Annotated in this window: 58 protein-coding genes (1 of these 58 running past the window's edge); 24 read left to right on the plus strand and 34 right to left on the minus strand. The window is 65.4% G+C overall.

The genetic code is table 11. From position 1 onward, the window contains the following. Window positions 1-126 precede the first annotated feature (126 nt). The 6 genes from rplS to VL52_RS01950 form a co-directional block, all read right to left on the minus strand. Complete coding sequence (gene rplS, locus VL52_RS01925) at window positions 127-495, minus strand: 50S ribosomal protein L19 (RefSeq protein ID WP_021476697.1); 369 nt, start codon at window positions 493-495, stop codon at window positions 127-129. Window positions 496-498: 3 nt separating this feature from the next. Further along, window positions 499-1,266 (minus strand): tRNA (guanosine(37)-N1)-methyltransferase TrmD, encoded by a 768-nt coding sequence (gene trmD / locus VL52_RS01930; RefSeq protein ID WP_046155480.1) that lies wholly within the window; start codon window positions 1,264-1,266, stop codon window positions 499-501. After that, complete coding sequence (rimM, locus tag VL52_RS01935; RefSeq protein WP_052729057.1) at window positions 1,266-1,775, minus strand: ribosome maturation factor RimM; 510 nt, start codon at window positions 1,773-1,775, stop codon at window positions 1,266-1,268. Before rimM ends, trmD begins: the two co-directional genes overlap by 1 nt. A 34-nt stretch (window positions 1,776-1,809) precedes the next feature. Beyond that, window positions 1,810-2,061 carry a 30S ribosomal protein S16 gene (rpsP, locus tag VL52_RS01940; RefSeq protein WP_011137222.1) on the minus strand — a complete coding sequence of 84 codons (252 nt, stop codon included), beginning with the start codon at window positions 2,059-2,061 and terminating at the stop codon, window positions 1,810-1,812. Between the two features lie 106 nt (window positions 2,062-2,167). Then, window positions 2,168-4,843: a bifunctional acetate--CoA ligase family protein/GNAT family N-acetyltransferase gene (locus VL52_RS01945; RefSeq protein ID WP_046155482.1), complete on the minus strand. Its 2,676-nt coding sequence runs from the start codon at window positions 4,841-4,843 to the stop codon at window positions 2,168-2,170. Beyond that, window positions 4,840-5,850 (minus strand): cation diffusion facilitator family transporter, encoded by a 1,011-nt coding sequence (locus VL52_RS01950; RefSeq protein WP_046155483.1) that lies wholly within the window; start codon window positions 5,848-5,850, stop codon window positions 4,840-4,842. The genes VL52_RS01945 and VL52_RS01950 overlap by 4 nt, the downstream gene beginning before the upstream one ends. Before the next feature lie 194 nt (window positions 5,851-6,044). Here VL52_RS01950 and nadA point away from each other — a divergent pair, with 194 nt between their 5' ends. The 5 genes from nadA to rpoS all read left to right on the plus strand — a co-directional run bounded on the left by nadA (window position 6,045) and on the right by rpoS (window position 10,632). Further along, a complete protein-coding gene (gene nadA, locus VL52_RS01955) occupies window positions 6,045-6,962 on the plus strand; it encodes a quinolinate synthase NadA (protein ID WP_046155484.1) in 918 nt (305 codons plus the stop codon). Between the two features lie 115 nt (window positions 6,963-7,077). Then, window positions 7,078-7,821, plus strand: a complete 744-nt coding sequence (surE, locus tag VL52_RS01960; RefSeq protein ID WP_046155485.1) for a 5'/3'-nucleotidase SurE — start codon at window positions 7,078-7,080, stop codon at window positions 7,819-7,821. Further along, window positions 7,806-8,474, plus strand: a complete 669-nt coding sequence (locus VL52_RS01965) for a protein-L-isoaspartate(D-aspartate) O-methyltransferase (RefSeq protein WP_046155486.1) — start codon at window positions 7,806-7,808, stop codon at window positions 8,472-8,474. Before surE ends, VL52_RS01965 begins: the two co-directional genes overlap by 16 nt. A 149-nt stretch (window positions 8,475-8,623) precedes the next feature. Then, window positions 8,624-9,628: a peptidoglycan DD-metalloendopeptidase family protein gene (locus VL52_RS01970; RefSeq protein WP_200895943.1), complete on the plus strand. Its 1,005-nt coding sequence runs from the start codon at window positions 8,624-8,626 to the stop codon at window positions 9,626-9,628. 53 nt (window positions 9,629-9,681) lie between these two features. Further along, window positions 9,682-10,632: an RNA polymerase sigma factor RpoS gene (gene rpoS, locus VL52_RS01975; RefSeq protein WP_021475108.1), complete on the plus strand. Its 951-nt coding sequence runs from the start codon at window positions 9,682-9,684 to the stop codon at window positions 10,630-10,632. 44 nt (window positions 10,633-10,676) lie between these two features. On the opposite strand, the gene VL52_RS01980 is transcribed toward rpoS, so the two are convergent. The 3 genes from VL52_RS01980 to VL52_RS01990 are packed head-to-tail and all read right to left on the minus strand — an operon-like array spanning window position 10,677 to window position 14,420. After that, window positions 10,677-12,590 carry a transglutaminase TgpA family protein gene (locus VL52_RS01980; protein WP_046155487.1) on the minus strand — a complete coding sequence of 638 codons (1,914 nt, stop codon included), beginning with the start codon at window positions 12,588-12,590 and terminating at the stop codon, window positions 10,677-10,679. After that, a complete protein-coding gene (locus VL52_RS01985) occupies window positions 12,587-13,531 on the minus strand; it encodes a DUF58 domain-containing protein (protein ID WP_046155488.1) in 945 nt (314 codons plus the stop codon). Before VL52_RS01985 ends, VL52_RS01980 begins: the two co-directional genes overlap by 4 nt. Then, the gene (locus tag VL52_RS01990; protein ID WP_046155489.1) at window positions 13,515-14,420 is read right to left on the minus strand and encodes an AAA family ATPase; all 906 of its coding nucleotides are present in this window, start codon (window positions 14,418-14,420) and stop codon (window positions 13,515-13,517) included. The genes VL52_RS01985 and VL52_RS01990 overlap by 17 nt, the downstream gene beginning before the upstream one ends. Window positions 14,421-14,493: 73 nt before the next feature. Between VL52_RS01990 and VL52_RS01995 the strand changes: the two genes are divergently transcribed. Then, window positions 14,494-15,453 carry a histone deacetylase family protein gene (locus tag VL52_RS01995; protein ID WP_046155490.1) on the plus strand — a complete coding sequence of 320 codons (960 nt, stop codon included), beginning with the start codon at window positions 14,494-14,496 and terminating at the stop codon, window positions 15,451-15,453. 117 nt (window positions 15,454-15,570) lie between these two features. Further along, entirely contained in the window at window positions 15,571-16,239 is a 669-nt protein-coding gene (lepB, locus tag VL52_RS02000; RefSeq protein ID WP_046155491.1) for a signal peptidase I, read from the plus strand. 63 nt (window positions 16,240-16,302) lie between these two features. On the opposite strand, the gene plsY is transcribed toward lepB, so the two are convergent. Next, window positions 16,303-16,923, minus strand: a complete 621-nt coding sequence (gene plsY, locus VL52_RS02005; RefSeq protein ID WP_046155492.1) for a glycerol-3-phosphate 1-O-acyltransferase PlsY — start codon at window positions 16,921-16,923, stop codon at window positions 16,303-16,305. Window positions 16,924-17,007: 84 nt separating this feature from the next. Here plsY and VL52_RS02010 point away from each other — a divergent pair, with 84 nt between their 5' ends. After that, a complete protein-coding gene (locus tag VL52_RS02010; RefSeq protein WP_021475188.1) occupies window positions 17,008-17,367 on the plus strand; it encodes a dihydroneopterin aldolase in 360 nt (119 codons plus the stop codon). A gap of 9 nt (window positions 17,368-17,376) precedes the next feature. Here VL52_RS02010 and VL52_RS02015 read toward each other — a convergent pair whose 3' ends face one another. From VL52_RS02015 to mutY, 14 genes are all read right to left on the minus strand, one after another. After that, window positions 17,377-17,670, minus strand: a complete 294-nt coding sequence (locus VL52_RS02015; RefSeq protein WP_046155493.1) for a hypothetical protein — start codon at window positions 17,668-17,670, stop codon at window positions 17,377-17,379. A 123-nt stretch (window positions 17,671-17,793) separates the two neighbouring features. Further along, complete coding sequence (locus tag VL52_RS02020) at window positions 17,794-18,183, minus strand: group II truncated hemoglobin (RefSeq protein WP_200895944.1); 390 nt, start codon at window positions 18,181-18,183, stop codon at window positions 17,794-17,796. A gap of 63 nt (window positions 18,184-18,246) precedes the next feature. Beyond that, window positions 18,247-19,503, minus strand: a complete 1,257-nt coding sequence (locus tag VL52_RS02025) for a D-amino acid dehydrogenase (RefSeq protein WP_046155494.1) — start codon at window positions 19,501-19,503, stop codon at window positions 18,247-18,249. 104 nt (window positions 19,504-19,607) lie between these two features. Continuing rightward, window positions 19,608-20,465 carry a CheR family methyltransferase gene (locus VL52_RS02030; protein WP_046155495.1) on the minus strand — a complete coding sequence of 286 codons (858 nt, stop codon included), beginning with the start codon at window positions 20,463-20,465 and terminating at the stop codon, window positions 19,608-19,610. Window positions 20,466-20,532: 67 nt separating this feature from the next. Then, window positions 20,533-20,865: an iron-sulfur cluster insertion protein ErpA gene (gene erpA / locus VL52_RS02035; RefSeq protein ID WP_369826569.1), complete on the minus strand. Its 333-nt coding sequence runs from the start codon at window positions 20,863-20,865 to the stop codon at window positions 20,533-20,535. Window positions 20,866-20,986: 121 nt separating this feature from the next. Further along, the gene (gene argC, locus VL52_RS02040) at window positions 20,987-22,015 is read right to left on the minus strand and encodes an N-acetyl-gamma-glutamyl-phosphate reductase (RefSeq protein ID WP_046155496.1); all 1,029 of its coding nucleotides are present in this window, start codon (window positions 22,013-22,015) and stop codon (window positions 20,987-20,989) included. Between the two features lie 133 nt (window positions 22,016-22,148). Beyond that, window positions 22,149-22,541, minus strand: coding sequence for a 30S ribosomal protein S9 (rpsI, locus tag VL52_RS02045; protein WP_021475776.1), 393 nt, complete (start codon window positions 22,539-22,541; stop codon window positions 22,149-22,151). Window positions 22,542-22,556: 15 nt separating this feature from the next. After that, window positions 22,557-22,985, minus strand: coding sequence for a 50S ribosomal protein L13 (gene rplM / locus VL52_RS02050; RefSeq protein WP_021475775.1), 429 nt, complete (start codon window positions 22,983-22,985; stop codon window positions 22,557-22,559). A gap of 378 nt (window positions 22,986-23,363) precedes the next feature. Then, a complete protein-coding gene (gene deoD, locus VL52_RS02055) occupies window positions 23,364-24,074 on the minus strand; it encodes a purine-nucleoside phosphorylase (protein WP_046155497.1) in 711 nt (236 codons plus the stop codon). 93 nt (window positions 24,075-24,167) lie between these two features. After that, window positions 24,168-25,385: a phosphopentomutase gene (locus tag VL52_RS02060; protein ID WP_046155498.1), complete on the minus strand. Its 1,218-nt coding sequence runs from the start codon at window positions 25,383-25,385 to the stop codon at window positions 24,168-24,170. Window positions 25,386-25,400: 15 nt separating this feature from the next. Further along, the gene (gene deoA, locus VL52_RS02065) at window positions 25,401-26,726 is read right to left on the minus strand and encodes a thymidine phosphorylase (protein ID WP_046155499.1); all 1,326 of its coding nucleotides are present in this window, start codon (window positions 26,724-26,726) and stop codon (window positions 25,401-25,403) included. A gap of 110 nt (window positions 26,727-26,836) precedes the next feature. Further along, complete coding sequence (gene deoC / locus VL52_RS02070; RefSeq protein ID WP_046155500.1) at window positions 26,837-27,604, minus strand: deoxyribose-phosphate aldolase; 768 nt, start codon at window positions 27,602-27,604, stop codon at window positions 26,837-26,839. Window positions 27,605-27,828: 224 nt separating this feature from the next. Then, window positions 27,829-30,033: a RelA/SpoT family protein gene (locus tag VL52_RS02075; protein WP_046155501.1), complete on the minus strand. Its 2,205-nt coding sequence runs from the start codon at window positions 30,031-30,033 to the stop codon at window positions 27,829-27,831. 96 nt (window positions 30,034-30,129) lie between these two features. Continuing rightward, a complete protein-coding gene (gene mutY / locus VL52_RS02080) occupies window positions 30,130-31,176 on the minus strand; it encodes an A/G-specific adenine glycosylase (RefSeq protein ID WP_046155602.1) in 1,047 nt (348 codons plus the stop codon). A gap of 1,521 nt (window positions 31,177-32,697) precedes the next feature. Here mutY and VL52_RS25170 point away from each other — a divergent pair. The 4 genes from VL52_RS25170 to VL52_RS02100 all read left to right on the plus strand — a co-directional run bounded on the left by VL52_RS25170 (window position 32,698) and on the right by VL52_RS02100 (window position 36,914). Then, on the plus strand, window positions 32,698-33,894 hold the full coding sequence (locus tag VL52_RS25170; protein WP_052729063.1) for a THUMP domain-containing class I SAM-dependent RNA methyltransferase: 1,197 nt from the start codon (window positions 32,698-32,700) through the stop codon (window positions 33,892-33,894). 168 nt (window positions 33,895-34,062) lie between these two features. Further along, entirely contained in the window at window positions 34,063-34,665 is a 603-nt protein-coding gene (locus tag VL52_RS02090) for a MarC family protein (protein ID WP_021478811.1), read from the plus strand. Between the two features lie 143 nt (window positions 34,666-34,808). Beyond that, a complete protein-coding gene (locus tag VL52_RS02095) occupies window positions 34,809-36,134 on the plus strand; it encodes a dicarboxylate/amino acid:cation symporter (RefSeq protein ID WP_046155503.1) in 1,326 nt (441 codons plus the stop codon). A gap of 117 nt (window positions 36,135-36,251) precedes the next feature. Continuing rightward, window positions 36,252-36,914 carry a redoxin family protein gene (locus tag VL52_RS02100; protein WP_046155504.1) on the plus strand — a complete coding sequence of 221 codons (663 nt, stop codon included), beginning with the start codon at window positions 36,252-36,254 and terminating at the stop codon, window positions 36,912-36,914. Between the two features lie 76 nt (window positions 36,915-36,990). Here the strand turns inward: VL52_RS02100 and ppsA are convergent, their stop codons facing one another. Continuing rightward, the gene (gene ppsA / locus VL52_RS02105; RefSeq protein WP_046155505.1) at window positions 36,991-39,378 is read right to left on the minus strand and encodes a phosphoenolpyruvate synthase; all 2,388 of its coding nucleotides are present in this window, start codon (window positions 39,376-39,378) and stop codon (window positions 36,991-36,993) included. Between the two features lie 282 nt (window positions 39,379-39,660). Here ppsA and ppsR point away from each other — a divergent pair, with 282 nt between their 5' ends. Further along, window positions 39,661-40,482, plus strand: coding sequence for a posphoenolpyruvate synthetase regulatory kinase/phosphorylase PpsR (gene ppsR / locus VL52_RS02110; RefSeq protein WP_046155506.1), 822 nt, complete (start codon window positions 39,661-39,663; stop codon window positions 40,480-40,482). Between the two features lie 17 nt (window positions 40,483-40,499). Here ppsR and VL52_RS02115 read toward each other — a convergent pair whose 3' ends face one another. After that, window positions 40,500-40,856, minus strand: coding sequence for a translation initiation factor Sui1 (locus VL52_RS02115; protein ID WP_046155507.1), 357 nt, complete (start codon window positions 40,854-40,856; stop codon window positions 40,500-40,502). A gap of 350 nt (window positions 40,857-41,206) precedes the next feature. Continuing rightward, window positions 41,207-41,959 carry an AraC family transcriptional regulator gene (locus tag VL52_RS02120; RefSeq protein WP_052729058.1) on the minus strand — a complete coding sequence of 251 codons (753 nt, stop codon included), beginning with the start codon at window positions 41,957-41,959 and terminating at the stop codon, window positions 41,207-41,209. A gap of 115 nt (window positions 41,960-42,074) precedes the next feature. Between VL52_RS02120 and VL52_RS02125 the strand changes: the two genes are divergently transcribed. From VL52_RS02125 to VL52_RS02140, 4 genes are all read left to right on the plus strand, one after another. Next, on the plus strand, window positions 42,075-42,485 hold the full coding sequence (locus VL52_RS02125; protein WP_052717294.1) for a nuclear transport factor 2 family protein: 411 nt from the start codon (window positions 42,075-42,077) through the stop codon (window positions 42,483-42,485). Window positions 42,486-42,713: 228 nt separating this feature from the next. Beyond that, window positions 42,714-43,736: a tryptophan--tRNA ligase gene (trpS, locus tag VL52_RS02130; protein ID WP_046155508.1), complete on the plus strand. Its 1,023-nt coding sequence runs from the start codon at window positions 42,714-42,716 to the stop codon at window positions 43,734-43,736. 82 nt (window positions 43,737-43,818) lie between these two features. Beyond that, window positions 43,819-44,124 carry a chorismate mutase gene (locus tag VL52_RS02135; RefSeq protein WP_046155509.1) on the plus strand — a complete coding sequence of 102 codons (306 nt, stop codon included), beginning with the start codon at window positions 43,819-43,821 and terminating at the stop codon, window positions 44,122-44,124. Between the two features lie 86 nt (window positions 44,125-44,210). Continuing rightward, window positions 44,211-44,675, plus strand: coding sequence for a CreA family protein (locus tag VL52_RS02140; protein ID WP_046155510.1), 465 nt, complete (start codon window positions 44,211-44,213; stop codon window positions 44,673-44,675). A 47-nt stretch (window positions 44,676-44,722) separates the two neighbouring features. On the opposite strand, the gene VL52_RS02145 is transcribed toward VL52_RS02140, so the two are convergent. Genes VL52_RS02145 through mltG form a run of 7 tightly spaced genes read right to left on the minus strand, consistent with a single transcriptional unit; the run spans window position 44,723 to window position 49,765 of the window. Then, on the minus strand, window positions 44,723-45,499 hold the full coding sequence (locus tag VL52_RS02145) for an MBL fold metallo-hydrolase (protein ID WP_046155511.1): 777 nt from the start codon (window positions 45,497-45,499) through the stop codon (window positions 44,723-44,725). A gap of 16 nt (window positions 45,500-45,515) precedes the next feature. After that, a complete protein-coding gene (locus VL52_RS02150) occupies window positions 45,516-45,899 on the minus strand; it encodes a hypothetical protein (protein WP_046155512.1) in 384 nt (127 codons plus the stop codon). 13 nt (window positions 45,900-45,912) lie between these two features. Continuing rightward, a complete protein-coding gene (locus VL52_RS02155; protein WP_046155513.1) occupies window positions 45,913-46,683 on the minus strand; it encodes a TatD family hydrolase in 771 nt (256 codons plus the stop codon). Between the two features lie 60 nt (window positions 46,684-46,743). After that, a complete protein-coding gene (locus VL52_RS02160; protein ID WP_021478797.1) occupies window positions 46,744-47,115 on the minus strand; it encodes a PilZ domain-containing protein in 372 nt (123 codons plus the stop codon). 15 nt (window positions 47,116-47,130) lie between these two features. Continuing rightward, complete coding sequence (locus VL52_RS02165; RefSeq protein ID WP_046155514.1) at window positions 47,131-48,135, minus strand: DNA polymerase III subunit delta'; 1,005 nt, start codon at window positions 48,133-48,135, stop codon at window positions 47,131-47,133. Further along, the gene (gene tmk, locus VL52_RS02170) at window positions 48,135-48,776 is read right to left on the minus strand and encodes a dTMP kinase (protein ID WP_046155515.1); all 642 of its coding nucleotides are present in this window, start codon (window positions 48,774-48,776) and stop codon (window positions 48,135-48,137) included. Before tmk ends, VL52_RS02165 begins: the two co-directional genes overlap by 1 nt. Continuing rightward, entirely contained in the window at window positions 48,773-49,765 is a 993-nt protein-coding gene (mltG, locus tag VL52_RS02175) for an endolytic transglycosylase MltG (protein ID WP_046155516.1), read from the minus strand. Before mltG ends, tmk begins: the two co-directional genes overlap by 4 nt. Window positions 49,766-49,996: 231 nt before the next feature. Between mltG and VL52_RS02180 the strand changes: the two genes are divergently transcribed. The 7 genes from VL52_RS02180 to VL52_RS02210 all read left to right on the plus strand — a co-directional run. Next, window positions 49,997-50,617 carry a DUF3313 domain-containing protein gene (locus tag VL52_RS02180; RefSeq protein WP_046155517.1) on the plus strand — a complete coding sequence of 207 codons (621 nt, stop codon included), beginning with the start codon at window positions 49,997-49,999 and terminating at the stop codon, window positions 50,615-50,617. A 53-nt stretch (window positions 50,618-50,670) separates the two neighbouring features. Beyond that, window positions 50,671-51,399: a molybdate ABC transporter substrate-binding protein gene (modA, locus tag VL52_RS02185; RefSeq protein ID WP_046155605.1), complete on the plus strand. Its 729-nt coding sequence runs from the start codon at window positions 50,671-50,673 to the stop codon at window positions 51,397-51,399. Beyond that, the gene (gene modB, locus VL52_RS02190) at window positions 51,396-52,070 is read left to right on the plus strand and encodes a molybdate ABC transporter permease subunit (RefSeq protein WP_046155518.1); all 675 of its coding nucleotides are present in this window, start codon (window positions 51,396-51,398) and stop codon (window positions 52,068-52,070) included. The genes modA and modB overlap by 4 nt, the downstream gene beginning before the upstream one ends. Before the next feature lie 41 nt (window positions 52,071-52,111). Continuing rightward, the gene (locus tag VL52_RS02195) at window positions 52,112-52,366 is read left to right on the plus strand and encodes a hypothetical protein (protein ID WP_046155519.1); all 255 of its coding nucleotides are present in this window, start codon (window positions 52,112-52,114) and stop codon (window positions 52,364-52,366) included. A 173-nt stretch (window positions 52,367-52,539) separates the two neighbouring features. Next, window positions 52,540-54,072 (plus strand): flagellar filament capping protein FliD, encoded by a 1,533-nt coding sequence (gene fliD, locus VL52_RS02200; RefSeq protein WP_046155520.1) that lies wholly within the window; start codon window positions 52,540-52,542, stop codon window positions 54,070-54,072. An 80-nt stretch (window positions 54,073-54,152) separates the two neighbouring features. Continuing rightward, window positions 54,153-54,842, plus strand: a complete 690-nt coding sequence (locus VL52_RS02205; protein ID WP_046155521.1) for a FadR/GntR family transcriptional regulator — start codon at window positions 54,153-54,155, stop codon at window positions 54,840-54,842. Between the two features lie 12 nt (window positions 54,843-54,854). Beyond that, a protein-coding gene (locus tag VL52_RS02210) for a CynX/NimT family MFS transporter (RefSeq protein WP_046155522.1) crosses the window boundary here: on the plus strand, window positions 54,855-55,391 show its 5' end (the start). The gene runs 726 nt beyond the window's last position; 537 of the gene's 1,263 nt are visible here — the first part of the coding sequence; its start codon is at window positions 54,855-54,857; its stop codon lies off the right edge, out of view.

A 55,391-nucleotide genomic window follows, 5' to 3' on the forward strand; every position in this document is an offset into this window, starting at 1 on the left:
GCTGCGCACGCCCAAGCGCCCGAACGGCGCCGCGATCACCACCCGATAGTCCATTTCCCTTCCCCCAATAAAAAAAGCGCAAGGCCAGGCCTTGCGCTTTGATGATAGCGGCTGTCGCCGGCAGGATTAACCCTGCTTGCGGGCCGGCAGCTTTTCTTTGATGCGTGCGGACTTGCCGGTACGCCCACGCAGGTAGTACAGCTTGGCGCGACGCACGTCGCCGCGGCGCTTCACTTCAACGGAAGCCACCAGCGGGGAGTAGGTCTGGAAGGTACGCTCAACGCCTTCGCCGGCGGACATCTTGCGCACGGTGAACGCGCTGTTCAGGCCGCGGTTACGCTTGGCGATCACAACGCCTTCGTAAGCCTGCAGACGCTCGCGGTTGCCTTCCTTTACCTTGACTTGAACCACGACGGTATCGCCCGGGGCGAATGCCGGCAGGGTCTTGCCCAGGCGTGCGATTTCTTCTTGCTCGAGTTTCTGGATCAGATCCATGTTTTACTCCGGTTTTTTACGGATATCTTGTTCCTGCTGGTACTCCGCCAGCAGCCGAGATTCCTGTTTTGTCAAAACGCGGTCTTGCAGCAGCTCGGGCCGACGTTTCCACGTCCGCCCCAGCGATTGCTTGAGCCGCCATTTGGCGATCAGGGCATGATTACCGGACAACAGCACGTCCGGCACCCGCATGCCTCGATACTCTTCGGGTCGGGTGTAATGCGGGCAGTCCAGGAGACCGTCCACAAATGAGTCTTCGTACGCCGATTGGGCGTCATTCAATACGCCCGGCAGCAGCCGGACCACCGCGTCGGCCAGCACCATCGCCGGCAATTCGCCGCCCGACAGCACGTAATCGCCGATCGAGATTTCCTCATCGACCTGGGTGGCGATCAGCCGCTCGTCTATGCCTTCGTAGCGGCCGCACAGCAGGATCAGGCCTTGCCGTTGCGACAGCTCCGCCGCCTTGGCGTGGCTAAGCCTGACGCCTTGCGGCGACAGGTAGACCACGTGGCTGGCTTCGACGCCGGCTTCGCGCTGGCGCGCGCGCGCGGCGTCTATCGCCTGCTCCAGCGGCTCGATCTGCATCACCATGCCGGGACCGCCGCCATAAGGCCGGTCGTCCACCCGACGATAATTGTCGTGGGTGAAGTCGCGCGGATTCCAGGCTTTGAAATGCCAGAGCCCCAAGTCAAGCGCCCGCTGGCTGACGCCAAAGCGGGCAATCGAATCGAACATCTCCGGGAACAGCGTCACCGCGTCGATCTGCATCAGTAATCCAGACCCCAGTCCACCAGGATGCGGCCTTCGGCCGGCACCACGTCCAGCACATACTGTTCCACGAACGGAATCAGCCGCTGCTGGCCATCGTCGCCCTTCACCACCAGCACGTCGTTGGCGCCGGTTTCGAGCAGATTGTCCACCTTGCCAAGCGTTTCGCCCTGCTGATTGACCACGGCCAGACCCATCAGGTCGTTCCAGTAGTACTCGTCATCGGCGGGGGCCGGCAGTTCGCTGCGCGGAACCGCGATCTTCGAACCGCGCAACAACTCGGCGGCATCTCTGCCTTCGACGCCTTCCAGCTTGGCGGCGAGCGCCTTGGGCTGGACAGCGCCGTTCTCAAATGTATACGGCTTCCAGCTGCCGTTCTTGCCCAGCCACCAGACCGGGTAATCGAACAGGCCGTCAGCGTATTCGGTATCGGCGTGGATTTTCACCCAGCCCTTGATACCGAAGGCGCCGCGCACAAAGCCCATTACTACGAGATCTTCGTCGCGCATGCGCCCAATTCCGTCTTGATGTCGGATAGCCGGATTAAGCGGCTACGACTTTCTGCTCTTTCAGCAGCTTGGCAACGGAGTCGGACAGCTGTGCGCCAACGCCGACCCAGTAGTTCAGACGGTCCATGGTGAAGCGGACGCGCTCTTGCTTCTCGTTGGCTACCGGGTTGTAGAAGCCAACGCGCTCGATGAAGCGACCGTCACGACGGTTGCGGGAATCGGTCACCACGATGTTGTAGAACGGACGGTTCTTGGCGCCGCCGCGGGCCAGACGAATCACTACCATTGTCGATTGTCCTTGAAAAAAACGGGATATAGAAAAGCCCACGATTTTATGGCAGATTTCCCTTATCTTGCAAGCGCTTAATGCAAGACCGTCCCGAAGCGCCCGCTTACAGCGTCTTCAGCACCAGCGTCAGCGCCCTGTCCTCGGGGTGCGGCTCGACGCTAAATCCCAGTTTATGCATCAGTTTCAGCATGCCCTTGTTGCCGGCCAGGACTTCGCCGCGCATCAGCTTCAGCCCTTGTTCGCGCGCCGCGTCGAACAAGGCCTGCAGCAGCAAGGTGCCGATGCCGCGCCCCTGCCAGTCGTCGGCCACTTCCAGCGCGAACTCGCAGGCCTCGTTGTCCGGATCGGTGATGAAGCGCGCGACCGCCAGCATCTCCTCGCCGCCATCGCCTTCGCGCGTCATCGCCAGCGCCATCTCGCGGTCGTAGTCCAGCTGGGTGAAGCGGACCAGCATGCTTTGCGACAGCTGCTTGATGCTGGAAAGGTAGCGGTTGTAGCGGCTCTCCTCCGACAGGTTGCGGACGAAGGCCTGCTGCATGTCCGCGTCCTCGGGCCGGATCGGCCGTATCATCACCGGCGTGCCGTCGCGCAGCTTGGCGCACACCACCATATGAGTGGGATAAGGCATGATGGCCATGTGGCCGTAGCGTTTCTGGTCCGCGCGCGCCGGGCCGACGAAGATGCGCGCATCCAGCGCGATCACGCCCTGCTCGTCAGCCACCAGCGGATTGATGTCCATCTCCCGCAGTTGCGGCAGCTCGCACACCATCTCCGATACCTGCAGCAGCACGTGGCGCAGCTCGTCCACGTCCACCGGCGGCAGGTTCTTGAACGGCCCCAGCAATTGGCCGATGCGGGTTTGCCCTATCATGCTGTCCACCAGGTAGCCGTTCAGCGGCGGCAGCGACAGCGCCAGGTCGCGCATCACCTCCACCGCGATGCCGCCGGCGCCGAAGGCGATCACCGGACCGAGGCCGGCGTCGCGCGCCACGCCCACCATCAGCTCGCGCGCGAAGCGGCGCTTGCGCATCGGCTGCACCGACACGCCGTCGACGCGGGCATCCGGCCGCGCCTGGCGGGTGCGGGCGATGATGGCGTCGAAGGCGGCGCGCAGCGTCTCCTCATTGCTGATATTGAGCTCAACCCCGCCGACGTCGGACTTGTAGATGATGTCCGGCGAATCGATCTTCAGCACCACCGGATAGCCGATCTTGGCCGCCTGCTTGACCGCCTGGTCGGCGGTGCGGGCCAGCGTGGTCGGATTGACCGGGATATGGAAGGCCGCCAGCACCTGCTTGGATTCCCGCTCCGACAGCACGGTGCGGCCTTCGGCCAGCGCCGCGTCCATCACCTTGCGCGCGGTGTTGACGTCCGGATCGTTCCGCAGCCCCTCCAGCGGCCCCGGCGTCTGCAACAGCAGTTGCTGGTTGCGCTGGTAGTCGGCCAGATGGCGGAACACCTCGATGCCGTATTCCGGCGCGCGGAAGTGGGCGCACTTGGCCTTGGAGAACAGCTCGCGGCTTTCCGACACCTTGGCGTCGCCCAGCCAGGACAGGAACAGCGGTTTGGTGGTCTCGCGCTGCAGGCCTATCATCAGCTGCGCGGTGGTCAGGTGGTCGGTGCCGGCCTGCGGCGTGAAGATCACCATCACGCCGTCCACGCCGGGATCGTCGACGCAGGCCTTGACCGCGGTGCGGAAGCGCATCGGGCTGGCGTCGCCGATGATGTCCAGCGGATTGCCGTGCGACCAATTGCGCGGCAGCACGCTGTCCAGCAGCTTGACCGTGCCGTCGCTCAGCTTGGCCAGTTCCACGCCGTAGTCGACGGCGCTGTCGGCGGCCAGCATGCCGGGGCCGAAGCCGTTGGTGACGATGGCCAGCCGCCGGCCGCCGACGCGGTAATTGGCGGCCAACACCTTGGCGGCGGTGAACAGCTGGGCGATGGACGACACCCGCAGCACGCCGGCGCGCGCCAGCGCGGCGTCGAAGGCGTCGCCGCTGGCCACCAGATTGCTGGCGTGGGTCAGGCCGCTGGCGTCGTTTTCGAAGCGGCCGGACTTGATCACCACCACCGGTTTGGTGCGGGCCGCGGCGCGCAGCGCCGACATGAAGCGGCGGGCGTCGTGGATGTGGTGAACATGCAACAGAATGCCCTGGGTGGCGTTGTCCGCCACCAGGTAATCGAGAATTTCGCCGAAGCCGACGTCCAGCGCCCCGCCCAGCGGCACCACGCTGGAAAAGCCGATCTCCTTGCTGTCGGCCCAGTCCAGCATCGCCGCGCACAAGGCCGACGACTCCGACACCAGCGCCAGATTGCCCGGCCGCACCTTGCCGTTGTAATTGCTGGCGTTGAAGCCGGCCACCGGGCGCATCAGGCCCAACACGTTGGGGCCGAGGATGCGGATGCCGAAATGGCGGGCGATGGACAGGGCCTCGTTGATCAGCTCCTGCTCCAGCTGCTCGCTGTCGGAAAACTCCTTGGCCAGCAGCACCGCCTTGACGCCCTTCTTGCCGCAATCCTTGATCACGGCCGGCAGCGAGCGGATCGCCGTCACCACCACCGCCAGGTCCACCGGCTCCTCGATCTGCCGCACCGAGGCCACCGCCGGCAGGCCGCCCACCACCTTGTGATTGAGATTGACCGGGAACAGCTTGCCCTGGAAGGAGCTGGCCAGCAGATTGGCAAACACCGCCTGGCCGATCGAGCCCGTCCGGTCGCTGGCGCCGACCACGGCCACGGTGCGCGGGGAAAACAGCGGGGTCAGGTAATGCGGCCTCATGGGTGCTTGTCCTCGGAGATGATATCTATCGGTACCGGCTTGCCGGCGGGCGCGGATGCCGGCCATTCCGCCTGCAAGGTTACGTGATCTATGCAAAATTCGCGCGACAGCATCAGCTGGCATGCGGCCAGGATGCGCGGCCAGTCCTGCGGCGCGGCGATGCGCACATGGGCGGACAGCGCCGCCCGCTCGGCCGACATCGTCCACACGTGCAGATCATGGACCGAGCGGACGCCGGCGATGCCCGACAGCGCCTCGCCGATGCGGTTGTAGTCCAGATGCGCCGGCACGCCCTCCATCAACACGATCACCGCCTGGCGGATCAGGCGCCAGGCCGCCGCCAGCAGCAGCAACGCCACCAGGATGGACAGCAAAGGGTCCGCCGCCGTCCAGCCGGTGAGGTAGATGATCACGCCGGACGCGATGGCGGCCACCGAGCCGAACAGGTCGCCCAGCACATGCAATAGCGCCGCCCTGCTGTTCAACGAATGCGCGCCGCGGCTGAGCACCCAGGCCGCCAGCACATTGACCGCCAGGCCGATCGCGGCGATCAGCATCACGCCCATCCCGTTCACCGCATGCGGCCGCAGCAGCCGCTCCGCAGCCTCCGCGACGATGAAGACCGACAGCCCGAACAGCAGCAGGCTGTTCAGCAGCGCGCCCAGCACCTCGGCCCGGCCATGGCCGAACGACAGCCGGTCGGTGGCCGGCCGGCTGCCGATGCGGGCCGCCCACAGCGCCAGCAGCAGCGACAGCGAATCGGTCAACATGTGGCCGGCGTCGGACAACAGCGCCAGCGAGCCGCTCCACCAGCCTCCCAGCGCCTCCACCAGCGCGAAGCCGCAAGTCAACGCCAACACCTTGGCCAGCGCGCGGCTGCTCAGCCGCCGGCCGTCTCCGCCCTCCGGACCGCCGTGGCGGTGCAGATGCGAGTGGTTGGCGTCGTGATCGTCGTCGTGGGCGTGATCCACGCCGTCCTCATCATGCAGATGGAAACCAGGCGTCATTTTGACCTCCGACAAACCACTGACAGATGCATTTCAGCCACGGCACCCGGTGAAATTAACCCAGTGCGATACCCAGCCAGTGGCGCAAGCTTTACAATATTGCTAACCTTTACAGTTTCGCAACAAACGTTTATTGCGCCGCAGCATTCAACCGGCCGGGGCCCTTCTCCCGGTCTGGCAGGAGCCGAAACACCATGACGAAACGCGTCGTCACCCTCGCTCATTATTACACCCAGCCGGAAATCCAGCAGATGGCCGACAAGGTGGGAGACAGCCTGGAACTGTCCTTGTACGCCAAGGAGGCCCAAGCCGACATCATCGTGTTCGCCGGGGTGCGCTTCATGGCCGAGACCGCGAAGATCCTCAACCCCGAAGCCACGGTGATCCTGCCTGACGCAGGCTCCACCTGCTCGCTGGTGACCCAGACCGACGTCGCCGAGCTGACCCTGTGGCGCAAGCGCTATCCGGACCACGTGCACGTGTCCTACATCAATTCCAGCGCCGAACACAAAGCGGTGTCGGACTGGATCGTCACCAGCCGCAACGTCGACGACATCATCGCCCACTTGTACGCCGAGGGTAAGCAGGTGATCTTCTCGCCTGACCGCAATATGGGCGGCTACCTCAACGACCAGTACGGCTACGACATGCCGCTGTGGTCGGCGGTGTGCGAGGTGCACGACAAATTCAACGAGGCGGCGCTGAACGAGGCTTTCGAGGCCGTGCCCGGCGAGAAATACCTGATCGCCCACCCGGAAAGCCCGCTGCCGGTGCTGAAGAAAGCCGATTACGTCGGCTCCACCTCCGGCATGCTGAACTGGGTGAAGGCCTACCAGGGCGGCGCCAAGGCGGTGATCTTCGTCGCCACCGAGGACGGCATCCTGTACAACATGGGCCTGGCCCGTCCCGACCTAGACCTGCGCCAGGCGCCGATTTACGCCGGCTGCCAGTGCAACTCCTGTCCTTACATGAAGATGAACACCATCGAGGCGGTGAAGCGCGCGCAGCAGGGAGAAGGCCTGGCCATCGACTACCTGAGCCCGGAACAGATGGACGCCGCGCGCGTGCCCATCGAACGGATGCTGGAATTCAGCAAACGCTACTACGCCTGAACAGGCTAGACAAACCCGCCTTCCGCGGGTTTTTTTACGCTCCCCGCGCCCACGCCGCGCTATCCGCCGTCATGCTGGCGGCGCTACAATCGGGCGATACACACGGAAAGACAGTATGAAGTTTCTGCTCAGCAACGACGACGGTTATTTCGCGCCTGGACTGGCCATGCTGGCCCAGACGCTGCAGCGCTACGGCGAAGTGGCGGTGGTGGCGCCTGAGCGCGACCGCAGCGGCGCCAGCAACTCGCTGACGCTGGACCGCCCGCTGACGGTGCGCAAGGCTGCCAACGGCTTCCATTACGTCAACGGCACCCCGACCGACTGCGTCCACCTAGCGGTCACCGGCTTCCTCGATTTCAAGCCGGACATGATCTTCACCGGCATCAACCACGGCCCGAACATGGGCGACGATACGCTGTATTCCGGCACCGTCGCCGCCGCCACCGAGGGCTTCATGCTGGGCATTCCCTCCATCGCCGTCTCGATGGCCGGCCACAGCGGCAAGCATTTCGCCAGCGCCGGCAAAGTGGTGGAGCAGTTGGTGGAGCGCTGCCAGGCAGATCCGTTCCAACAGCCGGTCCTGCTCAACGTCAACGTTCCCGACGTGCCGCCGGAGGAACTGGGCTCCATCCAGGTCACCCGCCTGGGCCGCCGCCATGCCGCCCAGCCGGTCATCAAATCACAGAATCCCCGCGGCGAGACGATATACTGGGTAGGACCGGTCGGCGCGGTGCAGGATGCCGGCGCCGGCACCGACTTCGGCTGCGTCGCGTCCAAACAGGTGTCCGTCACGCCGCTGATGCTGGATCTGACCGCCTACGGGCAACTGGACAGGATTTCCACATGGCTGCACCGCTGACCCCGAACGCCCAGGCCTACGGCATGCTGTCCGAGCGCACCCGCCGCCGCATGAGCGACCGCCTGCGCCAGCACGGCATCAGCGACGAGCGGGTGCTGTCGGCGATGCACGAGGTGCCGCGCCATCTGTTCGTCGACCAGGCGCTGGCCACCCGCGCCTACGACGACGTGTCGCTGCCCATCGGCCACGGCCAGACCATCTCCCAGCCGCTGACCGTGGCGCGGATGACCGAGCTGCTGATCCAGGGCCGGCAGCCCGGCAAGATACTGGAGGTCGGCACCGGCTGCGGCTACCAGACGGCGGTGCTGCTGAAGACCGGCGCCGAGGTCTATTCGATTGAACGACTGGGCGCGATTCTTGACCAAGCAAGACGCAATCTGCGCGCCGCCAAGCTGGTCCATGCCCGGCTGGTGCACGGAGACGGCAATGCCGGCCTGCCCGAAGCCGCGCCCTTCGACGGCATCATCATCACCGCGGCCGCGCGGGCGGTGCCGGCGCCGCTGGTGGACCAGCTGGCCGACGGTGGCCGCATGGTGCTGCCGCTGGGCGAGGCCGAGCAGCACCTGTGGCTGCTGGAAAAGACGGCTCAAGGCCTGCAAAAGACCCGGCTCGACCCGGTCAAGTTTGTTCCGCTGCTGAACGGACGCAGTTAAGACTGCAAAAACGCAACACTTGATCTGTCAGACAATCAATCAAAACACTTATTCAACATTTGAACAAAAAAAACATGCTAAAAATGCATTGCAGGTATGCGCATATATTAGTCGCCGCAATAGCGGCCGGTTTGGCCGGTTGCAGCAGCATGGTGCAACAGGCGGCTCCGGTGGAAAGCGCCGCGCCGGCGCGGGTCGCCCAGGCGGCTCCGGCCAAGGTTGAAACGCCGTCCGCCCCGCACGACGCCACCGTGGCCGCCCCCTATCGGGACCAGGGCAGTCTGAAAGTCCAGCCGGTGGCGGATGACGCGGCCGCTGAAAACGGCAACACTTACGTGGTGAAACCCGGCGACAACCTGTTCCGGATTTCCCTGAACCACGGGCTGAAGTACAAGGACGTGGCGGCATGGAACAATCTGCCCGACAACAGCATCAAGGTCGGCCAGGTGCTGCGCTTGTCTCCTCCGGGCGGAGGCGCGGCAAGCCCCGCGGCGGACAAGCCGTCAGCCGCGCCGATCGTGGCGGCGGGCGAGACGGCGAAGAATGCCGGCGGCTCCAGCGTCAAGGCTTATCCGAAGGCGTTGAAGCTGCCGTACAGCAGCGAAGCGGTGAAGAATCTGCCGGCCCAGAGCGAGGGACGCGCAGCCAACAACAACAACAACGCTCAAACATCCGCTCCCGCGGTTGCCACGCCGCCGGCGAAGAAGCCGGAAGCCAGCGCAGTCGTCGCGCAGGCCCCGGTACCGGCCAAGGAAGCCAGCGCACCCAGCGCCAAGCAGGAAGAAGACGCGGTGCCCTGGGCCTGGCCTACCGAAGGCAAGATGACCAAGGGATATTCGGACAGCAACAAGGGCATCGAGATTACTGGCCGGATGGGCCAGCCGGTGCTGGCGGCCGGCGACGGCAAAGTGGTGTACAGCGGCGCCGGGCTGAGGGGTTACGGCAAGCTGATCATCATCAAACATAACAAGACCTTCCTGTCCGCATACGCGCACAACAGCCAGTTGCTGGTCAAGGAAGGACAGTCTGTCAAGAAAGGGCAGAAGATTGCCGAAATGGGCAATTCCGATGCCGACCAAGTCAAGCTGCATTTCGAGATCCGCCGCTTCGGCAAGCCGGTGGACCCGATGCAGTATCTTGAACACAAGTCCTGACCGGGCGTGGCCACCCACCCCCGTCGGGACAAGACAGCGACGGGGGTAGAGAGATGAGCAACGAAATAGACATCCTCGACGAGGATGACATTCTTGACGAAGACAATGGCGAAGAAAACGCAGCCGAAGCCGAGGCAGAGGAAAGCGCCGAAAGCCCAGCAGTCTTCGAGGACGTGGTAGCCGACGTCACCCAGATCTATCTGAACGACATCGGCAACAACGCGCTCTTGACGCCGCAGGAAGAACTGGCGCTGGCCAGGCGGGTGGTGGCCGGCGAGTTCGAAGCCCGGCAGAAGATGATCGAGCACAATCTTCGGCTGGTGGTGAACATCGCCAAGCACTACATCAACCGCGGGCTGGCCCTGCTCGACCTGATAGAGGAAGGCAATATCGGCCTGATGCACGCGCTGGAGAAGTTCGATCCCGAACGCGGCTTCCGCTTCTCCACCTATGCCACCTGGTGGATACGCCAGAGCATAGAGCGTGCGATCATGAACCAGTCCCGCACCATCCGCCTGCCGGTGCACGTGATCAAGGAGCTGAACGTCTACCTGCGCGCCTCGCGCCACCTGGAAAGCCAGATCGGCCGCGAACCCAGCGTGGAGGAGATCGCCCACTTGGTCGGCAAGCCGGTGGAGGACGTGCGCAAGGTGCTGAACCTCAACGAGCGCATGGCCTCGCTGGACGCGCCGCTGGACATCGATCCGATGCTGTCGATCGGCGAGTCCATTCCCGACGAGCAGCACGAGGAGCCTGAGCTGCAGCTGCACAACAGCCAGCTGGAGATGTTCGTCCACGACTGGCTGAGCCAGCTGAACGAGAAGCAGCGGCTGGTGATCGAGCGCCGCTACGGCCTCAACGGCTACGAGATCTGCACGCTGGAGGAGCTGGCCGCCTCGCTGAACCTGACCCGCGAACGCGTGCGCCAGATTCAGATCGAAGGCTTGGAGCAGCTGCGCCGCATCTTGCGCCGCAAAGGCATCTCCCGCGACTTCCTGCTCTGAAGTCCGCCAGACGCAGCCCCGGCCCGGCCTCCCGCCGGGCTTTGTCATTTCCAGCGCCGCGCCCGCCTCAGCCACCGTTTTTCGCGCGCGCCGTCGGCAACGGTTCGCCGATAACGCAGTTCGATATATTCATCGACCAACGCTTTCAGGCGATTGAAATCGTCGCGCGGCAGCCCGCGCGCCGCCTTCAGCCGCTCCAGCGGCCCCTGCGCGCGCGGCGCCGCGATGCCCCTCTTCTCCAGCCGCCTGCGCAATGCCTCCCAGCCTGCGGGCAGCGGCTCCGCCGCCGGCCTCCTGCGCCACCACAGGGCCAGCGGCATCATCGCCAGCGCCATCGCGGCCGCCAGCGCGCGCAACACGCTGGCGGCATCCACCCGTTCGCCCAGTCCCAGCCATCGGAACAGCCCCTGCTGGCGTTCCGCGTCATAGCCGACCACCCACTGCTGCCAGGCGAAGTTGGCCGCAAACCATTGCTGGCGGGCGCGCCTCAGCCACTGGGGCGGCAGTGCCGCCGCCATGCCGCTTTCCGTCCTCAGCGCGGGCAGCGCCTGCTCCACGCCCAGCGCCAGCCGTCCCGGCGATACCGCGGCCGTCGGATCCACCCGCTGCCATGCGCCATCCAGCCAGACCTCCACCCAGGCGTGCGCGTCCGACGAGCGCAACTGCCAGAAACGGCCGACCGGGTTGTATTCTCCCCCCTGATAGCCAACCACCACCCGCGCAGGAAGCCCCGCCGCCCGGGCCAGAAAAGCGAACGAGGACGCGTAGTGCTCGCAGAAGCCCTGGCGGCTGGCGAACAGGAAATGATCCACCGCCTGCTCGCCCAGCAGCGGCGGCTGCAGGGTGTAGCGGAAGCCGCCGCGCCTCAGGAAGTCCAGCGCCGCGCGCAGGAATCCGCGGCCGTCCCCGCCCGCCGCTGCCAATTGGACGGCCAGCGCCCGGCTTTGTGAATTCCCAGGCGGCAAACGCAGATAGAAGGCCCGCCGGGGCGGACTCAACGCTGCCGGGCTGCGCGCGCCCAGCCGGCTTTCCTGCGCATAACCGAGCAGCTCGTCGCTGCGCGAGTCTTGGCGCAACAGCCCGCCGCCCTCCAGATGACTGCCCGGTCCGGCTCCGGACGCCAGCTCCAGCGCCGGCAAGCGCCCGCGGTCGGCCCGCAGCGTCAGGCGGTAGCGCAGAATGCGTCCCGCCGCCGGCTCATCCCGCTCATCCCGCTCGCCTCCCAATCCTTGCCAGCGGCGGCCGTCGAAATCGTCCAGCAGCGCCACCCGCCAGTACAATTGATCCTGCCGCGGCGCGGCGCCGTCGAACGCTGCGGAAAACGCCGGCTCCCGGTTCAGGATCAGCCGGCTGATGCTGCCCGGCTCCATATCGTCGCCCAGGCCGCTGGAAGCGGTTTGCGGCGGAACGCTCAGACTCCACAACGGCTGCGGCAATCGCGGCATCGCCACGAACAGAGCCAGCATCAGCGGCAGCGACAACGCCAAGGCTTGCCAGGCGTGCCGCCAGCTGCCGCGCGGCAGCGCGCCGGCCAGCCTCGCGGCGGCCCAGGTCAGCAACAGCATGGCCAGCGCCAGCCAGGCCGCCATCAGCGGCGACTGGTCGAACAGCAGCGGCGTCGCCGCCAGGAAAAAACCCAAGGCCGTCAGCACACGCCAATCGCGCAGCGTGCGGGTCTCGAAGGCTTTGAAAGCGATCAGCATGGTCAGCAAGGCGACGCCGCCCTCCCGCCCCACCAGCGTGCCCAGATTCATCCACAGCGCCGCGGCCGCCATCGGCAGCGCCGGCAGCAGCAGCCAGCGCGGCGGCAGCGCCGGCCGCCAGCCGCGCCACAGCAGGGCCAGCGCGCTGCCTGCCGGCAGCCAGAACGGCAGATGCCAGGCCAGCGGCGACACGATCCACAGCAGGGCCAGCAGCACCGGCCAGCGGTTCGGCTCCTGCCCGGCCGCCGCCGTCACCGCGCGCTCCCGAACAGCGCCAGCGCGCCCAGGGCCAGCTCGCGCTGGCGCGGTTGCGGCCCGATTTCGCCATCCGGCAGGCACAGCCGGTAGCGCTGGCGGCGGCGCTCGCACTGCTCCACTCGCCAGGCCAGACGGGACAACCTCCGCTCGGGATCGGACTCGCCGGCGTAATCGTCCCAGCCCAGGCGCTGCAGCCCCGCGCCGGCCTCGGCGGAAAAACGCTTGCTGGCCAGCAGATCGCGCCGCGCCATCACCTTCCAGGCGATCTGCCTGGGCGTATCGCCGTAGCGATAGGCGTCCAGATGGGAAAAATCCTCATCCCCGACGCCCTCGCCTCCCCCCTTGCCGGCCTCCGCCTCCCGGCGTCCCCTGGCCGCATCCGGCAGCGGGGCCGGATAAGCCAGCACCCGCGCGCGCAGCTTCAACACCGCCCACGCGCGCACCAGGCCAAACGGCGCGTCGCTTTCCACCACGCAGGCCGGCAAAAGCAGCCAGCCTCGCCTGGGCGAAAGCACCTCCAGCGTCAACCGGGCATCGCCCATGCCCTCCAGCTCGCACGCCTGTGGCCCGCCTCCCTCGGCGGCGACCCGCAAGCGCCTGGCGGCGGGTGTCCGGTTCTCCAGCAGCAGGGAAAACCGCGCGGCCTCGCCGGCGAACACGGCTGGGCCTCCGTCGGCGCTCAGCCTCAGCCCGGCCAACTGCCGGTAGGCCATCAGCACCGCCACCAGCAGCAAGCCCGCGATCCAGAACGCCAGCGCGTAAGCCAGGCTGACCTGGTAGTTGAGCGCGCCCAGCCAGACGGCCAGGGCCACCGCCATCAACAGCAGGCCGAAACGGGTGGGCAGCAGATAAATGCGACGCTGCGACAACTCGCAGCGGTCTTCCTGCGGCAGACGCGACCACCACCAGCGCCGCAGACGCTCACGGAATGGCGACATGGGCGAGCAGCTTGTCCAGTTCCGGCTCGACCGGCGCGCCGGACGCCGACTGCAAGCGATGAGCCGCCACCGGCGCGAAAATCGCCTTCACATCCTCCGGCAGCAGATGGTCCCGCCCCGCCAGCAGCGCCCAGCCGCGCGCGGCGGCGGCCAGCGCCTGCCCGGCGCGCGGACTCAGCCCGGTGGCGAACATCCCCGGCCTGCGCGTCGCCTCCAGCAGCGCCAGCAGGTAATCGGCCAGCGCCGGCGACACCGTGACCGCGGCGGCCTTCTGCTGCAGCGCCAGCAGCTCGCCCGGCGCCATCGTCGCCCGGAAACGCTCCAGCAGCGCGCGGCGGTCCTCGCCCATCAGCAGCGCGCGCTCGGCCTCGCGCGGCGGATAGCCGAGCGAGATCCGCATCAGGAAACGGTCCAGCTGGGACTCCGGCAAGGGAAAGGTGCCCATCTGCTCGCCGGGGTTCTGGGTGGCGATCACGAAGAACGGCGCCGGCAACGGGTGGGTGTCGCCGTCTATCGAGGCTTGGCGCTCTTCCATCGCCTCCAGCAGCGCCGACTGCACCTTGGGCGACGCGCGGTTGATCTCGTCAGCCAACAACACCTGGGTGAACACCGGCCCCTTGTGCAGCTCGAAGCGGCCGCTGTCGCGCTGGTAGATGCTGACGCCCAGGATATCGGCCGGCAGCAGGTCGCTGGTGAACTGCACCCGCCGGTATTCCAGCCCCAGCACGGCGGCCAGACCGTGCGCCAGCGTGGTCTTGCCCACGCCGGGCACGTCCTCGATCAGCAGATGGCCCCGCGCGATCAGGCAGGCGAAAGCCAGCCGGATCGCCTGCGGCTTGCCCAATATCAGCGTGTTCAGTTGCCGGTAGGCCTGGGAGAGTGATTGCATTTGACCCCGCTTGCGCGCAGTATTTATCAAATTCACATATCGCAATCCCATTGTAAGCACGCGGGGAGCATTCGTGTTCACTTGGCTGAAAAACCGCCTGCAGCGGAACGGGCTGACCGCCTACGTCACCCATCCCGACTGTCTGCAACACAATATGGGGGTGGGCCACCCAGAGTGCCCGGAACGATTGACCGCCATCCGCGACCAGCTGATGGCCTCGCAGATTTTCGACTCGCTGCAGGAGGTGGAGGCGCCCGAAGTCGGCTACGAGCAGCTGGCTCGCGTGCATCCGCCGCGCTACGTCGAATATCTGGAAGCCTGCGCGCCCAGCGTGGGCACCTTCCGCATGGACCCGGACACCGCGATGTCGCCGGGCACGCTGCAGGCGGCCCGCCGCGCGGCCGGCGCGGTGGTGAAGGCGGTGGAGCTGGTGGCCGAAGACAAGGCGCCCAACGCCTTCTGCGCGATCCGCCCGCCCGGCCATCACGCCGAAAGCGACAAGGCGATGGGCTTCTGCTTCTTCAACAACATCGCCGTCGGCGTCGCCCACGCGCTGGCCCACTACAAGTTCGAGCGGGTGGCGGTGGTGGATTTCGACGTCCACCACGGCAACGGCACCGAAGAAATCCTGCGAGACGATCCGCGGGTATTGATGGTGTCCATCTTCCAGCATCCTTTCTATCCGTACAGCGGCGACGAGCCTATGGGGCCGAACATGCACAATGTGCCGCTGAAGGCAGGCAGCGGCGGACGCGAATTCCGCGAAGCGGTGGAAAACGTCTGGCTGCCGCTGCTGCATGAATTCCAGCCGCAGATGCTGTTCATCTCGGCCGGCTTCGACGCCCACCGCGAGGACGACATGGGTTCGCTTGGATTGATCGAGTCCGACTATGAGTGGGTGACCCGCCACTTGGTGGGAATCGCCGACCAATACTGCGCCGGCCGCATCGTGTCGGTGCTGGAGGGCGGCTACGACCTGTCGGCGCTGGGCCGCAGCGTCGCCGCCCATATCCGCGTGCTGTCCGATGGCTGAACCTCCTGCCTCCGCCCGGTTCCAGCCAGGCTCCGGCGCGGAAGCGACCCGGTTTCGGCCTGCGCCGCCTCACGGTCCGGGACAGTATTTCAAACTTCGACATGACTGGAAAAAAGCATGAGCCGTTGGCTGCGCAATAACCGCGGATTCCTGGTTTTCCTTTTGGTATTTGGCCTGTTCCGCACTGCCGTCGCGGACTGGAACCCCATTCCGACAGGCTCGATGCGCCCCACCGTCCTGGAAGGAGACGTGGTGCTGGTCAACCGGCTGGCCTACGACCTGAAGCTGCCGCTGACCCACGTCATCCTGCATCGCACCGGCGAGCCCCAGCGCGGCGACATCGTCACCTTCTCGTCGCCCAAAGACGGCATGCGGCTGATCAAGCGTCTGGTCGGCCTGCCGGGCGACACGGTGGAAATGCGCGATGAGCGGCTGATCATCAATGGCCAAGCCGCGCGCTACCAGCCGCTGGAGCGGCTGACCGAGACCGTGGCGGACAATGTGGCGCTGCCCGCGCTTCGCCTGCGGGAAAGCGGCGCGCTGCCGCCGCACCGCGTGCAGTGGCTATCCGGCGTCAACGCCCGCAGCAATTTCGGCCCCATCGCCATTCCGGCCGGACAATACCTGATGCTGGGCGACAACCGGGACGACAGCGCCGACTCGCGCTACTTCGGCCTGGTGCCGCGCGAACTGCTGATCGGCCGCGCCGTCGGCGTGATCGCCTCCGCCGACATCACCGCCAGTTGGATGCCGCGCTGGAGCCGTTTCGCCAGCAGCTTTCATTGACAGAGGCGCCGGACAAACAAAAAGCCGTCCAGAAGGACGGCTTATTCATTCCCGACGCGCGGCTCAGCCGGCGTCGCCCTTATTGCCTATCTTGTCTTCCTTGCCGGTCATCAGCTTGATCAGGTTGGACTTGTGCCGATGAACCACCACGATGGCGATGATGATGCAGGTGCCGAAATACACGCTCTGCGGCCCCAGAATGAAAAAGGCGTACACCGGCACCAATACGCAGGCGATGATGGCCGACAGCGAAGAAATCTTCACCACGAAGGCCATGAACAGCCAGGTGGCCAATGCGGCCAGCGCCAGCCAGGGGTTGATGCCGAACAGGATGCCCACCGCGGTGGCCACGCCCTTGCCGCCCTTGAAGCCGAAGAACACCGGCCACATATGGCCGAACAGCACGGCCAGCGCGCACAAGGCGATGCCCTGCTCGCCCAGGCCGTAGCGCGGCCCCAGCCAGGAGGCCAGCGCCACCGCCACCCAGCCCTTGACGCCGTCGCCCAGCAGCGTCAGCGCGGCGGCGAGCTTCTTGCCGGTGCGCAGCACATTGGTGGCACCGGGGTTGCCGGAGCCGTAGCTGCGCGGATCGGCCATGCCCATCGCCTTGCTGACGATCACGGCGAAAGACAGCGATCCGATCAAATAGGCCGCCAGAACAAAAGCGAATGCGGTCGTGGTCATGGTGGAGCGGTATCCGTTGCATTAGAATAGAGAGCTTCGGATTTTACGGTATCGGGCGCCAAAGCCCAACCACCTGACTGACAGATGGACATCATATTCCTGCGCGAAGTGCGCGCCGACACCGTGATCGGCGTGTACGACTGGGAGCGCACAGCCGCCCAGACCATTGAAATAGACCTGGAAATCGGCATTCCCAGCGACACGCCCTGCCACAGCGACGACATCGGCGACACCATACACTACGGCGTGGTGGTGGAGCGGCTGCGCCAGTCGCTGGAGGAGCAGCACTTCCTGCTGCTTGAGGCGCTGGCCGAGCATATCGCGAAGATGGTGCGCGAGGAGTTCGGCGCGCCGTGGGTGAGAGTGGCAGTCACCAAGCTGGGGATATTGCCCGGCGTGAAGCGCGTGGGCGTGCAGATCGAGCGCGGCCATCGGCCAAGCTGAGCCCGGCGTCTAATCGGTATTGAATTTCAGCCTCAGACCGACGTCTTTGTGATGCATGCGCACCGACAGGTGGGTGCGCTTGCCCATATCCAGCGCCGGCGTCAGCCTGAGGCTCTGGCTGCCCGGCTCGCGCTCCAGCCTCAAGGGGCCCAATTGCAAACCTTGCTCGGCCAATTCCGGCCGCTTCACCTCCGGGTCGCGCGGCGACGCGCACATCATCGCCTGCGGCAAACATCCCGCCAGGGCGGACTCTCCGCCCAATCCGATGACGAGCAGCAGCAGCAGCAGCAGACGGCGGCCCATGTCCAGACTCCAAGTATGGATACTTTAATCATGGACAAAGAGACACCGACTTCAAGCATCTCTTTCAACAGCTGCCAGCAATGCAGAAACAATCGCCCAAACGCCGCCCCCGACGCGTGCGGCTCAGCGATTGCGCATGAAATCCGCGGTGTTGTCGAACGCCTCCAGCAACTTGTCCTTCAGCCAATCCTCCGCCACCAGTTCGCTCACCGCCTTGCGCATGCAGAACATCCACTGGTCTCGCGCGGCCTCGTCCACCGCGAACGGCATGTGGCGCATCCTCAGCCGCGGGTGGCCGAAGGCTTCCATATACAGCGAAGGGCCGCCCAGCCAGCCCGACAGAAACATGAACAGTTTCTGGCTTGAGCCGGCGAGATCGGCCGGATGCATGTCGCGCAGCGGCTTCACCGAAGGCTCGCTGTCCATGATGTCGTAGAACCGGTCGCACAGCCAGCGGACCACTCCCTCTCCGCCCAGTAGCTGGTACGGCGTCATTTCCTGCACTTCGCTCATTCACGCTCCAAGCGCCGGCGCAAGACACGCCGGCCAAAACCATTCATCAATCGCTTCGCGGCCTCAGTGCCCGCAAAACGCGAAATCCAGCTGCGGCGTCCTGCCGCTGATGATCTCCGCCAGCGCTTTCCCCGACCCCGCGCCCTCGGTCCAGCCCAAGGTACCGTGGCCGGTGTTCAGGAACAGCCTGCCGATTCCGCTCTGCCCTATCAAGGGCACGTTGCCCGGCGTCGCCGGCCGCAATCCGCTCCAGAAGCGCGCGGCCTCCCAGTCGCAGGCCGAGGGAAACAGCGTCCTGGCCCGCCGCAGCAAGGCCTCGCAGCGCAGCGGATCGAGGCTGGACGAATAACCAGACAGTTCAGCGGTGCCGGCGATGCGCAGTTCGTCGCCCAAGCGGCTGAACACCAGTTTGTGGGATTCGTCGGTCAGGCTGACCATGGGCGCGGCGATCAGGCTCTTCACCGGCACCGTCGCCGAATAGCCCTTGGCCGGATAGACCGGCAGCCGCAACCCCAGCGGCGCGGCCAGCAACGGCGAGTGGCTGCCCAGCGCCAGCACGTAGGCGTCCGCCGCCACGCGCTGATAGCCGCCGTCCGGTCCCGTCACCGATACCGCCGACACGCCGCCATCCGCCGTTTCCAGCGCGTTGATCCGGGTATTGTAACGAAACTCCACGCCCAGGCCCGCGGCGGCCTCGGCCAACCCGCGTGTGAACAGATGCACGTCGCCCGACTCGTCGTCCGGGCACCAGCTGGCGCCGGCCAAGCTAGGCAACGTCGGCTCCAGCGCCGGTTCCAGCGCCAGCGCCTGCATCGGGCTGAGCACCCGCTTGTCCACCCCCAGCGCCTGCAGCCGCTCGGCCGAGCGCCGGGCATGGCGCAGCTGGCAGGCGTCGTAATGCAGACTGAGAATTCCGCGCGACAGGCGGCGGTAGGAAATGCCGGTTTCCTCGCGCAGCTGGCGCATCGCGTCTCGGCTGTACAACCCCAGCGCCACCATCTGCCGCATATTGCGCTGATGGCGGCCAGGCAGGCACTCTGCCAGGAATCCGGCGATCCAGCGCCATTGCGGCGGGTCCATTCTCGGCCGGAACAGCAACGGCGCGTCGTCGCGCCAAAGCCAGCGCAGCACCTGCCACGGCGCGCCCAGGTTCGCCCAAGGTTCGGACTGGCTGACCGACAACTGGCCGCCATTGGCGAAACTGGTCTCCCTCGCCGCGCCGCAGGCGCGCTCCAGCACCACCACCTCGTGTCCCATCCTGGCCAGGAACCAGGCGGTGGACACGCCCACCACGCCGGCCCCGAGAACCACCACTCGCATACCGCCTCCCCGCGCAAAGACAACGGGCAAGACTCGCTTGCCCGTTAGAGACGAAATGGTAATGGCAATCGCGCGGCGCGGCGACTGTTTTGTCGGACAAATGCCTACTTTTTCGCGTGCTCGTACACGGTCTTGCCGCGCAGATGGAAGTAATCGGACGCGAAATAGAAGTTTTCCGAGTGGCCGACAAACAGCAATCCATCCGGCTTCAGCAGCGGCGCGAAGCGCTTGAGCACGGCGAACTGGGTGTCGCGGTCGAAGTAGATCATCACGTTGCGGCAGAAGATCGCGTCGTACTGCTTGCGCACGCTCCAGTTGCTTTCGACCAGGTTCAAGCGCTGGAAAGTGATCATATTGCGCAGCGCCTGCTTGGCCTGGTAGCTGCCGTCGGGCTGCTTGTCGAAATACTTGACCGCATGGCCGGCCGGCAAGCGGGCGATCTTCTCCGCCGGATAGATGCCCTTGCGCCCGGTCTCCAGCACGCTGGTGTCCAGATCGGTGGCGAGCACGGAAATATTGGGCCGCGTGGTGCCCGGAAAGGATTCAAGCGCCGTAATCGCCAGCGAGTAAGGCTCTTCGCCAGTGGACGCCGCCGCGCACCAGATCGCCAGTTCGCCGCTGGCCGCCGCCTTCTTCTTCAGATGCTCCGACAGAATGGGAAAGTGGTGCTCCTCGCGGAAGAAGAAGGTCAGATTGGTGGTCAGCGCGTTGACGAACTGCTCGAATTCGCGCTTGCCGCCAATCGATTCCAGGAAATCGACATAGGCGGCGAAGCCGGGCAGCTTGAGCTCGCGGATGCGCCGCACCAGCCGGCCGTAAACCATGTCCTTCTTGGACGGATTCAGGGAAATCCCCGCCTCCTTGTAGATCAACTTGCGGATGCGCTCGAAGTCGGCATCCGTGAAAGAGAATTCACGATTGAATTCGATCTTGGGCAATACCACCGGCGGCAGCTTGTTCATGTTCTGGATTCCACAGCAAAAAGGCCCGGGGCAAGGGCCCGGGCCTGGTTCTTACCTGCGTTCAGTATCACACCGAGAACGAAGAACCACAACCGCAAGTGGTGGTGGCGTTCGGATTGCGGATCACGAACTGCGAGCCTTCCAGACTTTCCTGGTAATCGATCTCGGCGCCGACCAGGTACTGGTAGCTCATCGGATCCACCAGGAAGGTCACGCCCTGGCGCTCGATCGCGGTATCGTCCTCGTTGGCGATTTCATCGAACGTGAAACCGTACTGGAAGCCGGAACAGCCGCCGCCGGTGACGAACACGCGCAGCTTCAGGTCGGGATTGCCCTCTTCAGCGATCAGATCCTGCACCTTGGCGCAGGCGCTTTCGGTGAAGTTGATCGGGCACGGCATTTCGGTAGCAGCTTCTGTCATGTGTAACCTCGCAATTCAATCGGGCCGGTCGCGGCCATTCACCCACTATTTTAGTCGGATATCAGGGCGAATGGCGAGCCTTCAAGCCCCTGCCCTGCGATCACGGCAACAGCGGCACCACATCGAGGCCATCCGTCTCCGGCAGGCCGAACATCAGGTTCATGTTCTGCACCGCCTGGCCTGCCGCGCCCTTGACCAGGTTGTCTATCACCGACAGCACCACCACGGTGTCGCCGCCTTGCGGCCTGTGCACCGCGATCCGGCACAGATTGGCGCCTCGCACCGAGCGCGTTTCGGGATGGCTGCCCGCCGGCAGCACATCGACGAAGGCTTCCCCGGCATAGCGGCTCTCGAACAACTGCTGCAGATCGGCATCCTTGGAAAGCCTAGCGTACAGCGTGGCATGGATGCCCCGTATCATCGGCGTCAGGTGCGGAACGAAAGTCAGCCCCACCGGCTTGCCGCTGACGCGCGCCAAACCCTGGCGGATTTCCGGCAAGTGGCGGTGGCCGGCCACGCCGTAAGCCTTGAACGAGTCGCCGGCCTCGGCCAGCAGCGCGCCGATCTCGCCCTTGCGGCCGGCCCCGGACACGCCGGACTTGCAGTCGGCGATCAGGCTGGAAGCGTCGATCACGCCGGCTTCGATCAGCGGCAGATAACCCAGCTGCACCGCGGTCGGATAGCAGCCCGGGTTAGCTACCAGCCGCGCGCCGCGGATGGCCTCGCGGTTCACTTCCGGCAGGCCGTAGACGGCGTCGGCCACCAACTGCGGCGCGGCGTGCGGCATGCCGTACCACTTCTCCCACTCGAACACGTCCTTGATGCGGAAGTCCGCCGCCAGGTCCACCACCCGCACGCCGGCATCCAGCAGCGCGGCGGCCTCCTGCATCGCGATGCCGTTGGGCGTGGCGAAGAACACCACGTCGCAGTCCTGCAGCCTGGCCTCGTCCGGCGTGCTGAACGCCAAATCGATGCGGCCGCGCAAGCTGGGAAACATCTCGTCGACGCGGATGCCGGCATCCTTGCGCGAAGTCACCGCCGTCACGCGCGCCTGCGGATGCTTGGCCAGCAAACGCAACAACTCGACGCCGGTGTAACCGGTGCCCCCGACGATCCCAACCTTGATCATGTAGACTGCCCTTTATGTAAAAAAATGTCGCAAAAGCGACAGTTTAGGCAGTAGACGCTGTGGCGGCAAGTGCACAGCAAAAGAAAAAACCGCCGGGCCGAAGCCGGGCGGTTTTTCGAGCAGTAATCCCCGATTAACGCTTGGAGAACTGCTTGGCGCGGCGAGCTTTGCGCAGGCCGACCTTCTTACGTTCAACTTCGCGAGCGTCGCGAGTCACGTAGCCAGCTGCCGACAGAGCGGACTTCAGAGCAGCGTCGAAGTCGATCAGGGCGCGGGTGATGCCGTGGCGGATCGCGCCGGCTTGGCCGGTTTCGCCGCCGCCGACAACGTTCACCTTGATGTCGAAGGATTCGACGTTTTCGGTCAGAACCAGCGGCTGGCGGATAACCATGCGACCGGTTTCACGGGCGAAATACTCGTCAACAGGCTTGCCGTTAACGATGATCTGGCCGGAACCCTTCTGCATGAACACGCGAGCAACGGAGCTCTTGCGACGACCAGTGCCGTAGTAGTATTTACCGTTCATTGTTAAGCCTTAAAATCAGATTTCCAGCACTTTGGGCTGTTGGGCGACGTGCGGGTGCTCAGCGCCGGCGTATACCTTGAGCTTCTTGATCATGGCGTAGCCCAGCGGACCCTTCGGCAGCATGCCTTTCACGGCCTTTTCCAGAACGCGCTCCGGGAACTGGTTTTGCAGTTCGGTGAAGGTGCGTTCGTAGATGCCGCCCGGGTAACCAGAGTGACGGTAGTACTTCTTGTCTTGTGCCTTGGTACCGGTCACGCGCAGCTTGTCGACGTTCACTACGACGATGAAATCGCCAGTGTCAACGTGCGGGGTGAATTCCGGCTTGTGTTTGCCACGCAGACGGCGGGCGATTTCGGCAGCCAGGCGACCCAGCACCTTATCGGCGGCGTCGACCACGTACCATTCGCGCTTTACCTCATGCGCCTTGGCAGAAAAGGTCTTCATGGAACTCTTCCATCGTAATTCTTGAAAGTTACGGATTCTAGTGCAGTGGCCGGGTAGCTGTCAAACCCTTGTGACACAACAGATTTCCAGCAGGCGGGAAACGGTGGAATCCGGGCGAAAAACGGCGGCAAAAAAAAAGCGCAACGCTCAAGCGTGTTGCGCCAAGTTCCACCTAAAGAAGGAGGATGGAGGAGACAACACCAGGAACGCCACAGTGCGCAACGCCCTGATGCAATACCGATTATCGGTATACCATCTGGATTAGGCAAGCATTTTTTGTGCACTGCACGATAAACCGTGTGCGCGCATGCCACACTCCGTTTCGCAATGCGAAAACGGACGCCGGGCGGCGTCCGTTTATTCATGGCGATCAGTGGCTTACAGCTTGATCGCAGCGTCCAGCGCCACTTCCATCATGTCGCGGAAGGAGGTCTGGCGCTCCTCCGCGCTGGTGGCCTCGCCGGTCGGGATAATGTCGGACACGGTCAGAATGCCGACCGCGCGCGCGCCGTACTGAGCGGCCACGCTGTAGATGCCGGCCAGCTCCATCTCGATCACGTTGACCTGCATCTTGGACAGCACATGCAACATGTTCGGCTGCACGCCGTAGAACAGGTCGGCGGAAAACACGTTGCCGACGGTGACCCGCTTGCCCTGCTCGGCCGCGGTGTCCACCACGGTGCGCAGCAGCGTGTAATCGGCGATGGCCGCATAGTCGTGGTCGTTGAAGCGCATGCGGTTGACCTTGCTGTCTGTGGACGCGCCCATGGCGACGAACAGCTCGCGCAGCTTGATGTCAGGCGTCACCGCGCCGCAGGAGCCGATGCGGATGATGTTCTTGACGCCGTAGTCCTTGATCAGCTCGGTGGTATAGATGCTGGCGGACGGAATGCCCATGCCATGGGCCATCACTGACAGGCGCTTGCCCTTGTAGGTGCCGGTGTAGCCAAACACATTGCGCACATTGGTCACCTGCTCAGCGCCTTCCAGGAAGGTCTCGGCGATCATCTGGGCGCGCAGCGGATCGCCCGGCATCAGTACGGTTTCGGCGAAGGCGCCGTCTTTGGCGTTGATATGCGGGGTTGCCATTCAAGGTCTCCTCTAGATGACTCTGTTCCCGCCCGATTCGCTCGGACGGGGAAAAAGACGCCGGGCCGCGCGCGGCGGCCCGGTCTGGCGGCATCAGTCCAGGAAGGACGTGCCGTAGTCCATATTGGGCAGGCCCAGGTGGCTGGCGACGCTCTGGCCGATGTCGGCGAAAGTCGCGCGCTCGCCTATCGGCCCGGCCTTCACCTTCTTGCCGTAGCACAGCACCGGGATGTGCTCGCGGGTGTGGTCTGTGCCGGGCCAAGTGGGGTCGCAGCCGTGGTCGGCGGACAGGATCAGAATATCGTCGTCGCCCATCGCGGCCATCACCTCGGGCAGGCGCGCGTCGAACTCTTCCAGAGCCGCGGCGTAGCCGGCGGTATTGCGGCGATGGCCGTAGCTGGAGTCGAAATCGACGAAGTTGGCCATGATGATGGCCGGCTTGTCCTGATGCTGGTCCATCGCCGTCAGGGTTGCGTCCCACAGCTGGTCAAAGCCGGTGGCCTTGTGCTTGTGGGTGATGCCGACGTGGGCGTAGATGTCGGCGATCTTGCCGATCGACACCACGTCGCCGCCGGCATCGGCCAGCTTCTTCAACACCGTGGCCGCCGGCGGCTCCACCGCCAGGTCCTTGCGGTTGCCGGTGCGGGCGAACTTGCCCTTGCCTTCGCCGACGAAGGGCCGGGCTATCACGCGGCCGATATTGTAAGGCTCCAACAGCTCGCGCGTGATCTTGCACAGTTCGTACAAGCGCTCGAGGCCATAGGTTTCTTCGTGGCAGGCGATCTGGAACACCGAGTCGGCCGAGGTGTAGAAGATCGGCTTGCCGCTCTTCATGTGCTCCTCGCCCAGGCGGTCCAGTATCTCAGTGCCGGAAGCGTGGCAATTGCCCAGGTAGCCCGGCAGGCCTGCCTTCTCGACGATGGCGTCCAGCAGCGCCTGCGGAAAACTGTTGTCGTGGTCGGAGAAATAGCCCCAATCGAACAGCACCGGCACGCCGGCGATCTCCCAGTGGCCGGACGGAGTGTCCTTGCCGCTGGAGATTTCGCGGGCGTAGCCGTAGGCGGCCACCGGATCGGCCGGGTCCATGCCTTCCGGGAAATAGCCGGACGACAGCCGGCAGGCGTGGCCCAGGCCCACCTTGGACAGGTTGGGCAGCTTAAGCGGGCCGCTGCGGCCGACGTTGGCGCGGCCGGCGGCCGCCTCCATCGCGATGTGGCCCAGCGTGTTGCTGCCGGCGTCGCCGAACGCCGGCGCGTCGGCCGCCGCGCCGATGCCCAGCGAGTCCAAGATCAAGATGATTGCGCGTTTCATGATGCCTCCCCGGCCTTATTCGCCGCGGATGATCTGGTAAACCAGCGGCAGCTCGGACGGCGCGGCTTCGTCAACGCGGATGGCGGCCTTGACGCGGCGCGCCGCGTCTTCGAAGCTCGCCTCGTCGGCGGCGTGGATCATCATCAGCGGTGTGTCTTTGCCGATATTCTGGCCCAGTTCGACGAACTGCGACAGTCCTACGCGGAAATCCAGCACGTCGGTGGCCAAGCGGCGTCCGCCGCCCAGCGCGCACACCGCCATGCCGATGCCGCGGGTGTCCATCGCGCCGACATAGCCGGCGCGGTCGGCGTACACCGGGCGCACGATGGGGGCCGGCGCCAGATGGCGGTCGTAGTTTTCCATGAAATCGGCCGGACCGCCCAGCGCGGTCACCATGCGGCCGAAAATCTCGGCGGCGCGGCCGGAATCCAGCGCGGCCTGCAGCTTGGCGCGGGCGTCGGCCTCGTCGGCGGCCAGCTTGCCGCCGATCAGCATCTGCGCGCACAGCGCCATCGTCACTTCGTGCAGGCGCGGGTTGCGCTCGTCGCCTTTCAGGTAACGCACCGCCTCGCGGGTTTCGATGCTGTTGCCGGCGGTGGAGGCCAGCGGCTGGCTCATTTCGGTGATCAGCGCGGTGGTGGCCACGCCGGCGCCGTTGCCCACCTTGACGATGCGCTCGGCCAGTTCGATGGACTTCTGCATGGTCGGCATGAAGGCGCCGCTGCCGGCCTTCACGTCCATCACCAGCACGTCGAGCCCCGCCGCCAGCTTCTTGGACAGGATGGACGCGGTGATCAGCGCGATCGACTCAACCGTGGCGGTGACGTCGCGGGTGGCGTAGAAGCGGCGGTCGGCCGGAGCCAGGTCCGAGGTCTGGCCGATGATGGCCACGCCGACGTCCTTCACCACCTTGCGGAACAGCTCCGGCTCGGGGAACGGGTTATAGCCGGGCACCGCGGACAGCTTGTCCAGCGTGCCGCCGGTGTGGCCCAGGCCGCGGCCGGAAATCATCGGCACGAAGCCGCCGCAGGCGGCGACCATCGGCCCGAGCATCAGCGACACCACGTCGCCGACGCCGCCGGTGGAGTGCTTGTCCACGATGGGGCCCGGCAGGTTCAGGTCTTTCCAGTGCATGCGCCGGCCGGAATCGCGCATCGCCAGCGCCAGGTGGACGTTCTCGTCCAGCTCCATGCCGTTGAAGTAGATGGCCATCGCCAAGGCGGCGATCTGGCTGTCGGCGACGCTGTTGTCGGTGATGCCGGCGACGAATTGCTGGATGTCCTGCTGCGACAGCGTCAGGTTGTCGCGTTTCTTGCGGATGATTTCCTGCGGCAAAAACATGGCATTCTCCTGCCTGAAACCCATTGCGCTGCAGAATGAGACGGCAATGGGCGGTGCGGCCGGGAAATCGCCCGGCCAGAGTGCGGTAACCCCGCGAATTCTTGAATGGATCAGTAGCCGGAAGTCGGCTTGGCCACGCCGCCGGCGATCTCGATCTGCAGATTGGCCAGCAGGCTGGACGCGCCGAAGCGGAAATGGCGGGCGTCCGCCCAGCCCTCGCCCAGCAGGCGCGCGGCCAGGGCCAGGTATTCGGCGGCCTCGGTGGCGCTTTTGACGCCGCCGGCGGCCTTGAAGCCGCATTCGCCGCCCTGCTCCTTGATCACGGCCAGCATAGTTTCGGCCGCCGCCAGCGTAGCGTTGACCGGCACCTTGCCGGTGGAAGTCTTGATGAAGTCGGCGCCGGCGCGGATGGAAATCTCGCTGGCTGCGCGGATCAGCGCCGCGTCCTTCAGCTCGCCGCTCTCGATGATCACCTTCAGCAGCTTGCCGCCGCAGGCTTCCTTGCAGGCCTTGACCAGCTCGAAGCCGATATCGCGGTTGCCGGCCATCAACGCGCGGTACGGGAACACCACGTCCACTTCGTCGGCGCCGTAGGCGATGGCGGCGCGGGTTTCGGCCACCGCGATCGAGATATCGTCATTGCCGTGCGGGAAGTTGATGACAGTGGCCACCCGCACTTCCGGACAACCCGCTTCGCGCAGCGTTTTCTTGGCGATGGGCACGAAGCGCGGGTACACGCATACCGCCGCCACGGTGCCGTCCGGGCTCTTGGCCTTGCAGCACAGTGCGGCCACCTTCTCGTCGGTGTCGTCGTCGTTGAGGGTGGTCAGGTCCATCAGGGACAGCGCGCGGCGCGCGGCTTCAATCAGTGCAGACATATCGATCTCTCTCGTATGCGTCCAAAAGGCGCAAACCGCATGACGGCGGTTTACCCAGGGCAATGCCCACGATTATGAAAATTTCTTCACATGAAAGCAAATTGCGAATCGATGCGACTTGCTTAAACGCAAACCGTCCGGCGCCGGCCACTCGCCCGCGCCAAAAGCGAAACCGGCCGCAACGCCCGTCCCGCGGGCATTCCAGCCGGCTTCTCCGTTACCGCTCAGACCCGGCGCGCCTCCTGCACGCCGGACAATTCCATCAGGCGCGACAGCACACGGCTGATGTCCTGAACCTGGCGCACTTCCACCGTCAGCCGCAAGCGGCTCTTCTGGTCGCGCGACAGGGTGTTGACGCCGATCAGGTTCAGCTTCTCGCGCGACAGCACGTCGGAGATGTCGCGCAGCAGGCCAGGCCGGTCCTGCGACATCACCTCGATGTCGATCGGGAACACGCTGTTCTTCTGCTCGCCCCACTCGGCGGCGATCAGCCGCTCCGGCACTTCCTGCGACAGCTTTTTCAAGGTCAGACAGCTGCTGCGGTGGATGGAGATGCCGCGCCCCTTGGTGACGAAGCCCATCACCTGGTCGGGCGGCGCCGGCTTGCAGCACTTGGCCAGCACCGTCATCAGATTGTCCACGCCCTCGATCAGCACGCCACCGGCGTCGTGGCCACCCTTGCTGGCGCGGATCAGGCTTTCCGGCTGCACCTCCACCGCCGGCGGCGGCGCGAAGCTGGTGATCGCGTTGCTGACCGCGCGTATCGTCAGCTCGCCGTGCCCCAGCGCGCCGTAGACTTCGTCCAGCTTGTCGTAGCCCAGCTTCTCCGCCAGTTGCTGCAGATTGGGCTGGATGTGCGGCCGCCGCGCCAGCTCGCGCTCGAACAGCGCCTTGCCGGTCTCGCGCACGGTGTCGGCGTTCTGCAGGCGGATGTACTGGCGGATCTTGGAGATGGCGCGGTGGCTCTTCACCCAGCCGTCGTGCAGCCAGTTGACCGACGGGCCGCCTTCCTTGGCCACCAGCACTTCCACCCGCTGGCCGTTCTGCAGCGGCGTGGACAGCGGCACGATCTGCCCCTCCACCTTGGCGCCGCGGCAGCGGTTGCCGAGGCCAGAGTGGATGGCGTAGGCGAAGTCGATCGGCGTCGCGCCTTGCGGCAGCGCCAGCACCTTGCCCTGCGGCGTCAGCACGTAGATGGTGTCGGCGAACAGCTCGGTCTTGAACGCCTCGGCCAAGCCTTCGCGGTCGGACATTTCCTCGCGCCAATCGAGCAGCTGGCGCAGCCAGGAAATCTTCTCTTCGTAGGCGGCGTCGCCCTTGCCGCCTTCCTTGTAGCGCCAGTGCGCGGCGACGCCGAATTCGGCGTGCTCGTGCATCTCGAAGGTGCGGATCTGCACCTCCAGCGCCTTGTCCTCGGGGCCGACCACCGCGGTGTGCAGGCTGCGGTAGTTATTGGCCTTGGGATGGGAGATGTAGTCGTCGAACTCGCCGCGGATCGGCTGCCACATGCCGTGGATGATGCCGAGCGCGGTGTAGCAGTCCGGCAGCTTGTCCACCAGGATGCGCACCGCGCGGATATCGTAAAGCTCGGTGAAATCGAGCCTTTTCTTCTTCATCTTCTTCCAGATGGAATAGATGTGCTTGGGCCGGCCGGCCACCTCGGCCCTGACGCCGGCCTTTTTCAATTCCTCGCGCAAGACATCCAGCACCCGCTCGATATAGTCGATGCGCTCCAGCCGGCGCTCGTCCAACAACTTGGCGATCTTCTTGTAGGTGTCCGGCTCGGTATGCCTGAGGCCCAGGTCCTCCAGCTCCCACTTGATCTGCCAGACGCCCAGGCGGTTGGCCAGGGGCGCGAACAACTCCAGCGTCTCGCCGGCGATGCGGCGGCGCACCGCCTCGTCCTGCACGTTGGCCAGGTAGTGCATGGTCTGGGTGCGCCAGGCCAGCTTGATCAGCACCACGCGGATGTCCGCCACCATCGCCAGCAGCATCTTGCGCATGGTCTCGGCCTGGCGCGCGCAGTCTTCGGGCGTGGCCATCCTGTCGATGCGGGCGAACTCGGTGATGCGGCGCACACCGCCGACGCCGTCCACCAGCATCGCCACGGTCGGGTTGAAGGCCTCGGTCAGCCAGGCCTGCCATTCCGGCTGGTAGTCCGGCGCCGAGAACAGCAAGGTGGCGACGATGGCGTCGGGCAGCAGGTTCAGATCGGCGACCACCGCGGCGGCGGCCACCGCGTGGGTGAACAGGTCTTCTCCGGTGGAGGGAACGGCCTTGCCGGCGTACAGCTCCCGTGCGGCGTGGAAGGCGCGCGCCAGCAGCGCGCCTTCCTCATGGGGAAAGACGGCGGACATGCGCTCCAGCCAGCGCGCCGGGTCGGCGGCGTCGGCCAGGGTATCGGCAACGGTGCGGACTACGGAAACCATATCAGTTCTATCTGGACGGACTCGCCGTCTTAAAACCGCGGCCGGGCTCGCCCGGCCAGCGGATTGGCCACGCGGACAGGGCTAGCCTGCCCTCTTTCAATCATGCGCCGCCAGCCTCAGCAGCAATCGGCGCACAGGAGCCGGCACGCCGGCGTCCACCGCCTGATCGATGTCCAGCCACTGGCCATCAGCCTCGGCGACTCCAGCCGCGGCCAGACGGTCGATCCGGACCGGCTGCGGCGTGATGATCAGGCGAAAATGGGTGAATACATGTTCCAGCTCCGGCCAGGCGGGCAGCATGTCGCCATCTCCCCGGCCGCTCAGCCAGCCTTCCATCTCTAGCGTGGTGCCGAACTCCGGCAGCGACAGCAATCCGCCCCAGATGCCGGTGGGCGGCCGGCGCTCAAGCCATACCTTGTTTTCGTGCCGCGCCAGCAGCATCGCCGTGTGGCGCGTCGGCACCGCTTTCTTAGGCCGCGGCGTCGGCAGCTCGCCGGTGCGGCCCTCGCGCGCGGCCACGCAGCCATCCACCATCGGGCAGACGGTACAGGCTGGCTTGCCGCGGCTGCATACCGTGGCGCCCAAGTCCATCAGGCCCTGCACATAGGGGCCGATGTCGGCGGCGTCGGCCGGCAGGATCTGCTCGGCCAGCGCCCACATCCGTTTCTCGATGGCCTTGTCGCCGGGAAAGCCGTCTATGCCGAAACAGCGCGCCAGCACGCGCTTGACATTGCCGTCCAGGATGGTTTCGCGCCGGCCGAAGGCGAAGGCCGAAATCGCGGCGGCGGTGGACCGCCCGACGCCGGGCAAGCGCTCCAGCCGCTCGCGCTCGGGCGGAAACTCGCCGCCGAACGCGTCCATCACCATCCGCGCCGCCTTGTGCAGATTGCGCGCCCGGCTGTAGTAACCCAGGCCGCTCCACTGCGCCAGCACGTCGTCCGCCGGCGCTGCGGACAGCGCCGCCACATCCGGAAAACGGGCCAGGAAGCGCGGATAATAATCGAGCACGCTCTTCACCTGAGTCTGCTGCAGCATGATCTCAGACAGCCAGACGCGGTATGGATCCTTCACCTGCCAGGGCAGGTCGTGGCGGCCGTGCCGCCGTTGCCAGGCCACCAGCCGGGAGGCGAAACTGCTGTGCAACATCGCAATCCAATATCCAATCGAACCGGTTATGGTAGCGGAAAGCCGCAGCGTCACCAAGCAGGCGGCGGCCAAATACGTTAAAATTAAAGGATTACTTATTTTAGCTTGTCCATTCGAGGTCGTTTCATGTCCAGTTTCCGCTCCCGCCAACGCGCCAGCCAGCGCCGCGATCAAACCAGCCGCGAACGCGCGGCCAACTCGCCGGCAGGCGGAAACCCGAGCGCCCCCGATCGGCCGCCTCAGGACGGCAAGCCGCGCGCGCCCTATTCCGGCCAGCGGCCCGGTCCGGGCAAGCCTGACTGGAAGCCCGGCCAGGAGCAGCGCCGCTTCGACAAGCGCCCCGACGACCGCGGCGACGGCCAGCATAAACGCTTCAACCGCGACGGCGACAAGCCGGCCTGGCAGCCGCGCCAGGACGATCGTCGTTTCGACAAGCGCCCTGACGACCGCGGCGAAGGCCAGCAGAAGCGTTTCAGCCGCGACGGCGACAAGCCGGCCTGGCAGCCGCGCCAGGACGATCGTCGTTTCGACAAGCGCCCTGACGACCGCGGCGAAGGCCAGCAGAAGCGTTTCAACCGCGACGGCGACAAGCCGGCCTGGCAGCCGCGCCAGGACGATCGCCGCCTCGACAAGCGCCAGCCGGAAGCCGGCCATGAGCGCCGCTACGACCGCGACCGCGGTCCGTCCAATCGCAAGCCGCTGCCGGAAGGCGTGGAACGCGCTTCCGAATTCCGCCGCGACGGCGCGCCGCAGGACAAGCGCTACAGCCGCGACCGCGGCCCGTCCGGCCGCAAGCCGCTGCATACCGAAGACGCCCCGCCGCGCGAATTCAAGCCGCGCGCCGAAGGCGGCTTCCGCCGCGATGACAAGCCGCAGTGGCAAGCCCGCGAGGACCGCGCCTCCTACGGCGACAACGGTCCGCGCAAGGTGTTCGCCAAGCGCGAGGTTGGCGACAGCCATTCCCGCCGCGACGACAAGCCGCAGTGGCAACCGCGCGAAGAACGCGCTCCGCGCCACGACGGCGACGCGCCGCGCAAGCCCTTCGCCAAGCGTGAGGACGGCGAGCGCGACAACCGCTTCCGCCGCGACGACAAGCCGCAATGGCAGCCGCGCGAAGAACGCGCTCCGCGCCAGGACGGCGACGCGCCGCGCAAGCTGTTCTCCAAGCGCGAGGACGGCGAACGCGACAACCGCTTCCGCCGCGACGACAAGCCGCAATGGCAGCCGCGCGAAGACCGCGAGCCGCGCCAGGACGGCGACGCGCCGCGCAAACTGTTCTCCAAACGCGAGGACGGCGAGCGCGACAACCGCTTCAGCCGCGACGACAAGCCGCAATGGCAACCGCGCGAAGACCGCGGCCCGCGCGGCGACCGGCACGAGCATCGCCCGCGCGGCTTGCAGCCCTTCGGCGACACCCACCGCGTCGACCAGCCGCGCCGCGCTTTCGAACAGCGCCCGCATGACGGCGGCCACGTCCACGCGCCGGCCGCCCGCGCCGAAAACGTGATCACCAATCGCCTGGACAGCCGGCTGTCGCTGTTCGCCCCCTGCCCGCGCGGCCTGGAGCAGATCCTGGCCGACGAATTGCTGGCGCTGGGCGCCGGCGACATCGCGCCGACCGACGGCGGCGTGGCCTTCGCCGGCGACGCGCGGTTGATGATGGCCGTCAACCTGCACAGCCGCACCGCCAGCCGCGTGCTGCTGCGCCTGGCCCACGGCGGCTACCACGCCGACCAGGACATCTACCGGCTGGCGATGGGCGTGGACTGGCCGCGCTGGTTCGACGTGTCGCGCACCATCAAACTGAAGGCCGACGGCATCGCCGCCCGCGTCAAGAGCCTGGACTACATCGGCCTGACGGTGAAGGACGCGATCTGCGACCGCTTCCGCCAGACCCATCAGGGCCGCCCCAGCGTCGACACCCGCCACCCGGACGTGCGCGTCAATGTGTTCCTGACCGCCGACGAGGCGACCATCTATCTGGACACCAGCGGCGAGCCGCTGTTCAAGCGCGGCTGGCGCGAGGAAACCGGCGAAGCGCCGCTGCGCGAAAACCTGGCCGCCGGCATCCTGCTGCTGGCCGGCTATGACGGCAGCCAGCCGCTGCTGGACCCGATGTGCGGCAGCGGCACCTTCCTGGTGGAGGCCGCCGACATCGCGCTGAACCGCGCGCCGGGCCGCGCCCGCCGCTTCGGCTTCGAAGCGCTGTCCAGCTTCGATTCCGCCGCCTGGGAAAAACTGCAACTCGACGCTCGCAAGGCCGAGCAGCCGGCCGCTTCGCTGGCCATCCGCGGCTCGGACCGCTCGCAAGCCATGATCAACATCGCCCGCGCCAACCTGGAGCGCGCCGGCCTGGCCGATCTGATCGAGGTCGCGGCCGCCGACGTGGCCGACACCCGCCCTCACGCCGAGCACGGCCTGATCGTCAGCAACCCGCCCTACGGCGTGCGGCTGGAAGAACAGGACCAGCTGGCGGCCTGGTACCCGGAGCTGGGCGACTGGCTGAAGGCCCACTTCGCCGGCTGGACCGCCTGCCTGTTCAGCGGCGACCTGCGCCTGGGCAAGCTGATCCATCTGGCGCCGAAGCGCCGCACGCCGCTATTCAACGGCTCGCTGCAATGCCGCCTGTTCGTCATCAATATGGTGGAAGGCAGCGCGCGCAAGCAGAAGGACGGGGAAAACGGCGAGACCGAGTCCGAAAACGGCGAGCAGTAAACGCCCGCCCGCTCCGGCGACATGCCGCCCCGCCTATGGCCGGGCGGCATTTTTACGGACGTTCGCCGCCAGGAGCTGCGAGAACGGTTAATTTCCAGTCGCATCCCCGCTCGCCGCCATTCGGCCGGCATGAGATAATCGCAGCCGAACCCACCCAAGCCTCAAACCATGCAAACCTCGTTTCTATCCGCCACCATCCTGCTGATCCTGATCACCGACCCGCTGGGCAATATCCCGCTGTTCATCTCCGCGCTGAAGCAAGTGAAGCCCGAGCGCCGCAAGCGCGTGGTCTACCGCGAGTGCCTGATCGCCTTCCTGGTGCTGACCATCTTCATGCTGTTCGGCCGCAATTTCCTCGAGCTGATGCATCTGACCGACGAGTCGATGCGCATCGCCGGCGGCGTGATCCTGTTCCTGATCGCGATCAAGATGATCTTCCCCGGCGAAGGCAGCGTGTTCGGCGGCGACAAGCTGCACGGCGAGCCTTTCATCGTGCCGATCGCCATTCCGCTGATCGCCGGCCCGTCGGCGATGGCCACCGTGCTCTTGCTGTCCACCCGCGAGCCGGGCCGGATGCTCGAGTGGATGGGCGCGCTGACCATCTGCATGCTGGTCACCACCGTGGTGTTCCTGTTCTCCGGCAAGCTGCAGAAGCTGCTGGGCGAACAGGCCATCACCGCGCTGGAGCGGCTGATGGGGCTGGTGCTGACCGCCATCTCGGTGGAAATGCTGCTCAGCGGATTCGCGTCCTATCTGAAACAGCTGCACTGAATATTCAAAGCAGATACGGCATCAGGGTTATCCCCGATAGGGATATCGACAATGCTCCCGGCCGATGGCTGTTGTTAGCATCGGATGCAAATGGACCATCCAAGAGTCCGCATCCGAAGCAACCAACGCCAGTCGGGAGAACCATGCAAACCAAGACCCCCTTCTTTTCGCGCCTGTACGTCCAGGTGCTGATCGCCATCGCGCTGGGCGTCACGCTCGGCGCCCTCGCGCCTGACTTGGGCGCCAAGATGAAACCGCTGGGCGACGCCTTCATCAAGCTGATCAAGATGATGATCGCGCCCATCATTTTCGCCACCGTCGTGGTCGGCATCGCCAAGATGGGCGACATGAAGGAAGTGGGCCGCGTCGGCGTCAAGGCGCTGTTCTACTTCGAAGCCGTCACCACGCTGGCGTTGGTGATCGGCCTGGTCGTGGTCAACCTGCTGCAGCCCGGCTCCGGCCTCAACATCGACCCGCACACGCTGCACGCCAAGGACATCGCCAAATACACCGCCGGCGCCAAGGAAATGAACACCGTCGATTTCCTGCTGCACATCATCCCGGACACCGTCGTCGGCGCTTTCGCCAGCGGCGAGATCCTGCAGGTGCTGACCTTCTCGGTGCTGCTGGGCCTGGCGCTGACCAAGATGGGAGACAACGGCAAGAACATCGTCCACATCCTGGACGAGTTCTCCCACGCGTTGTTCGGCGTGATCAATATGCTGATGAAGCTGGCCCCGATCGGCGCTTTCGGCGCGATGGCCTTCACCATCGGCAAGTACGGCATCGGCTCCTTGAAGCAGCTGGGCTTTTTGATGGCCTGCGTGTATCTGACCTGCTTCGCCTTCGTCTTCATCGTGCTGGGCACCATCGCCCGCTTCTCCGGCTTCAGCCTGTGGCGCTTCCTGGTCTACATCAAGGAAGAAATCCTGCTGGTGCTGGGCACGTCTTCGTCCGAATCGGCGCTGCCGGGCATCATGAAGAAGCTGGAGAACCTGGGCTGCTCCAAGCCGGTGGTCGGCATGGTGGTGCCCACCGGCTACTCGTTCAACCTGGACGGCACTTCCATCTACCTGACCATGGCGGCGATCTTCATCGCCCAGGCCACCAATGTGAACCTGACGCTGGGCGAGGAGCTGGCCATCATCGGCGTGCTGCTCTTGACCTCCAAGGGCGCGGCGGCGGTGACCGGCGGCGGCTTCATCACGCTGGCGGCCACGCTGGCCACGCTGGGCGGCAAGCTGCCGGTGGAAGGACTGGCGCTGCTGATAGGCATCGACCGCTTCATGTCCGAGGCCCGCGCCATCACCAACCTGATCGGCAATGGCGTCGCCACCGTGGTGATCGCCAAGTGGGAAAAAGCCTTGGATGTCGAACGGATGCGCCAGGTGCTGGAGGGCGCCGAGCCGCCCGCCCCGCCCAGAAGCCGGCAGGAAACCGCGCCGGAGCCGGCGCTGCAGACTTCCTGAGGCGCCCGCGCCCGTTTCCGCCAACCCGCCGCCAGGCGGGTTTTTCGTTTCATTTAGGACGAAATTCTTGATTTCGCTGTCCGCTCGTCCACGATGAAAATGCTAGGAGGAGTGGAAATGGAAGACTTTTGGGTGCAATACGGCGATGAAATGCTGCCCGTCATCGGCGATTTCCCACGCCAAGGCAGCTATTTGCCCAGCTTCATGCTGGTGGACGACCAGAAGCGCGACGCTCCGCTGGAGGGCTTCTCCCACACGCCGAAGCTGATCGTCACCCTGTTGTCGGTCGACGAGGAAGAACACGCCGGCCTGTTGCTGCTGCGGGAAACCCGGCGCTTTCTGGACAGCTGGCCCCATCTGAAGCTGATCGTGATCACCGTCGACTCGCCGTCGTCGCTGGCGCGCGCGCGGCACGAGCACGGCCTGCCCAATATCGCGCTGCTGTCCACGCTGCGCGGCCGCGACTTCCACAAGCGCTACGGCGTGCTGATCACCGAGTACCCGCTCAGCGGCTATACCTCGCCATCCATCATCCTTGCCGACGCCGCCAACGTGGTCCATTACTCGGAGCGGCTGGCGAATACCCGCGACTTCTTCAATTTCGACGCCATCGATGCCCTGCTGCAGGAAGGAGAGCAACAGGCGATGGCCGCCGAGCGCGAAGCCTCGGAGGCGCGGCAGGAGCAGGAGGCGGAGCGGGAAAAAGGCACCGAGCGGCTGCTGGAAAAGGCCAAGCTGATCCAGGATCAGCTGGGCCGGAACGGCGGCGCCGGAAGCTGAGCTCAGCCAGCGGCAGGCAAAGAAAAACCGCCCGTTTTCGGGCGGTTTCTCATTCACCGATGGATTGCCGTCAGCCTCAGCTGTTCAGTTCCTTGGCCAGGTACAGCCAGGTTTCCACCACGGTGTCCGGGTTCAGCGACACGGTCTCGATGCCTTCTTCCACCAGCCACTTGGCGAAATCCGGATGGTCGGACGGGCCCTGGCCGCAGATGCCCACATACTTGCCCAGCTTGCGGCAAGCCTGGATGGACATGTGCAGCATCGCCTTCACCGCCTCGTTGCGCTCGTCGAAGGTGGAGGCGATCGGGCCGCCGGAGTCGCGGTCCACGCCCAGCGTCAGCTGGGTCATGTCGTTGGAGCCGATCGAGAAGCCGTCGAAATGCTGCAGGAACTTCTCGGCCAGCACCGCGTTGGTCGGCAGTTCGCACATCATGATCAGGCGCAGGCCGTTTTCGCCGCGCTTCAGGCCGTTTTCGGCCAGGATCTCGACCACCTTCTCGGCTTCGGCCAGCGTGCGGACGAAGGGGATCATCACTTCCACGTTGGTCAGGCCCATCACGTCGCGCACCTTCTTGATGGCGCGGCATTCCAGCTCGAAACAGTCGCGGAACGATTCGGCCACGTAGCGGGCGGCGCCGCGGAAGCCGATCATCGGGTTTTCTTCGTGCGGTTCGTACAGCTGGCCGCCGATCAGGTTGGCGTACTCGTTGGACTTGAAGTCCGACATGCGCACGATGACCTTCTTCGGGTAGAACGCCGCAGCCAGCGTGGACACGCCTTCGGCGATCTTGTCGACGTAGAAGTCAACCGGGCTGGCGTAGCCGGAGATGCGGTCGGAAATGGTTTCCTTCAGCTCCGGGCTCAGCTTGTCGAATTCCAGCAGCGCCTTCGGGTGGATGCCGATCTGGCGGTTGATGACGAACTCCATCCGCGCCAGGCCCACGCCTTCGTTCGGCAGTTGGGCGAAATCGAACGCCAGTTCCGGGTTGCCGACGTTCATCATGATCTTGACCGGCGCCTTGGGCATCTTGTCCAGTTCCAGATCGATGATTTCCACGTCCAGCAGTCCGTCGTAAATGTTGCCGGTGTCGCCCTCGGCGCAAGACACGGTCACCTGCATGCCTGCCTTCAACACGCGGGTGGCGTCGCCGCAGCCGACCACGGCCGGAATGCCCAATTCGCGCGCGATGATCGCCGCGTGGCAGGTGCGGCCGCCGCGGTTGGTGACGATGGCGGCTGCGCGCTTCATCACCGGTTCCCAATCCGGGTCGGTCATGTCGGTCACCAGCACGTCGCCCGGCTTGACCTGATCCATCTCGGACGCGTCGCGGATGGTGCGCACGGTGCCTTGGCCGATCTTCTGGCCGATGGCGCGGCCTTCGCACAGGATTTCGGACTTGCTGTTCAGGCGGTAGCGGCGCAGGGTGTCCTTGCGGTCTTCCTGCGACTTAACGGTTTCCGGACGCGCCTGCAGGATGTACAGCTTGCCGTCCACGCCGTCGCGGCCCCACTCGATGTCCATCGGACGGCCGTAATGCTTTTCGATGATCAGCGCGTACTCGGCCAGTTCGGCCACTTCTGCGTCGTTGATCGAGAATTCTTTGCGCAGCGCCGGCTCCACATCCACGGTTTTGACCGAACGACCGGCTTGCGAGGCGTCGGTGAACTCCATCTTGATCAGCTTGGAGCCCATGGTCTTGCGCAGCACCGCCGGACGGCCGGCTTTCAGCGTCGGCTTGTGCACGTAGAACTCGTCCGGGTTCACGGCGCCCTGCACCACGGTCTCGCCCAGGCCATAGGAAGCGGTGATGAACACCACGTCTTCAAAACCGGATTCGGTGTCGATGGTGAACATCACGCCAGCCGCGCCCATGTCGGAACGCACCATGCGCTGCACGCCGGCGGACAAGGCCACCACGTCGTGGGCGAAGCCCTTGTGCACGCGGTAGGAGATGGCGCGGTCGTTGTAGAGGGAGGCGAAAACGTGCTTCATCGCATCCTTGACATTGTCAAGGCCGCGGATATTCAGGAAGGTTTCTTGCTGACCTGCGAACGAGGCATCGGGAAGGTCCTCGGCGGTGGCGGAAGAGCGGACCGCTACGGAGATGTCGGCGCCGCCGGCGTCGGCCACCATCTTGTCCCAGGCTTCCTTGATGTCTGCATCCAGTTTGGCCGGGAACGGGGTGTCGATGATCCACTGGCGGATTTCCTTGCCCACCCGGGCCAGTTCGCTGACGTCGTCGATATCGAGTTTGGCCAGCGCGGCGCTGATCTTGTCGGCCAGGCCATTGTGCTGCAGGAAATCCCGGTACGCCTGGGCGGTGGTGGCAAAGCCGCCGGGAACACGAACGCCGGAACCCGCCAGCTGACTGATCATTTCGCCGAGGGAGGCGTTCTTGCCGCCGACCTCTTCCACGTCGGTCATACGCAGCTTCTCGAACCAGATGACGTAGTTGTCTGCCATCACTTCACTTCCTGTGTTGGGATTGGGACGATGGGCCGCATTCTAGCCGAATTACGTGCGAATTGCGTAGCATCTTTTGCGCTGCACAAGACTTTTTGCGACAGGCCCATCGACAAAATCAATACAATCAAACAGTTGTTTTGAGGATGACAGTCCTGAATAAGCAAACGTCATGTAATTTTATGATTACATGAAGAAAACGAACCGGCCCTCGCCATATCGCCGCCGCCCGCGCCGGTATACACTTTGCAGCAGGCAAATCCACCATCCGCAAGGTCATCCATGTCGCACCACCGTTCAGCCTTCTTCATCTCAGACCGCACCGGCATCACCGCCGAATCCCTGGGCCACACGCTGCTGACCCAATTCGACGCGCTGGATTTCCACCGCGAAACCGTGCCCTTCGTCGACACCGTGGAAAAGGCGCGGGCGCTGGCCGAGCGCATCAGCGAGGTGGCCGAGCGCGACCATCTGCGCCCGATGGTCTTCACCAGCATCGTCAATCCCGAAGTGCGCGAAGCGCTGCGGCTCAACAACGTGGTGCTGATCGACTTCTTCGAAACCTTCATCGGCCACCTGGAGGGCGAGCTCGGCCAGAAGGCGACGTTGACGGTGGGCAAGGCCCACGGCATGGTCAACGAGGAGAAATACGACCACCGGATCGAAGCGGTGAACTTCTCGCTGAACCACGACGACGGCGTCAAGCTGAAGGATCTGGACGAAGCCGATGTGATTCTGGTTGGCGTGTCCCGCTCCGGCAAGACCCCGACCTGCCTCTACCTGGCGCTGCAATACGGCATCCGCGCCGCCAACTATCCGCTGACGCCGGAAGACCTGGGCAGCCCGACCCTGCCCAAAATCCTGCTGCCGTTCAAGGACAAGATGTTCGGCCTCACCATCGATCCCAACCGGCTGCACCACATCCGCTCGGAGCGCCGGCCGGACTCCAAGTACGCCAGCATGGACAACTGCCGGCGCGAGGTGAATGAGGCGGAATCGATGTTCCGCCATCACGGCGTGCCCTTCATCAGCACCACGCACAAGTCGATCGAGGAGATCGCGTCCACCATCATGCACAAGGCGGCGCTGGGCCGGAAATTCTGATCCGGCGCGGGCGGCGCCTAGCCGCCCGCCCGCTTGGCCTTGAAGCCCAGCCTGGCCAGCTCCGCGACCACGATCTCGACGTGGTCGCCCTGGATTTCCAACGTCCAGTCTTTCACCGTGCCGCCGCTGCCGCAACGCGCGCGCAGCTGCTTCCCCACCTTGGTCAGTTCGTCGGCCGCCAGTTGCAGCCCCTTCACCACCGTGACCGCCTTGCCGCCGCGGCCCTTGGTTTCCCTGGACACCCGGACCACGCCGTCCCCGGCAGGCGCGGCCGGCGCCTTGCAGCGACATTGCGTCTCGGGCTGCCGGCATTCCGGGCACATCCGGCCATGCTCGGTGGAATACACCAGCCCGCCCGTTTTCTCTCTTCCCATTCCTGTTTCGCTCCCGGCATGGCCAACCATGCCATCATGGCAAGGCTAGGATTTGCGCTATGCCATTGTTTATTTGTAAATTTCCTGCAAACCGAAGAACAATAGCAACTATTCGCTCTCAAATAATGTGAATATTACCCAAAGAGAGCGTCATGAATCTGCCCGATCCCCATCTGCCGCCCATCGCGGCGCTGCGGCAGCCCTCCCCGCAACGGGTCGACGGCATCGCCGCCGCCAGCCAGGGACAAACGCCGGCCCAACGCGAACTGGCGGAAATGCTGTTCCGCCGGCTGCTGAACAGCCAGCAGACCGCGCCCAGTCCGGCGCGATCCCGCTCCGCCCCGTTGGACTCAAGCGCGGGCCTGAGCACGCTGGAATTCGCCCGGCGCCATACCCAAATGACGACGGAACGCCGCGCCAAACGCGCTCAGGGACTGATAGCCTACCTGTAACGCGGTCTCCCCCACCGCCGCGCCGCCGCTGAGCAGGCGCACCGCCTCCAGCAGCCTGGCTTGTCCCAGCCAATTGCCGAACGACACCCCGGTTTCCCTGGCGAACGCCCGCGTCAGGCTGGCGCGGGAAAACCCATGCGCCGCCGCCAGCTCGTCCAGCAGCCATCCTCGCCCCAAATCCGCCAGCACTCGCCGACACAGCGCGCGCAAGCGGCGCTCGGCCGGCAAAGGCAGTTGCTGCGGCAAGGGCGCCAGTTGCAGCAGCTCGTCGACGATCACCCCGGCCAGCCGTTGCCGGCGGCCGCGCCACGGCTCCGCCTCGTAGCTCAGCTGCCTCTCCAGCAGCATGCCCATCATGCCGCCGGCCGGCACCACTCTCGCCTCGGCAGGGAGATCCGGGTAGGCGGCGCTGTCGGCATAGGCCGTCACGCCAGCCAGCTCCGCCAGCGGTTCGGCGCTGTGCGCCATGCCGGCGGGAATCCAGCCTACCTGCCCCGCCGCCATCAGCCAGCGCATGGTTTCGCTCTGGCACAGCATCGCGCCGCGGCGCAGATAAATCAGCTGGCCGACCTCATGGGCATGGCTGGCGACCCCGCCGCGCGACACCCCTTGCACCGCCAGACAGCGAAACGGCAGATTAACGGTATCCATGATTGATCCGATTGAGACAATAATTGATACTTTGCCGCTAACGCATCAAACCGTAAAGCTCCTACAGTGTCGTCATCCACCATCGGCGCGGCGCGCCACCTCAGGAGACTGCACCATGAGCTCTTCCCTCCGAGCCCCCGACAACCTCGCCATCGTCCGCGGCATGTTCGCCGAGCTGATCGAAGCCGGCCGCATCGACGACGACAGCATCGCCCGCTACATGGCGCCCGGCTACCGCCAGCGCGTCGACGGCCGCGAACTGGACCTCGCCGGCTTCAAGCGCCATCTGCGCATGCAACGTGAAGTTGTGGAAAAAATGGCGGTGCATTTCCTGGCCGTAGCCCAAGATCACGACTGCGTGCTGACCCACCATCAGGTGCATGTCGCCAAGAAAGACGGCAGCGCCGCCCGCTTCCAGGTGCAGGCCCACATTACGCTGCGCGACGGCAAAATCGTCGCCTGCGACGAGCTGACCCGCCTGCTGGCAGGCCCGGCCGCCGACCGCGACCTCGGCTCGCGCCACTGAAGCGCAAGGGGCTTGACGCGGCGCGCGGCGCCGTGTTTTGATGAAAGAATGAAAATCGCACCCGCATTCGCAATCCGATTTTGGTGGTGGCGCCTCTCCTAGGCGGCGCCGGCGAACGCATATGCAATAAAACCCGGAGGCTGCCGACAAGGCGCACCGGGTTTAGTTTTTTGGCGGTCCTTCCCAGTCCACCTTGTCGGCCTCCTCTCCAACCCGATGGAGATCGACATGAATCTGGACACTATCAGCTCGCAAGACATCATCCTCACCGGCGACCGGACCACCGGCCAGCTGCATCTGGGCCATTATGTCGGTTCGCTGCGCAACCGCGTGATCCTGCAGAACCGCTGCGTGCAGTTCCTGCTGCTGGCCGACGCCCAGGCGCTGACCGACAATATGGGCAACTACCTGAAGGTGCGCGACAATGTGCTGCAGGTGGCGCTGGACTACCTGGCCGTCGGCATTGATCCGGCCAAGAGCACCATCTTCATCCAGAGCCTGGTGCCGGAACTGACCGAGCTGGCGTCCTACTATCTGAATCTGGTGACGGTGGCGCGGCTGGAGCGCAACCCGACCATCAAGGACGAGATCAAGCAGCGCGGCTACGAGCGCGACATCCCGGCCGGCTTCCTCACCTATCCAGCCGCCCAGGCCGCCGACATCACCGCTTTCAAGGCCACCATCGTGCCGGTCGGCGACGACCAGATCCCGATGATCGAGCAAACCAACGAGATCGTCCGCCGCTTCAACGCCAGCGTCGAGCGGCCGGTGCTGGTGGAAACCCGGGCCGTGGTGCCGGAGGTGGGCTCCCGCCTGCCCGGCATAGACGGCAAGGCCAAAATGTCCAAATCGCTGGGCAACACCATCACCTTGTCCGCCACGCCGGATGACATCCGCCAGGCCGTGAAGATGATGTACACCGACCCGAACCACCTGCGGGTGGCCGACCCCGGCCAGGTGGAAGGCAATGTGGTGTTCACCTATCTGGATGCCTTCCACCCAGACCAGGAACTGGTGCGGGGCCTGAAGGAGCACTACCGCAGCGGCGGCCTGGGCGACACCGTGATCAAGAAACACCTGGAAGACTGCCTGCAGGAGATGCTGGCGCCGATCCGCGAGCGCCGCGAGCGCTACGCCCAGGATCCCGCAGCCGTGCTGGAAATGCTGAAGACCGGCACCCGCCGCGCCCGCGACGTGGCCGCCCGCACGCTGGCCGAAGTGAAGGCTGCGATGGGACTTAACTACTACTGACGCGCCGCGGGCTGGCGCGCTTCAGGGCTTCGCCAGCCGCTCATGCGCAGGAGACGATTCCGCGCTTTCAAGGAGACCATGAATGGACAGCGTTTTTCAATGCCAAGACCTGGCTGAAGTCAGGGAACAGATAGACCGCGTCGACCGCTCGCTGGTGGCGCTGATCGCCGAGCGCGGCATCTACGTGCGCCAGGCGGCCGCGTTCAAGCACAGCCGGGAAGAAGTGGAAGGCGGCAAGCGGGTGGACCAGGTGATGCGCCGCGTGGAGCGGCTGGCCGGCGAATTGGGCGCCGATCCGGCGCTGACCGCGGCGGTCTATCGCACCATGATAGAGTACTTCGTCGCCGACGAGATGGCCGCTTTCCGCGGCCGGGCCGCCGGAGATTGAGGCGGCGGGCGGCTTTGCCTACAATCGTCCCGTCCTGTGACCCTGTCCGGCCGCTCCAGGCGGCCGTCCCACGCCGGAGAAAACCGATGAAACAAGCCGCCCTGCTGCTGCTCGCCTGCCTGTCCCTGCCGGCCCTGGCCGAAGAGGTGGGCGAAGTGTCCACCACCTTCAAGCTGCTCAGCCCCAACGACAAGGTGGTGGTGGAAGCCTTTGACGATCCCTCGGTGCAAGGCGTCGCCTGCTACGTGTCGCGCGCCAAGACCGGCGGCTACAAGGGCGCGATGGGATTGGCCAAGGATCCGTCCCGCTTCTCCGTCGCCTGCCGCCAGGTGGGCGCGATCCGCTTCAACAAGCCGATCCCGCCGCAAGAACAGGTATTCAAGGAGGGCGCATCCTTCGTGTTCAAGCACGTGCGCGTGGTGCGCATCGTCGACCCCAAGCGCAATGTGCTGACCTACCTCACCTACTCGGACAAGCTGGTGGACGGCAGTCCGGACAACGCGATCACCGCGGTGGCGGTGCTGGACCAAAAGATCCCGCTCAAGAAGTAAACATCACAAGCCATTGAAAAAGATCATGTTTCTTAACATGACAACCATCATTCCATGGCCACTTCGGCGCGCCAGCCATCGAAACCGACCTCCACGCCGGGCGGGCAGCGCTCGCTGAGATCGAGGTATTCCAGCTTGTGGGTCATGTGGATCAGCACCGTGCGGCGCGCGGCGATGCGTCCCGCCCATTCGAAAGCCTGGTCTACGCACAGGTGGGATGGATAGGGATCCTGGTTCAGGCAATCGAGGAACAACAGCTCCAGCCCTTCCAGCAAAGGCTGGCTGCTGTCGGGAATATGGGACAGATCGGTCAGCCAGGCCACGTCGCCGATGCGCCAGCCCAGACAGGGCCAGCTGCCGTGCAGCAAGGGAATGGGCGTCAACTCCACGCCCTGGTGCCGGAACGGGCCGCTGACCACTTCCGGCAACAGCACCGGCTTGTCCCACATTTTGGACGGCGGCTGCAGCGCGTAGCCGAAGCGCTCGCGGATGTTGGAAATGGTGAAGTCGTTGCCGTACAGCGAGATCGGTCCCTTGTTCAGGTAACAGAAGGCGCGCAGGTCGTCGATGCCGTTCAGGTGGTCGGCGTGCGGATGGGTGTACAGCACCGCGTCCAGCCGGCTCACGCCCTCGCGCAGCGCCTGCTGGCGCAGATCCGGCCCGGTATCGATCAGGAAGCCCAGCTCTCCCACCCGCACGTAGGCGCTGGCGCGGGTGCGCTGGTTGCGGACATCGTCCGAGCGGCAGGTTGGACAGCCGCAGCCTATCGCCGGCGTGCCGGAGCTGGAGCCGCAGCCCAGGATGGTGACTTCTAGCGTATTCACGACTCTCCTTGCTTGATCACTGGCACAGCTGCGCCCGTGCCGCGGGCACGGCGACGGAGCCGCCTTCGCAAACCGGCTGGCCGCCCGGGCCGATCGCGCAGCTGCCGCCCGGCTGCGCCGCGCAGTTCGGCGCGCCGTCCGGCCCCAGCAAGCACAGGCCGGGCCCGGCGAAAAAGCCGCCCCGGGCGCGGACCACGCCGCCGCCGGGATACGGCGAGCAGAACAGATTGCCGAATTCGTCGGACACGCAGGCGCCGGCGCCGCAGTAGGGCTGGCCCTGGTGCAGCACCGCCTGGCCGCCCGGCGGCGCGCAGTAGCTGCGTCCGCCCAGGCTGACGCAATTGGCCAGCGCCGGCAGCGCGATCAACCATCCGATCAAACCCAATGCGGGCAGCCGCATATCCCTCTCCGTCTCAGCCCGCCGCCTTGGCGAACAGGCGGAAGAAGTTTTCCGTGGTGGCCTGCGCCACCTCCTCGAACGGGATGCCGCGCAGCTGGGCGATGAACTCCGCCACGTGGCGCACATAGGCCGGCTCGTTGGTCTTGCCGCGGAACGGCACCGGCGCTAGATAAGGCGAGTCGGTTTCGATCAGCATCCGCTCCAGCGGCACCTTCTGCGCCACTTCCTGCACCTGCTTGGCGTTCTTGAAGGTGACCACGCCGGAGAAGGAGATGTAGAAGCCCAGCGCCAGCGCGGCCTCGGCCACTTCCCAGGTTTCGGTGAAGCAATGCATCACGCCGCCGCATTGCTCGGCATGCTCTTCCCGCATGATGCGGATGGTGTCGGCTGCCGATTCGCGGGTATGAATCACCAGCGGCAGGCCGACGCGCCGGGCGGCGCGGATATGGGTGCGGAAACGCTCATGCTGCCAGTCCAGCTCGCCCTTGCACCAGTGGTAGTCGAGGCCGGTCTCGCCGATGCCGACCACGCGCGGGTGCGCGGCCAGCTCGACCAGTTCGTCCTCGCTGTATTCCTCTGCCTCCGGGTCATCCGGATGCACGCCCACGGTGGCGTACAGATTGGGATGCTCCTCGGCCAGAGCCAGCACTTGCGGGTACTTGGGGCGGCTGACGCCGATCACCAGCGCGTGCGTCACCTGGTTCTGGCGCATATTGGCCAGCACATCGGGCATGCGCTCGGCGAGGTCGGGAAAATTGATGTGGCAGTGGGAGTCGATCAACATGGTCGGTGGGCAGAAAAACGTGAATCCGGTCCACAGGATATCACGTCCTCTACCCGGACCTCACATGGTATGGGTGGGGCGGCTGGAGTTGAGCACCCCGCCCAGCAGCGTCTCTATCTTGTCCTTGGCCTGCTTGCCGGCCTCGCCGGAAACGAACTCCACGCCGACACCCTGCACGCGGCTGTTGTTGGCGCCCCCCGGCGTGATCCACACCACCTTGGCCTGCACCGCGATGCGCTGGGGATCCTCCATCAGCGTCAGCAGCAGGAACACCTCTTCGCCCAGCTGCATTTCCTTGTTGGTGGGAATGAAAATGCCGCCGTTGCGCAGAAAAGGCATGTAGGCGGCGAACAGCGCGCTGCGCTCCTTGATATGCAGCGACAGCACGCCGGGGCGATTGGGATTGTTCAGATCCGGCTTGGCGGCATCCATTCAGGCCCCTTTTGCTTAGCCGGCCCTGCCGCCGGCGAAGATCTTCAGGTAATCCATCAACACCGCCTCCAGTTGCAGGCGGATGTTCAAGGTATGCTGGGAGAACGGCGCCAGCGCGGTCAACGCCTGCTGGCAAGCCATCAGCAGAACGACGTCGCAGCGCGGCGCCAGCGCGGCGAGCGCCCTCTCCTGATCTGGATAATAGCGGACCCGGCCGGCCAGGCACAGCGCGGCCAGATCGTGCAGCCATTTCTGCAGCCAGGCCAGCGGCTGCGCCAAAGACAGCTGCTTGTTCTTGTCGATCAACTCCGCCAGTTGCAGCATGCCGGCGAAACTGGGCTGGCCCAGGCCGCGGACGAACTGGGCGCGCAAGGCGGCGAGATCGGGATCGTGGTCGAACAACGGCGCGCCGCCGTTGTGCGCCAGCTCAGCCTCGGCATCGGCGACGCCCTGCTCCTTCAACCAGGCCAGCGCGGCCGGCTCCGACGGACGGGTCAGCGCGAACTGGCGGCAGCGGCTGCGGATGGTGGGCAGCAAGCGCTGCGGCGCGTGCGACACCAGCAGGAACAGCACGGCCTCCGGCGGCTCCTCCAGTATCTTCAGCAAGGCGTTGGCGGCGGCCAGGTTCAGGTTCTCGGCCGGCTCCACCAGGATCACGCGGCGGCCGGCGCGGTGCGCGGTCAGATGGGCGAAATCGATCACCTCGCGCACCGCTTCGATCTTGATCTGCGGCAGCTTGCGCGTGGTCTTGGCTTCCTTGCCCTCCTCCTCCTCGTCGGCGAACGGCGACAGGCGGCGGAAGTCCGGATGGGTGCCGCTGGCGAACCAGCGGCAGCCCTGGCATTGGCCGCAGGGCTGATGGTGGGCCGCGGGGCTCTCGCACAGCAGCGACAGCGACAGGTGTTCGGCGAAGGCCAGCTTGCCGATGCCGGCGCCGCCGGTGAACAGCCAGGCGCCCGGCATCCGCTCGCGTTCGGCGGACAGCCGCGCCCAGTCATCGCTCTGCCACGGATACAGCATCAGCCGCGCTCCAGCAGGCGCTGCAGATGGACGGCGATGTCGGCCTGGATGTCGGCGATGCCGCGGCCGGCGTCCAGCACCACGATGCGCTGCGGCGCTTCCTCGGCCCGGCGCAGGTAGGCCGCTCGCACGCGGCGGTGGAAATCGGCGGCCTCTTGCTCGAAACGGTCCAGTACCCGGGTGCCGGCCATGCGCCCGGCGGCCACTTCTGTAGGCAGGTCGAACAGCAAGGTCAGGTCCGGCTGCAGGCCGCGCTGCACCCAGTCTTCCAGCGCGCGGATGCGTTCGAACGGCACGCCGCGGCCGCCGCCCTGGAAGGCGTAGGTGGAGTCGGTGAAGCGGTCGGACACCAGCCAGCGGCCGGCGGCCAGCGCCGGCTCTATCACTTCGGCGATGTGCTGCTGGCGCGCGGCGAAGGCCAGCAGCGCCTCGGCGTCCAGCGAAGCCACCGTGCCGGGATCCAGCAGCAGGTCGCGTATCTTTTCCGACAGCGGGGTGCCGCCGGGCTCGCGGGTGAACGCGGCGTCGACATCGCGTCCGGACAGCCAGTCGCGGATGAAGGAGAGGTGGGTGCTCTTGCCCGCGCCGTCTATGCCTTCCAGCGTGATGAAACGGCCGCGTCGGACCTGCTGCGTGCTCATTGCTGGCCTTTCTTCAGGATATATTTGCGCACCGCCTGGTTGTGCTCCTCCAGGGTGCTGGAAAACTCGGAACTGCCGTCGCCGCGGGCGACGAAGTACAGCGCGTCGGTTTCGGCCGGCTGGGCCGCCGCGTACAGCGCGGCCTTGCCCGGCATCGAGATCGGCGTCGGCGTCAGGCCGGCGCGGGTATAGGTATTGTAAGGCGTATCGCGCCGCAGGTCGGCCTTGCCGATATTGCCTTGGTAGCTGGCGCCCATGCCGTAGATCACCGAGGGATCGGTCTGCAGCCGCATGCCCTTCTTCAAGCGATTGACGAACACCGCCGCCACCATAGACCGATCCGCCTCGCTGGAGGTTTCCTTCTCGATCAGGCTGGCCATGGTCAACAGCTCGTACGGCGAGGCGTAGGGCAAGCCGGGCTTGCGCGCCGCCCAAGCGGCGTCAAGCTGCTGCCGCATCGTGGCGTAGGCCTGGCGGTACAAGTCCAGATCGGACGTGCCCGGCGTGAACAGATAGGTGCTGGGGAAGAACAGGCCCTCGGGGCTGGCGTCTCCCAGACCGATGCGCGCCACCAGATCCACATCACTCAGCTTCCGCGCGTCGTGGCGGATGTCCGGATTTCGCTCCACCGCCTGGCGCACCTGGCGAAAGGTCCAGCCCTCGATCATGGTCAGGCTGGCCTCGTCCGGATGCCCCTGCACCAACCGATCGAGCACGTCCAGCATCGACTGGCTACCGTCCAGACGGTACAGGCCAGCCTTCACCTTGCGGTCCGAGCCGGTGATCCTGGCCAGCGCGACCATCAGCTGGCCGTCGCGTATCGCGCCGTCCTTCGCCAGCGAATGGGCGATCTGCTTCATCGTGCGGTTGGGGCCGACCAGCAGCTTGTAGCCGCCCGCCGGCATCTCGACCGGCAGCAGCAGCGCCCAGGCCAGCCACCCCGCCGCGCACAGCAGCAGCAACAACAGAACGCGGGAAATTTTCTTCATTTAAACGCTTCGCAAATCCAGATGTGACGGCCGCCACGGCGACGAAGGCGGAATCATACCAGCAAGCGAGGCTGTCCGACATGACAGCTTGCACTGGCCACAAGCCCGGTAGTTTGCGCCAAATCAATGGTCATTTGCCGGTTTTTGCCTATTTTTCAGCCTAGACAACCGGTCTCGCGCCGGGCGCTCCTTCACTTTATTCAACAAGATACGGCCAGGGTAGAACAAACGATGAAACCCTTCTTCAATCTCGGATGCGCGCTGGTCGCCTGGAACGAACTGTGCCGGGTGGCCCGCGGCGGCGACAGCGACCCGCAAACCATCCGCCCCGGCTTCTGCCAGGGCAGGCACAACCGCCAGTTCGTCTACGCCGAGTCCCCCCGGCTGCTCACTCCCTACCACGGCCTGCTGCTGGAGCCGCTGTGGCTGCTCGACACCCGCCGCGACGGGCGCTGGCAACTGGTGGCCACCGCGCTTGGACACAGCCTCAACCTTCGCTTGCAAACGCTGTTGCGCGCCTGGATGCCGGCCATTCCCCAGGTGGCGGAGCCGGCGCCCGGCATCGTCAGGCTGCGGCTGGTGGTCCCCGGAATCGATGCCGGTCCGACCCCCGGCCGGCCGATAGACGGCCAGTCGCCGCTGGTCCGCGGCATCGCGCCTTACCTGGAGCAGGTAGCCAGCGTCGCGCAGTTCGAGGACTCGCGCGACGGCCATCTGCTCGGTGGAGTGGTCAATCTGCAAAGCGCGGCCTCCCACCCCGCCGGCGTCCGCGGCGAAGGCTGGCAGGACCTGCTAGGCTGTGACTGGCAACAGTTGCTCCAGTTCAAGATCGCCGGCCGGGCGGCTGGCTAGCCGCCGGCCTTTGGCAGCATAATGGGCGGATGATCCAGTCCCCGGAGTCCGCCATGCCGCGCCTGCGCCTTGCCCTGCTGTGCCTGATCCTCTCCCCCCTCGCCCTAGCCGACACCGTCAATGTCGCCGTCGCCAGCAATTTCCAGCAGACCCTGGACAAGATCGCCAAATCCTTCAAGGCCGCCACCGGACACGACGTCAAGGCCAGCGCCGGCGCGTCCGGCAAGCTGGCCGCGCAAATCCGCCAGGGCGCGCCGTTCGAGGTGTTCCTGTCCGCCGACGACGAACGCCCGACCGAGTTGGCCAAGGCCGGCGTAGGCCAGGCCTCCAGCCAGTTCACCTATGCTTACGGCCAACTGGCGCTGTGGAGCAAGCAGCGCGACGACGCCGGCGAAGCGGCGCTGCGCCAGGGCAATTTCGCCAAGCTTGCCGTCGCCAACCCGGCCACCGCGCCCTACGGCCGCGCCGCGATGGAAACGCTGGCCGCGCTGAAGCTGGAAGCGGCGGTGAAATCCAGGCTGCTGACCGGCGACAATATCGGCCAGACCATGCAGTTCGCCGATGTCGGCGGCGCCGACTTCGCCTTCGTCGCCTATTCCCAATTGCTGGAGCAAGGCATACACAGCCGCTACTGGCTGGTGCCTGAAAAACTGCATCAGCCGATCCGCCAGGACGCGCTGCTGATCAAGCCCACCCCGGCCGCGACCGCGCTGATGGCCTTCCTCAAAGGCGAGCAGGCGCGCGCGCTGATGGCCCAGGCCGGCTATCGCTTCAAGCCGTGAGTCCCCAGGACTGGAGCGCGATCGCGCTGACATTGCGCCTGGCCGGCATCAGCACCCTGCTGCTGCTGGCCCTGTGCATTCCCTGCGCCTGGTGGCTGGCGCATAGCCGCTCCCGGCTGCGCCCATTCATGGAGGCCGGCGCCATGCTGCCGCTGGTGCTGCCGCCGACGGTGCTGGGCTTCTACCTGCTGCTGGCTTTCGGACCGCACGGGCCGGTCGGGAAGCTAACCTCCTCGCTGGGCCTGTCCGGCCTCGCCTTCACCTTTCCCGGCGTGGTGCTCGCCTCCATCCTGTACTCGCTGCCCTTCGTGCTGCAGCCCTTGCTGGCCAGTTTCCGCGCGGTGCGGCAGGAAGAGCTGGAAAGCGCCCTGCTGCTGGGAGCGGGGCGCTGGCAGCGGATGCGCCACGTGATCCTGCCATCCTGCCGCAGCGGCCTGTTGAGCGCGGCCTGCCTGGGTTTCGCGCATACGGTCGGCGAATTCGGCGTGGTGCTGATGATAGGCGGCAACATCGACGGCGAAACGCGCGTGATATCGATCGCGCTGTACAATCAAGTGGAGCAGGCCAACTATGGCGCGGCCCACCAGCTGGCGCTGATGTTGCTGCTGTTTTCACTGGCGGCGTTGAGCGCCGTTTATTGGCTGAACGCCAGACAAAAACAATCGGAATGACATCCGCCCGCGCCGCGGGCCTTCAATGGAGACCAACCATCATGCGCAAATCCGTGCTGATCGCCGTACTCGCCCTGTTCAGCGCCAATCTGGCGCTGGCCGACGCCGCCTGCGACGCCAAGGCCGCCGAAAAGAAACTGGCCGGCGCCGCCAAGCAAAGCTTCCTGAAAAAATGCGAAAAAGACACCGTCGCCGCCCAGACCAGCTGTGACGCCAAGGCTGCGGAAAAGAAACTGGCCGGCGCCGCCAAGCAGAGCTTCGCCAAGAAATGCGTGAAGGACGCGATGGCCAAGTAAGCGCCCTCCCCCGCATACGGCATGCCGCCTCGCGCCATGCCGTTTTTTTGTGTCTCGCTTACGCCAAACCCCACATGCGGACACACGGCCAAAATCGACAAAAATACTGAATAAGCAATGACTTGATCGATTTGATCTACACTTGAACAAGATGTGGCTTGTGAGTGTTGGCAATGAACTCCCTGTCCGGATACAACTCCTCTTTCTCGTCTTTCGACAGCCTGCTGCCAAACTTGAGCAGTTTGTTGTCGAGCGGGCTACTGCTGGGTTCGTCCAGCGCCGCCAGCCAGAGCAGCGCCAGCAGCAGCGCAACCGATCCGATCCAGATCGAGTTGTCCACGCTGGGCCAGCTGATGTCGATTCTCGGCACTTTCCAAAGCAGTCTGCAGCAGATTTACGCGCCGTCGATACAATTCGGCGGCGGCACCGCCAGCAGCAGCAATCCCGCCGTGGCCAGCGTCAGCACCTCCACCGGCGCGCAGAACGCCAGCTACCTGCTCAATGTTTCCCAACTGGCTCAAGCGCACAGCGCGACCACAAGCTTCTCGCTGTCCGACAGCGGCACCACCGTGGTGGGCAGCGGCAGCCTGACCATCGCCACCGGCAGCTATGCCTACACCAGCTCGACCTCGGCCACCAGCTTCACCGCCAACGACACGCCGGTGACCATCAGCATCAGCAACGGCACCCTGTCCAGCATCGCCAGCTCGATCAACGGCGCCAACGCCGGGGTGGTGGCCAACGTGGTGCAGAACGCGTCCGGCGCCTATCAATTGCAGATCAGCCAGGCCAGCACCGGCGCCAGCAACAATTTCAAGATCACGGTCAGCGACAACGACGGCAACAACACCGACCAGAGCGGCCTGTCGCGGCTGGCCTTCGACCAGACCCTGGCCGTGGGCAGCGGCCAAAACCTGACCCAGACCCAGGCCGCGCTGAACGCCAGCTACACCATCAACGGGGCATCCGGCTCCAACGGCAGCAATTTCGGCATTCAGCTGGGCAGCGGCGTTTCGGCCAACCTGCTGGCGACCGGCAGCAGCAACATCTCGGTCAACGTCGACTTCGGCCAGCTCAATACCAACGCCCAGTCGCTGGCCAGCGCCTTCAATACCGCCCAGGGCTCCATCAACAGCCTGCTGGGCAACCAGGTGCTGCCGAGCAACGATCCGATCGCCGCCATGCTGCCGCGGATGCTGAATCAGCAGGTACAGAACAGCTACAGCAACGGCAGCTCGCTGCTTACCATGCTGAGCCAGGTCGGCCTCAGCTACCAGAGCCCGGCGCAATACGGACTGGGCGGCACGCTGAACCTCAACGTCAATTCGCTGCAGGCGGCGTACAACAGCGACTCCAGCGGCGCCGCCAACCTGCTGTACACGGCGGCGCAATCTCTGAACGCGCTCGCCAACAGCTACACCTCGCAGGGCAGCGGCTCGCTGGTCAATGAAACCCGCGCGCTGCAAGCCCAGCAACGCAACCGGCAACTGGTGATCCACACCCCGCAAACGCCCAATACCTTTCCGTTCAACTTGCAGAACCTGCTCAGTTACCCGTCCGGCAACAGCATGCTGTCCGCCCAGCAGATCAGCGGCCTCGCAATGTACGCGCTGGTGTATTCGATCGGCGCGCCCTACACGCTGAACGCGCTGCTGGTGGGCCAGGGACTGGGCCTGTCCAGCAGCGGTTTCTCCGCCACCGCCTGAACCGCGTTCCCCTTAGCTTTGCCCTTCTCGGCGTTTGCCGGTAAAATTCATCGGATGATTGGATGTTTAAGCCAGGATCTATGAATATTTCCGCCGCGAAACGCTCGCTGGTCGACATCGCCGTCGACAACCTTGGCCGCCAGCTGGAACAAGGCCGCTGGCCGGTGGGGAGCCGCATTCCCACCGAACCCGAACTGGCCGACGAGCTGGGCATCAGCCGCAACACCGTGCGCGAGGCGGTGCGGGTGCTGCTGTACGCCGGTCTGCTGGAAGTGCGCCAGGGCGATGGCACCTATGTGCGGGCCATCGTCAATCCGGGCGAGGCGATGCGCGCGATCAGCCGCGCCAGCCTGCGCGAACACCTGGAAGTGCGCTGCCTGCTGGAAGAAAGCGCCGCGCGGCTGGCCGCCGAGCGCGCCGGCGGCGCCGACATCGCCCGCATCGCCGCCACGCTGGAAGGGCTGCGGCCGCAGGACGGCGAAACGCCGGAAAGCTACGCCGAGCGGGACCTCGCCTTCCATGTCGCCATCGCCGACGCCAGCGGCAACCAGGCGCTGGCCGGCCTCTACCACTTTTTCTCGCGCGCGGTGCGGCAAAGCGTTCAGGACTCGATCCGCGACGAAGCGCTGCCCGACCCGGACTTGGCCGCCCACGCCGCCATCTTCGACGCGATCCGGCAAGGCCGGCCAGACGAAGCCGGCCAAGCTGCCGCCGCCATCACCCGCCCGCTGCTGGCCACGCTGGACCGGCTGCTGGACAAGCAACAATAAGAAGGAAGCACGATGCAAGAAAATACGGGTCGGCCCCAAGCCATCGCCGACGAACTGTTGATCGATGACGACACCCCCTCCGCCATGCCGCAAACCGGCAGCCGCAAGCGCGCGCTGCTGTTGCTGCTGGGACTGGTGCTGGTGGGGCTCAATCTGCGGCCGGCGCTGTCCAGCCTGGCGCCGGTGCTGGCCATGGTCAGCGCCGATACCGGCCTCAGCCCAGCCATGGCCGGCCTGCTGACCACCCTGCCGGTGGCCTGCCTGGGCATCTTCGGTCCGTTGGCGCCGCATCTGGCCCGCCGCCTGGGCAGCGAGAAAACCATCGCCGTCGTCCTGCTGGCCCTGGCCGCCGGCATCCTGCTGCGCACCCAGCTGGGCCTGTTCGGCCTGTTCGCCGGCTCGGCGCTGGCCGGCGCCGCCATCGGCGTGATCGGCGTGCTGTTGCCCGGCATCGTCAAACGCGACTTCGCCAGCCGGGCCGGCCTGATGACCGGCGTCTACACCATGGCGCTGTGCCTGGGCGCGGCGCTGGCCGCGGGCTTCACCGTT

This window comes from Chromobacterium vaccinii (genome assembly GCF_000971335.1).
Classification (GTDB): domain Bacteria; phylum Pseudomonadota; class Gammaproteobacteria; order Burkholderiales; family Chromobacteriaceae; genus Chromobacterium; species Chromobacterium vaccinii.

Coding starts and splice junctions, on each gene's coding strand:
- rplS (WP_021476697.1), bottom strand. CDS start 495: ATGGATCTGATCCAGAAACTCGAGCAAGAAGAAATCGCACGCCTGGGC.
- trmD (WP_046155480.1), bottom strand. CDS start 1,266: ATGCAGATCGACGCGGTGACGCTGTTCCCGGAGATGTTCGATTCGATT.
- rimM (WP_052729057.1), bottom strand. CDS start 1,775: ATGCGCGACGAAGATCTCGTAGTAATGGGCTTTGTGCGCGGCGCCTTC.
- rpsP (WP_011137222.1), bottom strand. CDS start 2,061: ATGGTAGTGATTCGTCTGGCCCGCGGCGGCGCCAAGAACCGTCCGTTC.
- VL52_RS01945 (WP_046155482.1), bottom strand. CDS start 4,843: ATGAGGCCGCATTACCTGACCCCGCTGTTTTCCCCGCGCACCGTGGCC.
- VL52_RS01950 (WP_046155483.1), bottom strand. CDS start 5,850: ATGACGCCTGGTTTCCATCTGCATGATGAGGACGGCGTGGATCACGCC.
- nadA (WP_046155484.1), top strand. CDS start 6,045: ATGACGAAACGCGTCGTCACCCTCGCTCATTATTACACCCAGCCGGAA.
- surE (WP_046155485.1), top strand. CDS start 7,078: ATGAAGTTTCTGCTCAGCAACGACGACGGTTATTTCGCGCCTGGACTG.
- VL52_RS01965 (WP_046155486.1), top strand. CDS start 7,806: ATGGCTGCACCGCTGACCCCGAACGCCCAGGCCTACGGCATGCTGTCC.
- VL52_RS01970 (WP_200895943.1), top strand. CDS start 8,624: ATGGTGCAACAGGCGGCTCCGGTGGAAAGCGCCGCGCCGGCGCGGGTC.
- rpoS (WP_021475108.1), top strand. CDS start 9,682: ATGAGCAACGAAATAGACATCCTCGACGAGGATGACATTCTTGACGAA.
- VL52_RS01985 (WP_046155488.1), bottom strand. CDS start 13,531: ATGTCGCCATTCCGTGAGCGTCTGCGGCGCTGGTGGTGGTCGCGTCTG.
- VL52_RS01990 (WP_046155489.1), bottom strand. CDS start 14,420: ATGCAATCACTCTCCCAGGCCTACCGGCAACTGAACACGCTGATATTG.
- lepB (WP_046155491.1), top strand. CDS start 15,571: ATGAGCCGTTGGCTGCGCAATAACCGCGGATTCCTGGTTTTCCTTTTG.
- plsY (WP_046155492.1), bottom strand. CDS start 16,923: ATGACCACGACCGCATTCGCTTTTGTTCTGGCGGCCTATTTGATCGGA.
- VL52_RS02010 (WP_021475188.1), top strand. CDS start 17,008: ATGGACATCATATTCCTGCGCGAAGTGCGCGCCGACACCGTGATCGGC.
- VL52_RS02015 (WP_046155493.1), bottom strand. CDS start 17,670: ATGGGCCGCCGTCTGCTGCTGCTGCTGCTGCTCGTCATCGGATTGGGC.
- VL52_RS02020 (WP_200895944.1), bottom strand. CDS start 18,183: ATGAGCGAAGTGCAGGAAATGACGCCGTACCAGCTACTGGGCGGAGAG.
- VL52_RS02025 (WP_046155494.1), bottom strand. CDS start 19,503: ATGCGAGTGGTGGTTCTCGGGGCCGGCGTGGTGGGCGTGTCCACCGCC.
- VL52_RS02030 (WP_046155495.1), bottom strand. CDS start 20,465: ATGAACAAGCTGCCGCCGGTGGTATTGCCCAAGATCGAATTCAATCGT.
- erpA (WP_369826569.1), bottom strand. CDS start 20,865: ATGCCGTGCCCGATCAACTTCACCGAAAGCGCCTGCGCCAAGGTGCAG.
- argC (WP_046155496.1), bottom strand. CDS start 22,015: ATGATCAAGGTTGGGATCGTCGGGGGCACCGGTTACACCGGCGTCGAG.
- rpsI (WP_021475776.1), bottom strand. CDS start 22,541: ATGAACGGTAAATACTACTACGGCACTGGTCGTCGCAAGAGCTCCGTT.
- rplM (WP_021475775.1), bottom strand. CDS start 22,985: ATGAAGACCTTTTCTGCCAAGGCGCATGAGGTAAAGCGCGAATGGTAC.
- deoD (WP_046155497.1), bottom strand. CDS start 24,074: ATGGCAACCCCGCATATCAACGCCAAAGACGGCGCCTTCGCCGAAACC.
- VL52_RS02060 (WP_046155498.1), bottom strand. CDS start 25,385: ATGAAACGCGCAATCATCTTGATCTTGGACTCGCTGGGCATCGGCGCG.
- deoA (WP_046155499.1), bottom strand. CDS start 26,726: ATGTTTTTGCCGCAGGAAATCATCCGCAAGAAACGCGACAACCTGACG.
- deoC (WP_046155500.1), bottom strand. CDS start 27,604: ATGTCTGCACTGATTGAAGCCGCGCGCCGCGCGCTGTCCCTGATGGAC.
- VL52_RS02075 (WP_046155501.1), bottom strand. CDS start 30,033: ATGGTTTCCGTAGTCCGCACCGTTGCCGATACCCTGGCCGACGCCGCC.
- VL52_RS02090 (WP_021478811.1), top strand. CDS start 34,063: ATGCAAACCTCGTTTCTATCCGCCACCATCCTGCTGATCCTGATCACC.
- VL52_RS02095 (WP_046155503.1), top strand. CDS start 34,809: ATGCAAACCAAGACCCCCTTCTTTTCGCGCCTGTACGTCCAGGTGCTG.
- VL52_RS02100 (WP_046155504.1), top strand. CDS start 36,252: ATGGAAGACTTTTGGGTGCAATACGGCGATGAAATGCTGCCCGTCATC.
- ppsA (WP_046155505.1), bottom strand. CDS start 39,378: ATGGCAGACAACTACGTCATCTGGTTCGAGAAGCTGCGTATGACCGAC.
- ppsR (WP_046155506.1), top strand. CDS start 39,661: ATGTCGCACCACCGTTCAGCCTTCTTCATCTCAGACCGCACCGGCATC.
- VL52_RS02115 (WP_046155507.1), bottom strand. CDS start 40,856: ATGGGAAGAGAGAAAACGGGCGGGCTGGTGTATTCCACCGAGCATGGC.
- VL52_RS02120 (WP_052729058.1), bottom strand. CDS start 41,959: ATGGATACCGTTAATCTGCCGTTTCGCTGTCTGGCGGTGCAAGGGGTG.
- VL52_RS02125 (WP_052717294.1), top strand. CDS start 42,075: ATGAGCTCTTCCCTCCGAGCCCCCGACAACCTCGCCATCGTCCGCGGC.
- trpS (WP_046155508.1), top strand. CDS start 42,714: ATGAATCTGGACACTATCAGCTCGCAAGACATCATCCTCACCGGCGAC.
- VL52_RS02135 (WP_046155509.1), top strand. CDS start 43,819: ATGGACAGCGTTTTTCAATGCCAAGACCTGGCTGAAGTCAGGGAACAG.
- VL52_RS02140 (WP_046155510.1), top strand. CDS start 44,211: ATGAAACAAGCCGCCCTGCTGCTGCTCGCCTGCCTGTCCCTGCCGGCC.
- VL52_RS02150 (WP_046155512.1), bottom strand. CDS start 45,899: ATGCGGCTGCCCGCATTGGGTTTGATCGGATGGTTGATCGCGCTGCCG.
- VL52_RS02155 (WP_046155513.1), bottom strand. CDS start 46,683: ATGTTGATCGACTCCCACTGCCACATCAATTTTCCCGACCTCGCCGAG.
- VL52_RS02160 (WP_021478797.1), bottom strand. CDS start 47,115: ATGGATGCCGCCAAGCCGGATCTGAACAATCCCAATCGCCCCGGCGTG.
- VL52_RS02165 (WP_046155514.1), bottom strand. CDS start 48,135: ATGCTGTATCCGTGGCAGAGCGATGACTGGGCGCGGCTGTCCGCCGAA.
- tmk (WP_046155515.1), bottom strand. CDS start 48,776: ATGAGCACGCAGCAGGTCCGACGCGGCCGTTTCATCACGCTGGAAGGC.
- mltG (WP_046155516.1), bottom strand. CDS start 49,765: ATGAAGAAAATTTCCCGCGTTCTGTTGTTGCTGCTGCTGTGCGCGGCG.
- VL52_RS02180 (WP_046155517.1), top strand. CDS start 49,997: ATGAAACCCTTCTTCAATCTCGGATGCGCGCTGGTCGCCTGGAACGAA.
- modA (WP_046155605.1), top strand. CDS start 50,671: ATGCCGCGCCTGCGCCTTGCCCTGCTGTGCCTGATCCTCTCCCCCCTC.
- VL52_RS02195 (WP_046155519.1), top strand. CDS start 52,112: ATGCGCAAATCCGTGCTGATCGCCGTACTCGCCCTGTTCAGCGCCAAT.
- fliD (WP_046155520.1), top strand. CDS start 52,540: ATGAACTCCCTGTCCGGATACAACTCCTCTTTCTCGTCTTTCGACAGC.
- VL52_RS02205 (WP_046155521.1), top strand. CDS start 54,153: ATGAATATTTCCGCCGCGAAACGCTCGCTGGTCGACATCGCCGTCGAC.